Source organism: Shimia biformata, assembly GCF_016888515.1.
Taxonomy (GTDB): domain Bacteria; phylum Pseudomonadota; class Alphaproteobacteria; order Rhodobacterales; family Rhodobacteraceae; genus Shimia_A; species Shimia_A biformata.
In genome coordinates this window covers 1,078,722-1,135,632 of the sequence record NZ_JAFEJK010000001.1, presented here as the reverse complement: position 1 = coordinate 1,135,632, position 56,911 = coordinate 1,078,722, and the positions used below count along the sequence as shown (strand labels likewise).

Genomic DNA, 56,911 nt, shown 5'->3' with positions numbered 1-56,911 from the left:
GTTTGCCCGCGTGCGGACTTGGCGGGACGCCTGTCTTGCCCATCCTGCGGCGCAGCAGGTCACCAAGGAAGAAATCGTGAAACTCTATTACGACTATGCGCTTGGTTTGGGGAACGGCGCCCTGCCCGAGGGCCGCGCAGTGTCAAGCTTTACCTTCGACACCGACTGGCGCGATCGGCCTTGGCCACCACGGGACAAATGGTCCCCTTCACCCAGCGACGCCGATCTGGGACTGGTGGTCTGAACGGCGTCGGCCAACAAAAAAGGGCGCCGTTCCGGGCGCCCTTTTTCGCAACTTAACAAATCGGTCAGACTTTCAGGTTCGGAATGATCTGCTTCTTGCGGCTGACGACGCCCGGCAACACGACCGAGTCGCCCTCGGCGTCGGCATCAAACGACTTCTTGGCAACAGATTTTACCAGGTCGTTCGGCACCAGCAGGGTCGATTCCTCGTTCAGAATGTCGACGACGAACAGCAGCACCTGCTCGACCCCGTCCTCGGCCGCCACCGTGGTCATCGTTTCCATCAGCGAAGCCTTGCGATCAAGCACCGTCGAAGGCGACGTGGTCTCGAGGACGGACACGCGGAACTTGGTGCCATCGACTTCGTATTCCTTCGAGTCCATGCGCAGCAGTTCGGTGTCCGAGAAGGACGACACGTCCGATTTGGCAGCAAACATCTCGGCGGCATAGGCGGGGATGTCGATGCCCAGATCGGCGGCCAGTTTCTCGGCTACGGCCTTGTCGTGCGGCGTTGTGGTGGGCGAGCGGAACTCAAGCGTGTCCGACAGGATGCAGGTCAGCATCGCGCCTTTGACCCAGTCGGGCATTGCGACGTCACCCATCAGGTCGTGCATGATCGTCGCGGTGCAGGCGACGGGGCGGATGGTGATGTCGATCGGACCCTTGGTTTCCAGACCGCCGACCAGCTTGTGATGGTCGATGATTTCCAGCACATCGGCGCCATTGATATTGGCAGGCAGTTCGGCGGGGTTGTTCGTGTCGACAATCACGACCTGCGCATCGTCTGCCACATCCGAAATGATCGCGGGCTTGGGCAGGTCCCATTTGTTCAGAAGCCAGGCCGCTTCGGTGTTGGGTTCACCCAGAAGCACTGCCTCGGCTTTCTGACCCTTCACTTCATTCAGATACCAGGCCCAGATAATGGGCGAGCCGGTCGAGTCGGTGTCGGGGGATTTGTGGCCAAAAACCTGAATGGTCATGTCGGAATCATCCATCTTTTCTACAGAATTTGCCGCCTTATATGGAGCCGCCCGCAGCTTGTCACTAGGGGCAGGACCATCGGTCGCGGACAGAAGATCGGGTGCGATGGCTTGACCCGACAATAGGAGTCATGCCAGTTTGCGCGCACCAAGCAAGGAGTGCCCCGACAATGGACAAATCGGCCTGACCGACCAGCCCCGCCACAATCAGTTCTGGCGAAGAAACCCTGCTTGGAGGACCCTGACAATGGACACATGCATCCAGCCCATTGGCTGATCGCCGCCGCAAAAGTTGCGGCTATTTTACCTGTCTTCAGGAGTCACAAATGACTGACAAACCCGATAATCCCGCCAAGGCGGGTGCAGCCCCGCTGCGCAATTCACTTTCTCCGGGGGCGCATCCGCAATCGCGCAATCCCTTCCACCGCCCACACCCGCGCAAGGGACGAAAATCCGCTAACGCAACATATCGCGCGGATCGCCGCCCGATCCCGCTGCCCGGAAAAAGTCGCGGCCGGGGATAGCCGAACAAACCAGGGGAGCAGCGGCTGATGTCGCTGTTCCCACCTGTGCGCCGCAATTAGCCCGGAGAAATTGCAAGTCGGGTGACCGAAAACCCCTGATCCCGCAAAAGCGCCAAGACCCCCTGCCCACCAGGCAAATGCAACGCGCCCACAGCAACCACCGAGGGTGTTTTTGACATTGCCGGGGCCAGCACCTCGACCCAGGCTTGGTTACGACCGTCAATCAGGTCGCGCTGAATATCCTCGAACATATCGGCAGCACGTTGCTTGTCCGCTGCATCGGAGATGAGCGCCAAGGCACTGTCGATCGTGTATTCCCAGAACAGTTGCAGGGTTTCATCTCTGTACATCGCAACAATGGTGCCCGGCTCATTTGCGCCATGCAGATCGAAATCAAGCGACAGTGACCATTTCAGCATCTCGACCTGCTCGTCCAGCGGGTCTCCGGCCATCAGGTCAAAAAGGTCTTCGGCATTGTCCAAAGACCGTATCGCCAATCCTTTGTTGACGGCCCAGTCCTCGACCATGACGTCAAGACCGGGCTCGCCGGCCTGCAAACCGACCAAGGCGCATTTTGGCATCGACAGGACAGTTCCCAACAGCCACGGCTGGTATTTCGCAGCCATGAAAGGCGGCAATCCGACCTCTTGCAGCCGGGGCAATAGCTTGGCCCAGAGATCCTCGCCCAATCGGTCGATCAGCGACGGGCCTTCGGTGATCAGCGTGCGGCTGGGATCAGCACCAAGATAGGTCTGGAACGCGCGCTGATCATCCGAGGTCAGTTCGAGAAACAGGGTTGTTGGGGCCTCTGCCAAACGGTCGACGGCGGCAACTGTTGCTGCGTGACGCGTATCCGGAAAGTGCATCGTTCCTACAATGATGGACGTGACACCGCCCTTTTCGACCTGCCACAGGATGCCTTCGTGAAACGGGGCGCGGGCAGATTTTTCTTCAAGCCGCGCCTGGTCCTCTTCGGACAGGCTGTCAAAACTGGATGGCCCTTCGCAGGCGGCGTGAACGGGCCCGGACAGGCTTGCCAATAGGCAGGTGGCAAAAACCAGTTTGTGGGCCAGGTTCATGTCGATGCTCCCTCTTGTATATGCCGGTGCCACCCACGGTAGCGAAGTGCCCCGCGCCTGCAATCCCGAACTGCCCAAGCCACGTAATGGCATTGGCAGCCCGCCGCCCCTTCGCTAGGGTCCGCCCATGGCACGGATCAGCGAAACCGACCTCTATGGCCCTGTGAAAAACTGGCTTCTTGCCGAAGGCTATGACGTCAAGGCCGAGGTCCGTGACGCCGACGTCGTGGCAGTTCGCGACGGTCAGCCGCTGATCGTGGAACTGAAGACCGCTTTCACCCTGACCCTGTTACACCAGGCGGTGACACGTCAGACTGTGTCAGATCAGGTTTATGTCGCCGTTCCGCGCTGGAAGGGGCGTGCCGCCTGGCGCATGTTCAAAGGCAATATCGGCCTGTGCAAGCGCCTGGGTCTTGGGATCGTTTCGGTCGATCTGACCGATGGGTCCGTGCAGATTCACCACCATCCGCGCCCCTACAAACCGCGCCGCAATACAGCCAAGACACGGAAGCTGATGGAAGAGTTCGCCCGACGCGAAGGCGACCCCAATACCGGCGGTACCAACGGCCAGATCGTGACCGCCTACCGACAGGATGCCGAGAAGTGCCGGGACTACCTGCGTTTGCATGGGGCCAGCAAAGGGGCCATCGTCGCAAGGGAAACCGGTGTCAAACGCGCGACCACAATCATGCGCGCCAACCACTACGGCTGGTTCGAAAACGTGGCGCGCGGCGTTTATGACCTGTCGTCTGCCAACTGATCGCTGAGTTTGTCCAATAGTTTGGCCAGCATCGCCTGATCGTCTGGCGGCAGTTTCGCGGCCAGGGCATCCACGGCGCGAAAGTGGCTTTCGCCTGCGTCTCGCAGCTTTGCGCGTCCGCCATCTGTTATCGACACCAGCGTGACACGCCGGTCGCTGGGGTGGGCCTGCCGCGCAACACAGGCTTCGGCTTCCAGCCCATCGACCAGTTGCGTCACGTTTCTTTTTGTCACTGACAGGGCAGATGCGATGTCAACCATTGCCGTGCTGCCGTGCTTGTCCAGCAGTTGTAGCACCTGAACGCGGGCAAGCGATGTCTCGGATCCAGCCATGCTGCGACGCATGAACTGCGAGAAAAGAGGGTGAAAACGGCAAAGCGCGTGCCTCAGATCATGAGCCATTGCAATCCATATAGTGTATGTGTATACGGTATATAATTTCACTATGAATTATCTCACGACAAAAGGGTTTGGACAATGACAGAAGTGGGGAAGGCGCTGGTTTCCGGGGTGACGGGCGGGATCGGGGGACAGGTCGTCGACCAGATGGCATCGCAGGGATGGGATCTGATCCTGATGGCACGCCAGCAAACGCAGGCACAAAAACTGCGTGAAAGGTTGATGCACGAATATCCGGGGCAATCGTTTTGGGCCTATGCTGCAGACATGATGGACCGCGCGTCCTTGTCCGCAACCCTCACGCAGATATCCCACGACCATCCGTCGCTGAATGCGTTGATCAATCTGGCCGGGGTGCTGAGTGGCCAACCGCGTCACAGCGAGGCCGGGATCGAGTGGCATGTCCACGGCAACGTCCTGGCCGCTCATCAGATCCAGGAAGCTTTGCGCGCGTCCCTGGCGCGTGGTGCCGATACGGGCCGAAAATCGGTGGTGCTTCACATGTCGTCGGGCGCTGCCAACGGGGCAAAAGACCCCTGGCGCAAGGGGGGCACACCCAATTTCGGCAAGCCGGGCATGATGGGCGCCTATGCGACGTCCAAGGCGATGATTGCCGCCATGGTCGCCCACGACGCGGCGGAATGGGCCAGCGAGGGCATTCTTCTTAGGGCCGTCGATCCCGGCCCGACGGCAACCGGTATGGCACGTGGCGATGGCGTTCCCGTTCTGGTACGGCCATTTTCCGGGTGGTTCAAAAAACCCGAGACATCAGCCAGACAGATTTTGGCCGCCCTGCCGCCCGAGGCGATGAATGGTGCCAGCGGTCTGTTTGTGGCGCGCGGGCGTCAACGCCGCATGCCCCGCCTTGCCGCGAACACAGGCTTCCAGGACCAGGTCGCCGAGTTCATCCGGCAAAGCGCATGACGCCCCCGAGCCGCTGGAATAGGTACAAATTTCTCAACCACCCCTGTTGACTCGCGCACGGGGCCTTCCTAACTATGCGCCGTTAGCACTCGCCGATTGGGAGTGCTAACGGCTCCGCTGAAGGAGTCAGGGAGACAAAACTAGCATAGGGAAACCTACAAATGGCATTTACTCCGCTGCATGACCGCGTGCTTGTTCGCCGCGTAGAAAGCGAAGAAAAAACCGCAGGCGGGCTGATCATCCCCGACAGCGCCAAGGAAAAACCGGCCGAGGGCGAAGTTGTCGCCGTAGGCGAAGGCCTGCGTGATGACAACGGCGCGCGTATCGCGCTGGACGTCAAAGCAGGTGACAAGATCCTGTTCGGCAAGTGGTCCGGCACCGAAATCACCCTCGACGGTGAAGAGCTGCTGATCATGAAAGAATCCGACATCATGGGCATCATTGCCTGATCGTCGGACCCGGAACATCTAGACAAGGAGAACGTCAATGTCTGCAAAGGACGTGAAATTCGACACCGATGCCCGCAACAAGATGCTGAAAGGCGTCAACATTCTGGCGGATGCGGTGAAAGTGACCCTGGGCCCCAAAGGCCGCAACGTGGTCCTGGAAAAATCCTTCGGCGCTCCGCGCATCACCAAGGACGGTGTCTCGGTCGCGAAGGAAATCGAACTGGAAGACAAGTTCGAGAACATGGGCGCGCAGATGGTGAAAGAAGTCGCCAGCCGCACCAATGACGAAGCCGGTGACGGCACCACCACCGCAACCGTTCTGGCACAAGCCATCGTGCGCGAAGGTCTGAAACAGGTCGCAGCCGGCCTGAACCCGATGGACCTGAAGCGCGGCATCGACCTTGCCACCGCGAAAGTCGTCGAAGGCATCAAAGCTGCTGCACGCGAAGTGACCGACAGCGCCGAAGTCGCACAAGTCGGCACCATCTCGGCCAACGGCGAAGCGGAAATCGGTCGCCAGATCGCAGACGCGATGCAAAAAGTTGGCAACGAAGGCGTCATCACCGTTGAAGAGAACAAGGGTCTGGAAACCGAGACCGATGTCGTCGAAGGCATGCAGTTCGACCGCGGTTACCTGTCGCCCTATTTCGTGACCAACGCCGATAAGATGGTGGCCGAGCTGGAAGACTGCATGGTCCTGCTGCACGAGAAGAAACTGTCGTCGCTTCAGCCGATGGTTCCGCTGCTCGAGCAAGTGATCCAGTCGCAGAAACCGCTCTTGATCATCGCCGAGGACGTCGAAGGCGAAGCGCTGGCGACCCTGGTCGTCAACAAGCTGCGCGGCGGTCTGAAAATTGCTGCTGTCAAGGCACCGGGCTTCGGCGATCGCCGCAAGGCTATGCTGCAGGACATCGCGATCCTGACAGGTGGTCAGGTCATCTCGGAAGACCTCGGCATGAAGCTTGAGAATGTCACCATGGACATGCTCGGCTCGGCCAAGAAGATCGAGATCACCAAGGACGAAACCACCATCGTCGACGGTGCTGGCGACAAAGCCGAGATCGAGGCACGCGTTGCCCAGATCCGCACCCAGATCGAAGACACCTCGTCCGACTATGACCGCGAGAAGCTGCAAGAGCGCGTTGCCAAACTGGCAGGCGGTGTTGCCGTGATCCGCGTCGGCGGCATGACCGAAGTCGAAGTGAAAGAGCGTAAGGACCGCGTCGATGACGCGCTGAACGCAACCCGCGCAGCCGTGCAGGAAGGCGTCGTCGTCGGTGGCGGTGTTGCCCTGGTTCAGGCTGGCAAGGCTCTGCTGGACCTGAAAGGCGCAAACGCCGATCAGGACGCAGGTATCGCCATCGTCCGCAAGGCCATCGAAGCGCCGCTGCGCCAGATCGCCGAGAACGCAGGTGTTGACGGTGCCGTGGTTGCCGGCAAGGTCCGCGAAAGCGATGACGTGACCTTCGGCTTCAACGCTCAGTCCGAGGAATATGGCGACATGTTCAAGTTCGGCGTGATCGACCCCGCAAAGGTTGTCCGCACCGCACTGGAAGACGCTGCCTCGGTTGCTGGTCTGCTGATCACCACCGAAGCCATGGTTGCCGACAAGCCCGCCAAAGAAGGCGCCGGTGGCGGCATGCCCGACATGGGCGGCATGGGCGGCATGGGCGGCATGATGTAATCACGCCTCCCTTCCGGGAATTCGGGAAAGGGCGCCGGTTTCGGCGCCCTTTTTCATTTGCTGGGCCACAAGGGTTGCCTTTCCCGCCGCGATATGGCCCGAGTGGGGCAAATCAGCAAACAGGAGACATCGGATGTCGGTTTTCCATCTGGCCTACAACGTCGGCGATCTCGATCAGGCGCGGGCGTTTTATGGCGACGTTCTGGGGTGTGCTGAGGGGCGCAGCACTGAAACCTGGGTCGACTTCAACTTTTTCGGTCACCAGATATCGCTTCATTTGGGCGCACCGTTCCAGACCGCCAATACCGGTCATGTCGGAGATCATCTGGTGCCGATGCCGCATCTCGGGGTGATCCTGCCAAAACCTGAGTGGGACGAACTGGCCCAGCGGCTGCGCGACAAAGGGGTCGATTTCGTGCTGGAACCCTTCACCCGCTTCGCCGGTGAACCGGGTGAACAATCCACGATGTTCTTCCGCGACCCGTTCGGCAATCCGATCGAGGTCAAGGGTTTCGCCGATATGGACGGAATTTTCGCAACATGATTAACGTCCTGTTTGCCGCCCGCGAAGAACGCTGGCCAACCTACGAAGCCACTCTCAAGGCAGCGTTCCGCGACAAGGGACTGTCTGTCGATCTGCGTCGCGATTTTGCGCCGGGCGACGTTGACTACATCGTTTATGCCCCAAATGGCGACGTGCAGGATTTCACGCCCTATACCCGCTGCAAGGCGGTGTTGAACATCTGGGCCGGAGTCGAGGCAATTGTCGGCAATGCGACCTTGACGATGCCCCTGACGCGCATGGTGGATCACGGGCTGACGCAATCCATGACCGAATGGGTCGTCGGACACACGCTGCGCCATCACCTTGGCATGGACCGCCAGATCCTCAATCAGGACGGCACATGGGATCCGGTCATCCCACCGTTGGCCGGCGACCGGCGCGTCACGGTCTTGGGGGTGGGTAAGCTGGGCATGGCCTGCGGGCGAGCACTGGCGCAATTGGGATTTCCGGTCACCGGCTGGAGTCGGACGCAGAAACAGGACGACCTTGTCCATTGCCTCAGTGGTGAGGCCGGGCTGAGGCAAGCGCTGGCGACGGCGGATATCCTTGTCCTGCTGCTGCCCAAGACACCGGACACTGAGAACGTCATTAATGCCGAAACGCTGGCGCTGATGCCCAAGGGCGCGATCATCATCAATCCCGGCCGAGGCCCGCTGATCGACGATGGCGCGCTTTTGGCAGCGCTGGACACGGGCCAAATCGCACATGCCACGCTGGACGTCTTTCGCGTCGAACCGCTGCCCGGCGACCACCCGTTCTGGAGCCATCCCAAGGTCACGGTCACGCCGCACATCGCTGCCGAGACCCGGCCAAAAACCGCCTCAGAGGTGATTGCCGAAAACGTCCGGCGCGGCGAAGCGGGCGAGCCGCTTCTTTACCTCGTTGACCCCGAAACGGGATACTGACCCACCTTAGTCCTGGCGAAAGATCTTGCCGGGGTTCATGATGTTGTCCGGGTCCAGCGCCCGCTTGATCGTCTTCATCAAGTCCACAGTGCCGCCCAGTTCAGGGCGCAGGTAATCCTGTTTGCCCTGCCCGATCCCGTGTTCACCAGTGCATGTGCCGCCCATCGAGATCGCGGTTTCAGCCAGCCAGCGGGTAAAGTCCTCAGCTGCGGCGCGCTCTTTCGGGTTGTCCTTGTCGACGATGGGCGAGATGTGGAAATTCCCATCCCCGACATGGCCGACCAGAGGTGCGAACAATCCAAGTTCCTGCGCCTTGGCGACGGCGGCATTGACACAATCGGCGAGGCGGGAAATCGGCACACAGGCATCGGTTGCGTGGGCGGAACAGCCGGGTTTGAGCGCCATCGACGCCCAGTAGAAATCATGCCGCGCCTGCCACAGCTTGTTGCGTTCTTCGGCGTTGGCGGTCCATTCAAAACCGGTGCCGCCAACATCTTCGGCGATAGAGCCGAACAGTTCCGCCTGTTCCGCGACCGAGTTTTCCGATCCATGGAACTCCAGCAAAAGCAGGGGCGTCTCGGGCAGGTCCAGCTTGGAATGGCCATTCACCGCCTGCACCGCCAGCGCATCCAGAAGTTCAATCCGGGCGACGGGGATGCCGTATTGAATGGTCATCATCACCGCCTGGCACGCGGCGTCGACGGTTTCGAACGAACAACGTGCAGACGACATCGCCTCGGGGATGCCCTGCAGTCGCAGGGTGATCTCGGTGACCAGGCCCAGGGTGCCCTCGGACCCGACATATAGCCGGGTCATGTCATAGCCTGCACTGGTCTTCTTGGCGCGGGTGGCTGTGCGGATGATCTCACCCTGCGGCGTGACCACCTCAAGCGCGATAACGTTGTCGCGCATGGTGCCATAGCGGACCGCATTGGTGCCGCTGGCGCGAGTTGCGGTCATTCCCCCAAGCGACGCATTGGCACCCGGGTCGATGGGAAAGAAAAGCCCCTGATCACGCAGGTAGGTATTCAGCTGCTCCCGCGTCACCCCCGGCTGCACCACACAGTCCAGGTCTTCGGGATGAACGGCAAGGATCTGGTTCATCTCGCTCATGTCGACGCAGATGCCGCCGGCCGGCGCGTTCACGTGCCCCTCAAGCGAAGTACCGGTGCCGAAACCGATCACGGGAACCTTGTGTTCGGCACAGATCTTGACGATCTCGGCAACTTCTTCGGTCGATTGCGGATACACCACAGCGTCGGCGGGCTGGTTCGGGATCCAAGTGGTGGTATGGGCATGTTGCTCGCGCACCGACTGCCCGGTTTGCAGTTTCTCACCAAATTTCTGCTTGAGAATGCCCAGTGCCGCAGAAATACCGGTTTCGTTGCGCGGCAGATTTGCAACCTTGGCCATGGATCATCCTCCCAATTGTTGTGGCTTGCTAAACGAGTTAAGCGTTCAAGGCACGGCGGTCAATCAGATCGGCGGGGTCAATTGCCAAAAGCCAACCCTTCGCGACGGGGGTCCGCTCCGCCAGACAGTTTTCGAGGCCCGCCCGAACCAATCGCGATCACGTGCAGACCCGAATTCATGTCGACCTGCCGGACCTTGTATCCCAGCGCCTCAAGGTCGGGGACCAGCGCGTCATCCTCAACAGAATAGGTGCCAAAGCGGTTGATCCGGTTGGGCAACGAAACCGCCTGTTGCGGATCCAATCCCCAGTCGATCATCGCGATCAGGGTCTTGGCCACATAACCAATGATCGAGCTTCCACCCGGCGACCCAGCAACGATTACAGGCCTGCCATGCTTCAACACGATCGTCGGCGCCATGGACGATCGCGGCCGTTTGCCCGGTTCGACGCGGTTCGCAACCGGCACCCCGTCGCGATGCGACCTGAACGAGAAATCGGTCAACTCGTTGTTGAGCAAGAACCCTGCCGCCATCACGCGGCTGCCAAACCCGTTCTCGATCGTCGTGGTCATCGACAGGGCATTGCCATAGCTGTCGACGATCGAGATATGCGAGGTCGCCGGATACTCAATCGCATCATCATCAGCCCAGATCAACGCGTGGTCGAACTCTGGCGCGCCCGGCGCAACAGTCGGCAAAGCGTCGTCGCGGTGCAACATACCAGAGCGCGTGGTCAGGTAGTCGGGATCCAACAGCCCCTTGACCGGAACAGGCACAAAATCACTGTCGGCCAGATAGCGCCCCCTGTCGGCAAAGGCGAGCCGAGAGGCATCTCCGATCAAGCGCCAGCTTTGCGGATCGTCAGGGCCCAACGCAGCCATGTCGAAAGGTGCCAGCAGCCCAAGGATCTGACCCACGGCAACCCCGCCGGAAGACGGCGGCCCCATGCCGCAGACCTCATGGCCACGGTAAGCCACGCAGACGGGCGGGCGTTCCTTCACCGAATAAAGCGCCAGATCAATTGCACTGAGAGCGCCGGGACGGTTGGCGCCGCGCACCGCATCCACGATCTGGTTGGCAATCGCGCCCGAGTAGAAGGGCGCTGCGCCAATGGTGGCAAGGGTCGTAAGGCTGTCGGCATAGGCTGGGTTTTTCAGGATGTGCCCCTCGGCCACCGGAACACCGTCGGGCAGGAAATAGTCCGCCGTGGCGGGATGCTGCGCCAGCTGTGCCGCATCCCGCGCCACAGATGCCGCCATGCGAGGTGACACGGCGAATCCGTTTTTTGCGTGGTCGATAGCCTCGTCAAAAAGGTCGGGCCAGGAAAGGCGCCCCCAGCGACGATGCACCTCTTCCATCAGTTTCGGGGTGCCGGGCACACCAACCGACAACCCGCCGATCACCGCATCGAAGAACCCCAGAGGTTCGCCGTCGCTGTCCAGAAACAGCCGAGGCGTAGCAGCCAGAGGCGCGGTCTCCCGACCGTCCAGCGTCGTGAGCAAGCCAGTTGCCGCGTCGTACCACAGAAGAAAGGCGCCGCCTCCCAGACCCGAGCTTTGCGGCTCGACAAGACCCAGGACCGCCTGCACCGCCACCATTGCATCCGCAGCGGTGCCGCCCTCGGACAACACCCGCGCGCCTGCGGCCACGGCAAGCGGATGGGCGGCGGCCACCATCCAGTTTTCCGCGGTGACAGGCTGTCCCGCGTCCTTGGCCGTTTGCGCCGCGCGCAACAAGCCGATTTGCGTCGCCCCGGTCCGGGTCGCGCTTTCGGGCGCGACGCTGTCCGCGGCCTCCTGCGCCACAGCCGCCCCTGCCGTAAGAAGAAGCAATCCCGCGATGACCGATTTCAGCATGTCGACCTCCTGACCTCTGCCACCTCAGGCTATCAAATGGAGCGCCTGCGGCGCACAGGTTTTTTGGATGAGGGGCGCCGCCCCTCAATCTCCCCGAGGTATTTCAGGCAATGGGAAGGGCCTAACGGCAGTAGGGTCCGCTGCGATAGCGCGCCACGTCAAAGTGGAAATGGTCCTTGTGATAGCGGTCGGCTTTTGGACCAAGGACCGTTCCGAACGGGCCGCAGGCGGATTTGTGCATCTTGGCCAGGATACGCCCGCGTTTGCCCTTGCCCCAGTCATCAAGCACCGAAATATGACTGCCATCCACCAGTTTGACCGCCGAGATGTCGATGGCCCGCCCTTTGCCGTGTTCCGAGATCTTGGCACCACTCTTGTTGTTGCGGGTCCGGCAGGAATACCCCGCCGCAACCTTCAGTTCCTCGATACCACCACCAAACCGGCCCACGGATTTCCTGGCACCATTGTCGACCCAGGACTTCAGCGCCTTTGCCGTCTGGCATTCCATGACCGCCGGGGTCGAGAGGGTCACGCCCGACACCGAATAAAGCCGGACCGCGCCCGACTTGATTCCGCAACCGTTCATCTTGCCGGGGACATTGCCGATCACGACGCCCTGCAGATCACGGTCCTTGCAGACTGCGCCGGGGCCCGAACGCGCGACTTTGCGCGGAGCAGAAGTTGTGCGACCCACCGCCCCGGATTCGGCGGCATCCCGGCCGACTGGAAGCGCTGCGGGTGTAGCTGGGGGCGCTGTATTCCGTGGTTTCGGCGCGGTCACCACTGCCGCGGTCGAAGCTGATGCCACTGACGCCGCAACTGTATTCGTCCCGCCTTGCCACGGTTTTGTATCAGCAATTCCACGTGGACGCAGAACCGGGCGCAGGGACACGTTGGGGGCAAGGCTGGGCAGCGCGACAGGAAAGACGTCCTCGCGTGCGACCGGGCGCAGCGAGCGATCCGGCGCATTGGCTGCCGCGACCGTCGCCAGCAGAGCTGTGGCGGTTATGGCCGCCAGCCGTTTCACGTTTTCTTGCCGGACCGACCAAAATCGGGCGCGGCCGTATCCTGGCCCGCTTCGATGATCCCCCGACGGATCGCCCGCGTGTGGGTGAAATAGTCAAACAGCTGATCACCGTCCCCGGTGCGGATAGCCCGTTGCAACGCAAACAACTCTTCCGTGAAGCGACCAAGGATCTCAAGCGTGGCTTCCTTGTTGTTCAGAAACACGTCGCGCCACATGGTGGGGTCGCTGGCGGCGATCCGGGTGAAATCCCTGAAACCCGCAGCCGAGTACTTGATCACTTCACTATCGGTCACGCGGCGCAAATCATCTGCGACGCCGACCATCGTATAGGCGATCAGGTGCGGCGCGTGGCTTGTGACCGCCAAGACCAGGTCATGGTGGTCAGCGTCCATTTCCTCAACATTTGCGCCCATTCCTTCCCACAATGCGCGCAGCTGCGAAGTGGCTGCCGGTTCGGTGCCATCGACGGGCACAAGCAGGGTGAAGCGGTTGTCGAAGAGTTCGGCGAAACCGGATTCGGGGCCGGAATGCTCGGTCCCGGCCAACGGGTGAGCCGGAATGAAATGGACCGTTTCGGGCAGATGCGGGCCAACCGCGTCGATCACAGCGCGTTTGACCGAGCCAACATCCGAAACCGTCGCGCCGGGCTTCAGATGCGGGGCGATATCGGCTGCGACCGAGGCCATTGCCCCGACTGGAACGCACAGGACGACAAGATCAGCATCCCGGACCGCGTCCGCGGCGCTGTCGCAAACCTCGTCGCACAGTCCGATCCGGCGGGCCGTTTCGCGTGTGGCCTCGGACCGGGCGTATCCGGTGACCTCATTTGCAAGCCCACCGCGCTTGATCGCCCAGAACATCGAAGAGGCAATCAACCCAAGCCCGATCAGGGCAACGCGGTTGTAAACCGGCGCCGTCATGCGGTGTCGCCTTTGAACTGCCCGACGATATGGGCCACCCGGCGGCACGATGCCTCGTCCCCGACGGTGATCCGCAGGCAGTTCGGCAGGCCATATCCGGTCACCCGGCGCACGATCACGCCCTGCGCCTTCAAGAAGTCGTCACAGGCCTCTGCTTCGGCCCGATCCGAGAACCGTGCAAGGATGAAGTTGGCCGTCGACGTGTCGGACGGCACCCCATGCTCCATCAGCGCCTCGGCAAGCCAGGCCCGCCACTTGGCGTTGTCAGCACGGCACTTGGCGACGAAGTCCTGATCCTTGACTGCAGCTTCGGCGACCGACAGCTGGACCGTGGACAGGTTGAACGGCTGGCGGACCCGGTTCAGCACGTCGATGATCTCTTTCGGGCCGTAGCCCCAGCCGATACGCAATCCGCCCAGACCGTAGATCTTGGAAAAGGTCCGGGTCATGATCACGTTATCGCGGGACTCGACCAGCGCGGCACCGCCGTCGTGACCTTCGACATATTCTGTATAGGCACCGTCGTGGACCAGGATCGCCCCCTTGGGCAGGCCATCGGCCAGGCGCGCGACCTCGTTTCCACCGATCATCGTCCCGGTCGGGTTGCCGGGATTGGCGATGAACACGATCTTGGTCCGCCGGGTGCAGGCGGCCAGGATCGCATCGACATCGACCACGCGTTCGCGTTCCGGCACGACGACGGGTTTCGCACCAACCATTTTGGCCAGGATCGGATACATCGAGAAGCCGTGTTCGGTATAGATTACCTCGTCACCCTTGCCGGCATAGGCCTGGGCGATGAATTGCAACACCTCGTCCGAGCCCGCACCGCAGATGATCCGGTCGGGGTCAAGCCCATGTACATCGCCGATCGCAGCGCGCAGCGATGCGTGGTCGGTCGAGGGATAACGATGCAGGTCCAGCCCCGACTTGGAATAGACGGACTTGGCCACATCGGAACAGCCATAGGGGTTTTCGTTCGACGACAGTTTGACCACGTCCGCGACGCCCTCGACATGGGATTGGCCGCCCACGTACAGCGCGATGTCCATGATACCGGGTTGCGGAACTATTTTCGTCATCGAGAAATCTCCTTGTCGGGGCTTACTAGCCGCAGGCCGAACCAGAGGAAAGACAGAACCGGTCGTTCGACTGTCGCAAAATTCATCTCTGTCGCCCCGGCGCATCAATTCGCGCGCCCTCGGCTGGAAAGACCCGCCCGGAACAGCCGGGCGGGACCAAGTTCTCAGCTGGCCAGCACGTTGCGGAACTGCCAGGGGTCGGTTTCGTCGATATCCTCGGGGAAATGCTCCCACCGATCCTGAAGCGGGGTCCAGTCGGTGTAATGCGCCTCAACCGGGCCAAGGTAAGGGCGCTGAACCTCAAGACATCGGGCGTGGTCCATCTCATCCGACTCGACGATCCCGGCCTGGGGATTTTCCAGCGCCCAGACCATGCCCGCCAGCACTGCCGAGGTAACCTGAAGCCCCGTGGCGTTCTGATAGGGCGCTAGTTCTTTTGCTTCGTCATTGGACAGGCGCGACCCGAACCACAGCGCATTCTTTTCATGCCCGTAAAGCAGCACGCCTAACTCGTCGATGCCCTCGACGATCTCGTCTTCGGTCAGGATGTGGTGTTTCTGCTGCTGACGGCCCGATCCGAACATCTCGTGCAGCGACAGGACCGCATCGTCGGACGGATGATAAGCATAGTGGCAGGTTGGACGGAAATCCGGCGCCGCCGGATCGCCGACCGTATAGTAATCCGAGATTGAGATCGCCTCGTTATGAGTGACGAGAAAGCCGAATTGCGGACCCGGTGTCGGGCACCATGTATGGACGCGGGTGATCGCGCCAGGCCGGTCCAGCCAGATCCCGGCCTGACAGCCGGAGTCATGAGAATAGCCGTTTTCCGGAAACCATGTCTCATGCGTGCCCCAGCCGAGTTCGGCGGGCTGGAACCCTTCTGCGATGAAGCCTTCGACCGACCACGTGTTGACAAACACGTTTCGCGGACGCGGCTGTCGGCGGGCCTGTGTGTCACGCTCGGCGATGTGGACGCCTTTAACGCCAAGCTCCTGCATCAACTCGGCCCAACCTTCGCGGCTGTCGGGCGCGGCAACGTCGCGGCCGGTGTCACGGGCAAGAGTCAAGAGCGCCTCTTTCACGAACCACGACACCATGCCGGGATTTGCGCCACAGCAACTGACTGCGGTGGTGCCACCGGGATTGGCGGCCTTCTCGTCCCGCACTTTCTGGCGCAGGGCATAGTTGGTGCGTTCGGCGTTGTTCTGGGTTTCGAAATAGAAACCCGCCCAGGGTTCGACCACGGTGTCGATATAAAGCACACCGATCTCGCGGCAGAATTTCATGATATCCAGCGACGAGGTATCGACGCTGAGATTGACGCAGAACCCCTGCCCTTCTGCAAAGAGACCGCCAAGAACCTCTCGGTAGTTTTCTGGTGTCAGCGCCACCTGCTCGTGCCGGATCTTGCGCTGGCTGAGGAATGTGTGAGACCCGGCATCGGGGTCGATCACGACAAGCTTCTTGGCATCAAAATCAAAATGGCGCTCGATCAGCGGCAGGGTCCCGCGGCCGATCGAGCCGAAGCCAATGATAACGACAGGGCCGTCGATCCGGCCATAAACGGGGTAGGTGGTCATGTGCCTGTTCCTTCATCTGGGCACGCCTGCCCGGGTCCGGGCAAACGGAAATGACAATGGCCTCTCATGTCGCCAAACCCGGCATCAGGCAAGAAAAAACCCGCCGGAAAATCATCCGGCGGGGTTTCTTTGTTCAGGCAGTTTCTGACGGGTACGGTTCAGAAGTTCAGCAACTTGAAACCGACTTGAAGCGAGAAGTCGATTGGGCGGTTTTCGCCGGCGTAAATGCCCGGCTTGATGAACACCTGACTGTCACCGCCCCACAGCTTGCCGGTCAGCATGCCCATTGTCACTTGCAGGCTGGCAAAGCCCTCATCCGTGGTCCAGTCGTAGACCAGCGCCGGGTCAAGCGTCATGAAGAACTTGGGGTTGGGCAGCTTGGGCACATAATAGAAGTCAACCGTGGTGGTATTGATGTCATTGGCAAAACCAGTGCCACCGAGTCCCATGGTCTGAACAACAGCCGGTGCGAAAATCGAACCGTTCTCCAGGAAGAACGCATAGAACCCGCTCATCTCAAGCACGGGCTGACCGTTGCCGATGTCGGCCCGCGATGCGGTGTCCAGGAACAGCTCTGCGGTATAGGCCATGCCGTTTGTCGGTGTCACGCTGAGAACGTGAATGAATTTGGCGCTGATGTCGCCCAGATCGTGGCTATCGTCCAATGGGCTGTTGGCAAAAGGCAGCGTAAACTCCAGCGCCATATTTTTGGTTTCGCCAAAGGGAACCGTCACGAACATCTCGGCCAGACCGAAATTTGACCCGGTGCGGGGGCTGTAACCTTCGTATTGAAGGCCGAATTTTGTGGTCAACAAAGTCGGGTTTGTGCCGTTGTTGATTTCGCCCTGTTCTTGCTGGCGTTGCTTAATATCGCCGCTTACGGCGTCTTGCGCAATCGACGTGGTTGCTGTCAGCGCAAGCACGGCGGCGGTGACCATGGAAATGAGTCTCATTCGAAAATCTCCGAAAACTGGACCAAGAAAGTAGAATACTGTCTCTCAAATCTAGCGCAATTCTCGCATTGTCCAGAGCTTCCGCGCAGTCAGGCTTGTTTGACCGTCCAGTGTTGTGGCGCGAACGCAACGATCGTTGCCTGGTCCTATTTCGAAACGTCACAAGACAATCGCTGAATCCAGGCTGTTGCCCTACGAAAAAAAGAAAACCCGCCACGAAAGGGCGGGTTTCCAAAAGACTTGGTATGTCGGCGAAGATCAGTTCTTCGCGTAGAATTCAACCACCAGGTTCGGTTCCATGATGACCGGGTAAGGCACATCCGAAAGCGACGGGGTGCGCACGAAGGTCGCGGTCATTTTCGAGTGGTCGGCGTCGATGTAGTCGGGCACGTCACGCTCGGCCAGTTGCACGGCTTCCAGAAGGACAGCCATTTGCTTGGACTTGTCACGAACCTCGATCACGTCGCCCTCTTTCACGCGGTAAGACGGGATGTTGACGCGCTTGCCGTTCACCTTGACGTGGCCGTGGTTCACGAACTGACGTGCGGCGAAAACGGTCGGTACGAACTTGGCGCGATAGACAACCGCGTCCAGGCGGCGTTCCAGCAGGCCGATCAGGTTTTCACCGGTGTCGCCTTTAACACGCTCGGCTTCGCCATAGATGCGACGGAATTGTTTCTCGGTCAGGTCACCGTAGTAACCTTTCAGCTTTTGCTTGGCGCGCAGCTGGATACCGAAATCCGACAGTTTACCTTTGCGGCGCTGACCGTGCTGGCCCGGGCCGTATTCACGGTTGTTGACGGGGGATTTCGGACGGCCCCAGATGTTTTCACCCATCCGGCGGTCAATTTTGTACTTGGCAGTCGTGCGTTTGGTCACGGCTGATCTCCTTCGTTCAGGTTTCGAAGGGCGTTGTCCTCTTGCCGGATTTGGCCGACATGACAGGCATCCCCTTGCGGGGGCCACCAACACCAATGAAGCCGCGCTTATACGGTGAGTTTGTGCAGAGTCAACGGAAATCCGCGAGTATTCCGACGGATTCCTCAGTTTTTGCGAATCGGCGTATCCTTGGTTTCTTTTCAAACGGGAGTCATTTCAATGAAAGTCATTGCACGCCTTCCCCTGGCGGTCGCCGCTTTGGTCCTGATCGGCGCAAACACAGCCGCACAAGCCCAGTCGGCGCCAAAACTCTGGTCAACCACAAACGCGAGTTCCAGCGGCTGCAGCAGTTTCTCATCCACATATGGAGCTGAGAAATTCAACACCACGGTACAAGGTCACAAATGGCCTAACACGCCGGGAGGCGGCGTGGAATTCATCAGCCATTCAGCAGCACATCTGAACGCAGCGGCCCGAGGTCGGGCAAGTGATGAAAAACTGAAAGCGCGGCTTTTGACGGCCAGCCGGGGCAATGCATTCACAAGGCTTGATTTTGAAGGTCCGGGCGGGTCCAGCCCGGCGTTTGTCTCGGCGATAATCACCAAATCCGTTGCATATTCGGTTTCCTATCTTCGTAGCCGGGGAAAGCTCAGCCCGGACGAACTGCGCGAGATTGACCGTTGGGTTGGGGTTTTGCGGAAAAACGCTCGGAAGAAGGCCAATTCAAAAGATCACAAGATGGCGCTGGCCAGTTCGGACGTCATGTGGACCGCTGCGATTGGCGACAGCCGAGGATTCAAGACTGCGGCGTCAAAATTCCAGCGCGCCGCCAAATCCTTTGATCGGCAGGGGCGCTTTTCAAGTGACATACGCAACAATAACGAGGTCATGCACCACGTTGTCGGCGCTGCAGCCGTCCTGCGCCTGAATGGGTATGACGCGCTTGGCCTGCAATCCAAGGGGCTCACACTCTATGACGCTGTCGGACGTCATGCCGCAAATGTTTCGGCAAACGGTAGCAAGAAGGTCAAGACATCAGGCGACCCGTCAGATCAAGCCAGGTCAATCATGCGGGCACAGGGCTGGGGCACGCATCTGGCATGGATCCCCGTTTTTCTGGCAATCGCACCTCCCGGAGAAGCGCGGCAGGCCGTTGTCGATCTGGACCGGCAACTGCGTAAATCCGACCGGAAACCCTATTGGGGTCGGCAAATGGGTATTCACACCGGTTGCTTGTTCGGGCGCAACTAGTCCAATCGCCCCACTCTGGTCATTCGGATCAGGCCGCCTCGTGCTGAAGGATCGCCGCTTCGGAGGCGCTGAGGAAACGCCGGGCAAATCCACCATAGCTGTGCGGGTCCTGCCCCAGTTCCGGCATCAGCCGCAGCAGACGTTCCCGGTCACTGTCCTGAAGCGCCGCAAGCGAGGCACTTACCGGATGAAAGCTCTCGGTTTCCACGCCATTGGCCCAAAGCACCTCATGATTGGGCAGCAGCAGGTGGACATAGGTGACCGTCTTCATCTGGTGATCGACAATCACGCTGTGATCGTTGACCAGTTCGCGGGCGGCGACCATGACCTCCGGGGTGTTGAACAGCGCACGGGCGACAGGGCCTTCGATCAACAGGCGATGCTCGGGTGAGACCACAAGCTCGTCATCCGGGCGCTCTATCCCCAGTGCGCCTGCGCGGATGCGGATCGGGCGCAGGCGTGGCATCGCGAACAAGCGCGCGCCGGTCATCTTGCGACTGCCGATCCAGACCACCTCTTGTGCGCCATTGTCCTTTGTCGAAACGCGATCGCCCTCGCGCAGGGTTTCAACCCGACGCGGACCGTCAGGTGTTGCGATCACAGTGCCGGGGGTAAAACAGATCACTCCGCCATCCAGCTGCGACGCAGATTTCGGCAACAGGTTGTCGAGGGATTGATGCACCACCCATAGCGGCACATTGCGGGGCGGCAGTTCGTCGATAAACATCAACAGCGGCCGATTGCCCGCCACCGGGATCGCGGTGACGCCATAGCTGCGCGACCCGTCGGTTACTACAAAACCGCCATCCAGCAGCGGTTCATGCTCAACTCCGGTATCGATTGCGGAATCAGCAAGCGTCTTTGCACCGTCCATCGCTGCCCCAACCAGCCGATGCACCATGCGCGCCGCCCGTTTGCGAACGTCCGCCTCGCCTTCTGCCCCATCCAGCCGCAACAGTTCACCGGGACCGTCCACTCGAACAGCATCCCCATGCCAGGACCACGCCGCGCCCATTTGTAGCGCCTGCATCGGTGCAGCCCTTTGACCGTCCAGTTCTGTCTGTGACCAGGAGATGACGAACGTGCCACGAAAGCCCGTCCTCATTGCCTGATAACCTGCCTTTAGTCTTTTTTATTGCAGCAAGGTTAGCAGAGGCGAATCACCCTGAAAAGACCCTAATCAGCGTCAGATTCGCTTTGCCACACAGTGTGTTAGAAGTGCAAGTTCAAGCGGATTGCGCCCACGATCTGGCTGTCGGCCTGGCCTTCGAACTCTTCCCCAAGCCAGCTTGCGCCATAAAACACCGAGCTTTTTTCGCCCTGCCAGAAAAGGCCCGCACGCACACGAGGCCGGTTATCCGTCAACTGATAGCCCTGAGACTCGGGCAGATAAACGCTGTCGAAAACCTTGGCAACATCCGCACCAAGCACCAGGCTGAACCCCTCGGCGCCGGATCGGATCGCGCGATAATGGTGACCAGTGACGGGATCGCGCAGCATCAATTCTCCGCGTCCGACCTTGCCGACGATCAGGTCAACACCGGCGCGCAGCATGTCTTCTGGTCCGACGGCCCCCGACACGAATGGGCGCAGCGTGACCGAGTCCCCCAGGAAAACATTGCGGCCAACCTCAAACTCGGCATTGCCCATGACCCGGTTGCCAATCTGGTTGGCAACAACCGCATCGGACGGCGGCACCATACCGAAGGTTTCATGTACAAAGACCTGAAAATCATCAAGCCGTGTCATCGGACCGATCAAGGCCAGCTCCGCACCCAACTTGAAATCGAACCCGGCGGCATCCCAATGGGTAAAGGCGCCAAAGCCCAGCGTCCCGGCATAGCGGCGATCTGTCGGATCGAACGCAGACAGGTTCGCCGGCGAGATGATCTCGGCGCGCCAGCGAAGTTCGATCAACTCTCCAGGTGTCGTCGGAAGACCGCCGGTCCAGTCATAGCCGCGTACCCGGCTTGAAACGATGGCTCCGGTACGCCAGCGGTCGTGGCCGTCGCCGATCAGATCGTTGGTTATCAGGCGGCCATAGCCGATGTTCTGCCGGTCTTGGGCACTGACCGCGCCGGCGAAGCACAACAACACAAGAAAAACAGAGGCAATACGGCCCAACATTCTCAAAATCCCGTTCTCTCCCCAGCGAGGGGCAAACTACCAAACCGGGCGCGACGCGCCTACCCTTGGTTGTCAGGAAACCGAGTCATTCAGGCAACAGTGGGGCAAAATAAGGTGAATAGCGGGGGCATATTTCGCCCGCCGCACATCATTCCTAGCCGCATTTGCTGTGTCCGCAGCTCATGCAGGTCATGCAGCCCTCAACCATCTGCAAATCATACTGGCCGCAAGACGGGCAGGCCTTGCCGCGTGGTGTTTCGCCAACCGCCATGACCTGTGCCTTCGGGTCGGATTTCAGCCCCATGCCTTCCCCCTCGATGAAGCCGATCGAGATCATGTGACGCTCGATCACACCGCCAATCGCGGCAAGGATCGACGGGATGTATTTGCCTTCCATCCACGCCCCGCCGCGCGGGTCGAACACGGCTTTCAGTTCCTCAACCACAAAAGACACATCGCCCCCACGCCGGAAAACCGCCGAGATCATCCGCGTCAGCGCCAGTGTCCAGGCGTAGTGTTCCATGTTCTTGGAATTTATGAAGACTTCGAACGGGCGGCGGTGTCCATTGATCACAACATCATTCACGGTGAGATAGATCGCATGTTCGCTGTCGGGCCATTTCAGCTTGTAAGTCGCGCCTTCCAGTGATTTCGGCCGCTCCAGCGGCTCGGACATGTAGATAACTTCACCATCGGTCACATGGTCGGCGAGGTTCTCGCCCGGTGCCTGGTCCTCTTTCTCGCTGACTGCCAGAACACTTCCTGTCACATCGTTCGGACGGTAGGTCGTGCAGCCCTTGCAGCCAGTGTCCCAGGCCTGCATGTAAACGTCCTTGAAGGCGTCAAAGCTGATGTCCTCGGGGCAGTTGATGGTTTTCGAGATCGACGAATCCACCCATTTCTGTGCTGCGGCCTGCATCCGTACGTGATCGGTCGGGGCCAGAGTCTGGGCATTGACGAAATAGTCGGGCAGGTCGGCATCGCCGAACTTGTCGCGCCACATCTGAACCGCATAATCGACGACCTCTTCCTCGGTCCGCGATCCGTCCTTCTGCAGCACCTTGCGCGTGTAGGCATAGGCAAAGACCGGTTCGATCCCCGATGACACGTTCCCGGCGTAAAGCGAGATCGTCCCGGTCGGTGCGATCGAGGTCAGAAGCGCGTTGCGGATACCGTGTTCGCCAATCGCGGCCTTCACGTCGTCGTCAAGGTGCTGGACCAGCCCACCCGACAGATATTTGTCGCGGTCAAACAGCGGGAAGGCGCCTTTTTCCTTGGCCAGATCGACCGACGCCAGATAGGCCGCGCGGGCAATGGCGTGCAGCCAGCGCTCGGTCTGTTCAGCGGCCTCGGGCGAGCCATAGCGCAGCCCCATCATCAACAGCGCATCAGCCAGGCCCGTCACGCCCAGCCCGATCCGGCGCTTGGCCTGAGCCTCGGCGGCCTGTTCGGGCAGCGGAAAGCGCGAAGCATCAACCACGTTGTCCATCATTCGCACCGCAACCGCCACGAGGTCAGCCAGGGCGTCATTGTCGATATCGGCCCCGTCCTCGAACGGGTTAGAGACCAGCCGCGCCAGGTTGATCGACCCCAGAAGGCAGGCGCCATAGGGTGGCAGGGGCTGTTCACCGCAGGGGTTGGTCGCCGCGATCTGTTCGCAATAGTTGAGGTTGTTCAGCTGGTTGATCCGGTCGATGAAGATGACACCGGGTTCGGCATAGTCAAAAGTCGACTGCATGATCTTGTTCCACAGGTCACGCGCCTGAACCGTGTGATAGACCCGGTCGCCGAACTTCAACTCCCATGGTCCGTCCGCCTTGACCGCTTCCATGAAGGGGTCGGTGACCAGAACCGACATGTTGAACATGCGCAGGCGGGCGGGGTCGGACTTCGCGGTGATGAAGGCCTCGATATCAGGGTGATCGCAGCGCATCGTCGCCATCATCGCCCCGCGCCGAGACCCGGCGGACATGATCGTGCGGCACATCGCGTCCCAGACATCCATGAAGGACAACGGCCCCGACGCATCTGCCGCGACCCCTTTCACATCCGCGCCGCGTGGCCGAATGGTCGAGAAATCGTAACCGATGCCACCGCCCTGTTGCATGGTCAGCGCGGCCTCTTTCAGCATGTCGAAGATACCACCCATCGAATCAGGGATCGTGCCCATCACGAAACAGTTGAACAGCGTCACATTGCGCGCGGTGCCAGCGCCGGCGGTGATCCGGCCCGCCGGCAGGTATTTGAAATCCTCAAGAGCAGCATAGAAACGGTCTTCCCAGACTTTCGGCTCTTTTTCCTGCGCCGCCAGATCGCGGGCAATCCGGCGCCATGAATCCTCAACCGTCTTGTCGATCGGCGTCCCGTCCGCCTGCTTGAAGCGGTATTTCATGTCCCAGATGGACTCGGCGATGGGGGCGGCGAAACGGCTCATGCAGTGATTCCCAGACATCCTGTTCGAAAAGAGGATTCCACAATACCTTGAAGCGATCCCCGAATCCACTACCATATCCTGCTTTCGATGTGGGGGAATCTGTGGATAAGTTCGTAAACCTCGTAAAACTGTCTGTCGGCTCGGAAAGCGTTGAATCGCTGGAAGCGTGGCAAGCCACGGCGCATGAACGCTGGGCGGACGGCATCCCGCGTCATGTCACGCGCATGTGGCCCAAACGCGGGGCCGAGATCCTGAACGGCGGATCGATTTACTGGGTCATCAAGGGCGCGATCCAATGCCGCCAGCGGATTACGGGGCTGGAAGAGGTCATCGGCGCAGATGGTATCCGGCGTTGCGCCATCGTGCTGGAACCGGGGCTGATCCGCACGGCCACCGCGTTGAAGCGCCCGTTTCAAGGCTGGCGGTATCTGAAACCGGAAGACAGCCCCGCAGACCTGCGCGGCTCTGGTCAAAAAGACGATGACATTCCAAGCGAGCTTGCTGCCGCGCTTGCCGAGATCGGCGTCCGCTGATCTCAGACCTGCAACAGATCGATCAACTGGTCCAGCCGCTTGCGGTCTTGGTCCGACAGCGGCGCGGCGCGCGACTTGAACAACGTGGCCTGCGATTTCAGTACCAACCCGTCTGACAGCAGCTTCAGGTGATTGGCGCGCAACGTCTCGCCGGTCGAGGTGATGTCGGCCACGGCTTCGGCAGTCAGGTTCTTGACCGTGCCTTCGGTCGCGCCCTGGCTGTCGACCAGCTGGTAGTCCGCAACGCCGTGGTCGCGCAGGAATTCCCGCACCAGCCGATGGTACTTGGTTGCAATCCGCAGACGGAATCCGTGCTCGGCCCGGAAAGCGGCGCAGGCGGCATCTAGATCATCCAGCGTGTCAACGTCGACCCAGGCATTGGGCACAGCGATAATCAGGTCGGCCTGGCCAAAGCCAAGTTCGGCCAATTCCCCGACCTGCATGTCCCAGCGGCCCAGTTTCTCGCGGATCAGGTCGGTGCCGGTAACGCCCAGATGAATGCGCCCCGCCGCAAGTTCACGCGGAATCTCACCGGCGGACAACAGCACCAGTTCCACCCCGTCGACCCCTTCGACCGCCCCGGCATATTCCCGGTCCGACCCGGTGCGTGACAGGGCAACACCGCGCGCACCAAACCAGTCGAAGGTCTTTTCCATAAGCCGCCCTTTTGACGGCACACCCAGCTTGATCGTCATTCCGCGCCCTCCAGAAGCACCAGAAGGCCGGGACGGATCACCCCGCCGACTGCCGGAATCTCGCGCCCCTGCCCCAAAACGCGGGTCAGCGCGTCATAGCGCCCACCCGTTGCGACCGGTGGCAGATCGGGCCGCGCACCGGCATAGAAGCCGAACACGAACCCGTCGTAATACTCCATCTGGCTTCGGCCATAGCTGGCTTCGAATTCCAACGTCTCAACGTCAATGCCGCGCGCGGCAAGTGCCCTGATCCGGTCCTCAAGACAGAACACCGCCTCGGTGATCGCTGGCATATCGACTGCGATATCGCGCAGATGTTCCAGCGCGTTGGGCAGCGTCTCGCGGACGTTCAGCAACTGATCCAGCAGCGCCACCTGTCCGGCAGCAATCGGCGCGGCGTCGGCATCTTCGCGCAGCGCTTCGATACGCGCCGCGACCTCGGTCTGGCTGCGCAACCCGATATCGGCAAAGCCGTGATCCATCGGATCATCCTGCGCCAGAAGCGCCACCCGGCTTGCTGGAACGGCCACCCGCCCCGAGAACCGATCGAGCAAAGACCGGAACCGGCGTGGCCGCCAGATATGGCGCAGCAGCGCGGCCTTGCGGCGTTCAGTGGTCTCAAGCCCCTGCACGGCGGCTTTCAGGATACCGATGTCGCCTGTGGCACAGCGCAGATCAAGATGATTGACTGCCCCGCGGATCAGGTCAAACACCTCGGCATCCGCCGCCGCCGGGTTTTCGCGGTCAAAGACCTCATACCCGACCTGGACATATTCGTTGTCGCGGCTGTCGTCGTCTTCCTGGCGGCGGAAGACCTTGCCGGAATAGGTATAGCGCGCTGGTTCCGCACCGTGTTCCATATGCATCTGCACCACGGGAACCGTGAAGTCGGGGCGCAGCATCTGTTCGCCCCTCAGCGCATCCGACGTGACATAGGCCCGGCCACGGATGTCCTCTCCGTAAAGGTCCAAAAGCGTCTCGGCGGGTTGCAGAACCGCTGTCTCAACACGGGTCGCGCCGACCGCCTCAAAGCCTTGACGCAGGTCTTCGGCCCGCGCCCTGATCTTGGCTCGCTGGGGCATCAGTCATCCTGCCCTTGCAAAATCTCGCGCACTTTGGAGACAAGGTCGCCGCGCGGCACTTCGAACTGGCTGGGACGTTCTTTCCATTCTTCCAGCGTGGCGCTTTGTGCAATCTTTGCGCCAAGGATCAGGTCCTTGATCTGCACCACGCCACGCTCTTTCTCATCGCCGCCTTCGATCACCGCCACGGGCGAGTTGCGCTTGTCGGCATATTTGAGCTGGTTGCCAAAGTTCTTCGGATTGCCAAGATAGACTTCGGCGCGGATACCGGCATTGCGCAGTTCCGCCACCATCGCCTGATAATCAGCCATGCGGTCACGGTCCATCACGGTGACAACCACAGGTCCGGTTGCAACGCCTCCAATTCGGCCTTTCTCGCGCAGTGCCGCCAACAGGCGGTCGACACCGATAGAAACCCCGGTCGCCGGGACTGCCTGACCGGTGAACCGCTTGACGAGGTCGTCGTACCGCCCGCCCCCGGCAACCGATCCGAACTGGCGCTTGCGCCCCTTTTCGTCGAAAATCTCGAAGGTCAGCTCGGCCTCGAAAACCGGGCCAGTGTAATAGCCAAGCCCACGCACAACCGAGGGGTCGATCTCGATCCGGTCCGCGCCATATCCGCCTGCCGCCAGCAATTCAGCGATCTGTTCCAGCTCGTTGATACCTTCGGCACCGATTGCAGACCCTCCGACAGCAGCGCGCAGATTTGCGAATGTACCCGCCGGATCATCGGCCTTTGACGTCAGAAAGGCCACCACGGGTTCAGCCTGCTCGTCACTCAGGCCAACACCGTCAATATAAGCACCAGACGCGTCCAGCCGTCCTTTGCCTAACAATTCGCGCACGCCCTGTTCGCCCACCTTGTCAAACTTATCGATTGTGCGAAGAACATTGTCGCGCGCGGCTTGATCCTCTCCAAGGCCCATTGCCTCAAGCACACCATTCAAAACCTTGCGGTTGTTCACACGCACGATGTAGTCGCCGCGCGGGATGCCCATGGTTTCCAGCGTGTCCGCCAGCATCGCGCAGATCTCGGCATCTGCGGCCATGGACGCGGTGCCCACGGTATCGGCATCACATTGATAGAACTGGCGGAACCGCCCCGGCCCCGGCTTTTCATTGCGCCAGACCGGGCCCATTGCGAAGCGGCGATAAGGGGTCGGCAGGTCGTTTCGGTGCTGGGCATAGACCCGTGCAAGCGGGGCGGTCAGATCATAGCGCAGCGCCAGCCAATCGCCCTTGTCGTTTTCATCGAATTCCTGCCATGCGAACACGCCCTCATTCGGGCGATCAACGTCGGGAAGGAACTTGCCCAGCGCCTCGACCGTTTCGACGGCACTCGATTCCAGCGCCTCGAAACCGTAATGATGATAAACCCCCGCGATCTTGGAAAGCATCTCGGCGCGTTCCGAAACTTCGGCGCCGAAATAGTCGCGGAATCCCTTGGGCGTCTCCGCCTTGGGACGGGGGGTCTTTTTCACTTTGGCCATGCTCACTGTCCTTGCCGGAAGGCTTTGCCGCAGCATCTAACGGAAGCCCCCCAAAGGAGCAAGCCAAAGCCCCCCCCTTCCTCTTGCCGCAAATACCTTCGGGGGAGTGTGAGGGGGCAGACAGCCCCCTCACCTCGGCTCAGATATCACCGAAATCTCCCCCCCCTGCCCTTGCCCGATGCGAAACGGGCCGCGCCCGCCGCGCCCTCGGCGGCGAAACTTGCGACCGAGCGCCACTCGCGCCGCAGGGCATCGGCCAGAGCCGCCCCATCGGGTCGGGCAGACAGGAAGTCGGCCTGCATGCAGGTCTGCGGGAAGCGGGTCAGGTCGCGGGCCAAAGCCTGCGCCGCCTCAAGTGCCGTTCCTTCCGGCACCACCCGGTCCGCAAGCCCCAAGCCCTGCGCCTCGACCGCGCCGACGGGACGGCCCGTCAGGATCAGATCATTGGCGCACCCCTGCCCCATGATACGTGGCAGCCGCACCGTGCCGCCATCGATCAGCGGCACACCCCACCGTCGGCAGAACACACCAAACGTCGCGCTTTCAGCGGCAACGCGCATGTCGCACCACGCCGCCAGTTCGATACCGCCCGCCACGGCATAGCCCTCAATCGCGCCGATGATCGGTTTTGACAGCATCAGGCGCGAGGGCCCCATCGGGCCGGGAATTGGTTGCTGTGCGGCGTCCCGCCAATCCTCGGGGATATCGACCGCCTTGATCCAATCGGCCCCGTCGACCCGCGCTGCGGCCTTCAGGTCGAACCCGGCGCAGAAATGCCCGCCTGCGCCAGTCAGGACGGCGACATCTGCGCCCTCGTCCGCCTCGAAGCCCAGAAACGCATCGAAAAGTGCCCTGGCGGTGGCGGGGTCTACGGCGTTTCTGGCATCTGGCCTGTTGATCGTGATCGTGGTGACACGATCGCGCGTACTGATGGTGACCGTCATGGCTTGTCCTCCCTGCCAAAAGTTCAGCACCCCGCTTGATACCCGGGCAAGGAAAACGCCGCGTCGCTTGACCGCCTCGTTCGGCGGGACTAGTCAGGCCACATGGAAAAACTCGAAGAACAGATCGCCCACCTGACCCGCGTGGTCGAGGAGATGTCCGACGTGATTGCCCGTCAGGACAAGGAGATCGCGCTTCTGACGCGCCGCGTTCAGCTTCTGTTGGAACGGGAAGCACACCGGGAGCAGGACGGTGGCGGAGGCGTGGTGCTGGGCGACGAACGGCCACCGCATTACTGAAACCTGACCGAGTGTTTCGAGGCCGGATTCGGGTATTTGGAACCAGTAAAAAGCGGCATGCAGCCCGGATTTCAGAACTCTTCCACTTCCATCACCCCGGCAAGCGATTTGATCGCACCCTTGATCTGCGGGTTCACTGGATATTCGCTGTCCAGTTCCAATTCGACTTCACCCGGCAGGTCAGGCGACATCAGACAGAACACAACCGGCCCGCGCCCGCCGTTGCGGATGGTCTGGCGCGCGCCGTCCAGCACCTCGGCCACAGGTTCGACGGCGGCGGCGTCCTCAAGGAAGATCTTCAACCCGGAACTTCCGGCATCCGCCACGATGATGTCGACCGGTGCGATGGATTTGGCCAGCAGTTTCAGCTGATCGGATTCCATCGTGGCCTCGACCGTGACAACGACCTTTGATCCGGTCTCAAGGTGTTCGCGGCATTTTTCCAGCGTTTCGCTGAAGATCGTCACCTCGTAGGCGCCGGTCGGATCCGAGAGCTGGGCAAAGGCAAAGCGGTTGCCGCGTGCGGATTTACGTTCCTGCCGCCCCGAGACGCGGCCGGCGATCTTGGCCACCAGCGCCCCGCCCCGCGCCTTTTCGGACAGTTCGTCCAGCGTCAGGACACCCTTGCGCTTCAGCGGTGCCATATAGTCCTGAAGCGGGTGGCCGGACAGGAAGAAACCGATGGCGCGGGCCTCTTCGTCAAGCCGCTCGGCGGGCAGCCAGTCATTCACCGGCGCCAGGCGCGGTTCGGGCAGGTCCTCGCCCGCCTCGCCAAACAGCGACACCTGGTTCGACGCCTTCTGGTCGAAGATCGCGGCGGAGTAGCTGACCAGTGCATCAAGGCTTTCCAGAACCCGGCGACGGTTCGGATCAAGCTGGTCGAACGCACCCGAGCGGGCCAGCATTTCCAAAGGCCGCTTGCCAACCTTTTTCAAATCGACGCGGCGGGCGAAGTCAAAAAGGTTCACGAACGGCTTTTCCACCCCGTCCACATTGCGGCCTTCGACAACCAGGCGCATCGCCTCGACACCGACGTTTTTCAGCGCGCCCAGCGCGTAGACCAGCGCACCGTCAACCACCTTGAAGGTCGCGTCGGAGCGGTTCACGCAGGGCGGTACATATGGCAGGGCCAGCGCCTTTTTCACCTCTTCAAAGTAAACCGCCAACTTGTCTGTCAGGTGGATATCGCAGTTCATCACCCCGGCCATGAATTCGACCGGGTGGTTCGCCTTCAGCCAGGCGGTCTGATATGAGACAACCGCATATGCCGCAGCATGGGATTTGTTGAAGCCGTAGTTCGCGAATTTCTCCAGCAGGTCGAAGACTTCGGAGGCTTTCTTCGCGTCGACCCCGTTTTCCGCCGCGCCCTTTTCGAACTTGGGGCGTTCGGCGTCCATCGCTTCCTTGATCTTCTTACCCATGGCGCGGCGCAGCAGGTCAGCGCCGCCAAGGGTGTAGTTCGCCATGACCTGCGCGATCTGCATCACCTGTTCCTGGTAAACGATGATGCCCTGGGTTTCTTCAAGGATATGGTCGATCAGCGGATGGACCGATGTGATGTCCTTCAGCCCGTTCTTGACCTCGCAATAGGTCGGGATGTTCTCCATCGGGCCCGGGCGGTAGAGCGCCACAAGCGCAACGATATCCTCGATACAGGTCGGCTTCATACGCTTGAGCGCATCCATCATGCCCGTCGATTCCACCTGGAACACGGCGACAGTCTTGGCGGCGGAGTAAAGCTTGAAGGTGGCTTCGTCATCCAGCGGGATGGCGTTGATCTCGTTCACCGCTCCTTCAGGCGGCTCATAGAGCTGGGTCCCGTCGGCTGCAATGTGGATGTCGCGGCCCGAGCTCAGAATCTGCTCGATCGCGTTCTGGATCACGGTCAGGGTTTTCAACCCGAGAAAGTCGAACTTCACCAACCCGGCCTGTTCGACCCATTTCATGTTGAACTGCGTCGCCGGCATGTCCGAGCGCGGATCCTGGTAGAGTGGAACAAGCGCATCCAGAGGGCGGTCGCCGATCACGACGCCTGCGGCGTGGGTTGAAGCATTGCGCAAAAGCCCCTCGACCTGCTGCCCATAGTTCAGCAGGCGGTCCACGACCTCTTCGTTGCGGGCCTCTTCACGCAAGCGCGGCTCTTCTTTCAGCGCGTCAGCGATCGACATCGGCTTGACCCCTTCGACCGGAATCAGCTTGGACAAGCGGTCGACCTGACCATAGGGCATCTGCAGAACGCGGCCGATGTCGCGCACGGCGGCCTTGGACAGAAGCGCACCGAAAGTGATGATCTGGCCGACCTTGTCGCGTCCGTATTTCTCCTGAACATAACGGATCACCTCTTCGCGGCGATCCATGCAGAAGTCGATGTCGAAGTCGGGCATCGAGACACGTTCAGGGTTCAGGAACCGTTCGAACAGCAGGCTGTAGCGTAGCGGATCCAAATCCGTGATCGTCAGCGCATAGGCCACAAGCGAACCCGCACCTGACCCCCGTCCCGGACCTACCGGAATATCGTGATCTTTCGCCCACTGGATAAAGTCGGCAACGATCAGGAAATACCCGGGAAAGCCCATACCCTCGATGATGCCAAGCTCAAATTCCAGCCGTTCCTGGTATTCCTCGACACTGACCGCGTGCGGGATCACGGCAAGCCGGGCCTGCAAGCCCTCATTGGCCATGCGGCGCAGTTCGGCGACCTCGTCATCGGCAAACTTCGGCAGGATCGGATCGCGGCGATAGGCCATGAACGCGCAGCGTCTGGCGATCTCGACCGTGTTGTCGATCGCCTCGGGCAGGTCGGCAAACAGGGTCACCATCTCTTGCTGCGATTTGAAATAATGCTGCGGGGTCAGGCGGCGGCGGTCTTCCTGCTGATCGACATAAGCGCCCTCGGCGATACAGATCAGCGCGTCATGCGCCTCGTACATGTCGGTCTTTGGGAAATACACATCGTTGGTGGCAACCAGAGGGATGTCCATGGCATAGGCCATCTCGACAAACGGGCGCTCGGTCAGGCGCTCGGCCTCGGGCAGGCCATTGTCACCGGGATGGCGCTGCAACTCGACATAGAGCCGGTCGCCATAGATGCCGTGCAACCGGGTCATCAACGCCTCGGCTGCCGGGCGCTGCCCCTGTTGCAGAAGTTGGCCAACAAGCCCCTCGGGTCCGCCCGTCAAACAGATCAGCCCGGCACTATGAATCTCAAGCTCATCCACCGTCACCTGAGGCAACTGCCCGCCCTTGTCGACATAAAGGCAGGACGAGAGCTTCATCAGGTTCTCATATCCGGCCTCGTTCTGGGCCAGTAGAACCACGGGCGCGGGTGCGGCGGGCTGGCCGCGTCCGGTCTCGGCCTGTCCAGGGATGGTCACGTCGACCTGGCAGCCGATGATCGGTTGAATGCCTGCGCCGCTGGCCGTGACCGAAAATTCAAGCGCGCAGAACATCGAGTTTGTATCGGTGACAGCCACGGCAGGCATGTCCGCCGCCTTGCACATGTCGGGCAGTTTCTTCACCCGCACCGCGCCTTCCAGAAGCGAGTATTCGGTGTGGGTGCGAAGGTGGATGAATCGGGGCTGGCTGCTCATGCGGCCATCCTAGAGCGGTGGCAGAAGGGGGGGAAGTGGCCTGTCACGGAAAACGGCGCGTAAATCGCTTTCTTCAATATGAACATTGACTTACCCTGACCCCAATACGGACCAGCTTGGCAAGGACATCTATCACGGCTTTCAACCGGAGAACTGTTGATTGACATAAAGTATCAGAACGGAAAACACCTAACCAACTGACCCGACAAACAAACTCAAACAACCTAGGAAATGACATTGAAGCAACGCAAAATCCCGCGGGCGGTTGCCGCAAGATTTGCACGACCAATATGGCTGATGACCGCTCTGGGGTTTTTCTCAATCTGCGCGTTGGCCACGGGCGCCAAAGCCGACGGTGACCGGTTCAAAATGATGAAGACGCTTTTCGAAGCCAACGCGCAGCCGATCCAAAGTGCGGGAGTTGCTGTTTACGAAGATGGTTCGGGGCGGCTTCCGTATACGTCTCCCAGAACAGACGCATTGATTGGCATCACCTTGAACTCTCCCAACAGCATGGAGGTTCATGTTCACCACACTAATTCCACTCATCCAAACCTCGTGGACACGTTCGAAGTGATGGCTTCGTCCAACCCCGATACCGCAGATGACTATTGGCGGGTTTTGCAATCGGTCAAAGCGTGCGCCTCCACAAACCGATGCCAGTTTTCAAACGAGATAAATCGCGCTCTCGAGGATTTGGCCAGCGATCTAGATGGCAATGAAACCCATCTTCTGGTCACACTGCATCCGGTCTTTCTGGGGCAAACGGACAATAACCGAAAGCTCGAACTTCTTGTTATCGACCAGCCCGACGCGACCCTTGGGTTTTGGCAAACAGGGGTCAAAGCGCCACGGAAAACGGCGACGTCTGGGTATTTCGTTTTTGCAATTGGGAAGTGACGACCGCCCAAAACTCCTGATTGGCCTTAGGGCCGCTAAACCTAACAGAGCGGCAACTCTTTGGGACCTCTGCCTATGCCAGCGACGCGAGTAGGGCCTGCGACGGATTTCCGGTTGGCTCGGCTCCTATGCTTCGCTGGTAATCTGCAATGGCCGCGTGTGACTTGAGGCCAAGCACGCCATCCGCGCCGCCGGTATCAAAACCACGTGCCGTCAAACGGGATTGCAGCGCGATCCGATCCTCCTTGACAAGCCCGTATTGATCACGAGGAAATGGAGTACACAAAGGACCAGCGCCGCCGATGCGGTCGGCCGGATCGCCCTCGCCAAGTGCGCAAGTGCACATCTGTCAAACATGGAAGCCCGATTCACCAAACTGTTCCAAAGGGCACAGTCGGGCGGCCTGATCGCGCCTGAACTGGACCCGAAAACTCTCGCGCGGCGCTACCAGTCGAACCTTCTTGGCCTGCGCGTGTCCGCCGAACGGGGCGACGTGGATGCAAACGCCATCGCAGGCGAAATCGCGTCGGGGCTTGCGCGCCTTGCGCCCGCCTGATGCGTCGCACGCTCCGCGAAAGTGTCCAAAAAAAAGGGCACCGCGTCGGGCGCCCTTCTTCCTATCGTATCAGAACGTAATCGGTCCGGTGCTTATGCCAGAGCCAGATCCACGGCGCTTTCGCGGCCGTCACGGCCTTCGCGCAGCTCGAAGGTCACTTTCTGGTTGTCGGCGAGGCCGGTCAGACCGGAACGCTCGACTGCCGAGATGTGAACAAATACGTCCTTGCCGCCACCATCGGGTGCAATGAAGCCGTAGCCTTTGGTGGTGTTGAACCATTTCACGGTGCCAGTGGCCATCGTGAAGTCTCCTTAATCAAGTATAGTATCAGACAACCGCGTCCTGCGGCGGCCTGGCATCGTCAGTGCTTAATCGAGCACGCTGACGCCGGATTAGTGGAGACAGGGTATCGATAGAGGTAACTTAGCAAGGACGATATTGCAGGAAATAGAGATTCTGTAAAGCTGGCTTGGACAATGAAGCGGGCATCGTGGTTTTCATCGCACGTTGCTACTCTTTCAATGAATTGTTGAAAATCTCCAAGGCTAACCCTCTATCAGTTAAAGGTTTTGGCCTCGTTTCATTGCCTGAAACTTGAGCAGCCCTCCGTCCAACCGTCAGTCTAAGCCAAGGTTTCCCTTGCTAAATCCGCCCGCCACTTCCTATCGTGGCGACGCTAAAACAATGGGCGCGCGCGAAGACTGGCACCCCGGCCAGACTGGAACGGGCTCCCGCAGGGGAACCGAAACATGACAGGGACACTGCTCTCTATTACCGGCCTGACCAAGGCCTATCCCGGCGTGGTCGCCAACGACTCAGTCTCGTTCGACATCGGCGAAAGCGAGGTTCACGCGCTTCTGGGCGAGAATGGCGCCGGGAAATCGACGTTGGTCAAGATGATCTATGGGTTGGTCAAGCCCGATAGCGGCACGATGACCTGGCGGGGTGAGGCCTATGCCCCCCCCGAACCGCGCATCGCCCGCGCCACTGGCGTTGCGATGGTGTTTCAGCATTTCTCGTTGTTCGAAGCGCTGAACGTCGCTGAGAACGTCGCGCTTGGTATGGAAAACCCGCCCCCGATGCGCGACCTCGCGCGCCGGATCCGCGAAGTCAGCGAGACCTATGGCCTGCCGCTGGACCCGTATCGTACGGTTGGGGACCTGTCCGCTGGGGAGCGCCAGCGTGTCGAAATCATCCGCTGCCTGTTGCAGGACCCGAAGCTGTTGATCATGGACGAACCGACCAGCGTGCTGACGCCGCAAGAGGTCGAAATCCTGTTCAAAACGCTGCGCAAGCTGAAGTCGGAAGGGACGTCGATCCTGTATATCAGCCACAAGCTGGAAGAGATTCGTGCGCTTTGCGATCAGGCGACGATCCTTCGTCTGGGCAAAAATGTTGGCACCTGCATTCCCGCCGAGACCACCGCCCGGCAGATGGCCGAGATGATGGTGGGGGATACGCTTCAAACCCCGACGCGCACCGCATCGGATGGGGGCGAAGTCGTTCTGGATGTAACCGGCTTGTCCGTCGCCTCGTCCAACCCGTTTGGCACCACGCTGAAAAACATTCATTTCCGCGTCCGCGCTGGGGAAATCCTTGGGCTTGGCGGGGTTGCGGGCAATGGTCAGGACGAATTGCTGGCCGCGCTCTCGGGCGAGGCCAAGACCACCTCGGACACGATCAAAGTCAAGGGCAAGCCGGTGGGCCGTCTGGGACCGAACGAGCGGCGCAAGCTGGGTATTCTGGCCGCGCCCGAAGAACGGCTGGGCCATGCCGCCGCGCCGGACATGAGCCTGACCGAGAACGCGCTTCTGACCGGGGCGATACGCAAGAAGCTGTTGTCAAACGGCTTCGTCAACTGGGGTGGAGCAGAGGACTTTGCCAAGGACGTGATCAAGAAATTCGACGTCCGCACCCCCGGCGCAAGCACCGCGGCGCGCGCCCTGTCCGGCGGCAATCTGCAGAAATTCGTCATTGGCCGCGAAGTGTTACAAGCCCCCGAGGTGCTGGTCGTGAACCAGCCGACATGGGGCGTCGACGCCGCCGCTGCTGCAGCGATCCGGCAATCGCTTCTGGACCTTGCGGCTGGGGGCGCTGCGGTTGTTTGCATCAGCCAGGACCTTGATGAGCTTATGGAAATCTCGGATCGCTTCGGCGCACTGAACGAAGGGCGCCTGTCCGACATCCGCCCCGCTGCCGGGCTGACCATTGACGAGATCGGCCTGATGATGGGCGGCGCACATGGCATGGAAGTCGCCCATGTGGGCGAGGAAGAAGGGGCAGAAGCATGATCTACCTTGAAAAACGGCCACAGCCCTCGCGCAGCCTGTCCCTGCTGACACCGGTCTATGCGGTCATCATCACGATGATCGCGGGCGGGCTTTTGTTCGCCGCATTGGGCAAGAATCCGGTCGAAGCGATCCGCACGATCTTTTGGGACCCGCTGTTTGGGCAATATGCGTTCTACTACCGGCCGCAGCTTCTGGTGAAAGGCGGGCCGCTAGTGCTGATCGCCATCGGTCTGTCGCTGGGTTTCCGTGCAGGTATCTGGAACATCGGGGCCGAGGGGCAATACATCTTCGGTGCCATCTGCGGCGCGGGAGTCGCGCTGGCGCTTTACCCGATGGATGCGTTCTTCATTTTCCCACTGATGATCCTTGCAGGCGCGTTGGGGGGCTGGGCCTGGGCCATGATCCCTGCGGTCCTGAAGGTGAAATTCGGCACCAATGAGATCCTTGTCTCGCTCATGCTGGTCTATGTCGCCGATCAGCTTCTGGCCAAGATGTCGCTTGGGTTGATGAAAAACCCCGAAGGCTTTGGCTTCCCCGGCAGCCGCAACCTGCAGGAATACCCGTCCGCTCATAATGCCGAACTGATCGCGGGCACGGGCATGCATTGGGGTGTAGTCTTTGCCTTCATCGCGGTGATCTTTGCCTATGTGCTGCTGAACAAGCACATTCTGGGCTTCAATATCCGTCTGACCGGCGAAGCGCCGCGCGCTGCCTCTTTCTCCGGGGTGAAACCCAGCCGCCTGATCCTGTTCTGCCTTGGCATGTCGGGGGCGCTGGCGGGGCTTGCCGGCATGTTCGAGGTTTCGGGCCCCTCGGGTCAGGTCAATATCGACTTTGCCGCCGGATACGGTTTCACCGCGATCATCGTCGCCTTCCTTGGACGGTTGCACCCGGTTGGCATCCTGCTGGCGGGCCTGTTGATGGCGCTGACCTATATCGGCGGCGATATCGCGGAATCGCAGCTTGGCCTGCCCTCCGCCGCGATCCAGGTCTTTCAGGGAATGCTGTTGTTCTTCCTTCTGGCGCTCGACCTTCTCACCAATTTCCGCGTGCGGTTCAAATCAGGAGCAGCAGCATGACCGCAACTGGCGCTTCGAAAAAAGACAGACGTGGTATCGTCATTCACTTAGTATTGGGCCTTACCACTCCGGTCTTTGCACTGGGAACCTATTGGCTCATTGACGCGGCCTGGCCCAAAGCGGCCGCCTTTCTCAAGATGATAATCATCTTCGTTTGGTTTCCAGTTCTAAATCGTGTTGCAGAGTGGGCCTCCGGTCCATCCACCGGTTCGGCAACCACTTTGCTCCGTATCCTGGCCATGCTCTTTGGGCTCTTGGTATCGGTTGCGGTGTTCTTTTGGGCCGTTTTGCCCGGGATTGAATGATGAATACACAAAGTCACACCTCACCCTCAAAGCAACGATACAATGGTCCCAATTACTCAGGAGCAGCGGCATGAAGACCCTGACCTCAATCAACCCCGTCTTTGTCATTGTCGTGGTGATGGTGGGCGCGATCCCGCTGTTGTTGTCGGGAACCGAGATCAACCCGGTCCTGTTGATCGCCTCGCTTATGGTAGCGGCGACGCCTCTGTTGATTGCCGCCATCGGGGAACTGGTGGTCGAGAAGGCCGGGGTTCTGAACCTTGGTGTCGAAGGCATGATGATCGTCGGCGCGATCGCGGGTTTTGCCATCTCGGTCGAGACCGGGTCGGCCCTTGTTGGCGCATTGGCGGCGATTGTCGCGGGCGCGCTTCTGTCCCTGCTCTTTGCCTTCCTGACCCAGTTCGCGCTGGCCAACCAGGTGGCGTCGGGCCTTGCACTGACGCTGTTTGGGCTGGGCTTGTCGGCCCTGATGGGGCAGTCCTATGTGGGCATCCGCCCGCCCGCAATGGCAAAGCTCGACCTTCCTGTCATCAGCGACCTGCCCGTCGTCGGCCCGATCCTGTTCAGCCATGACCCGATCCTTTATGTCGGTATTGGTCTGTGTGCCGCAGTCTGGGGGTTGTTGAAGTTTTCACGTGCTGGGCTTGTTCTGCGTGCGGTTGGAGAAAACCACGATGCCGCCCATGCGCTGGGCTATCACGTGATCCGCGTGCGGGTTCTGGCGATAATGTTCGGTGGCGCCTGCGCCGGGCTTGGCGGGGCCTATATCAGCCTGATCCGCGTACCCCAGTGGACCGAGGGCATGACGGCGGGGATCGGCTGGATCGCGCTGGCGCTGGTGGTCTTTGCCAGTTGGAAACCCTGGCGCGTCCTTCTGGGTGCCTACCTTTTCGGCGGCATCAACGTGTTGCAACTGAATTTGCAGGCTGCGGGCATCGCAATTCCCGTCGAGTACTTGGCAATGTCGCCATATCTGATAACCATCCTTGTGCTGGTGATCATGTCGGCCGACAAGAGCGGTGCGCCCGCCTCGCTTGGCCGCAGCTTCCACGCCTCGCAATAGAGGCCAAACCAAAACAAACGACCAACCAAAGGGGGGTATCCCACCATGAAATTCACGAAACTTCTTGCCACCGCTGCCGTGGCAATGGGCCTTGCGACCACCGCAATGGCCGACAAGACCAAGGTCGGCTTTGTCTATGTCGGCCCGGTCGGTGACGGCGGCTGGACCTATGAACACGATCAAGGCCGCAAGGCCGTGGTCGAAGCCTTTGGCGACGACGTCGAAACCGTCTATGTCGAATCGGTGCCGGAAGGCCCCGACGCAGAGCGCGTGATGACCCAGATGGCGCTGGACGGTGCCGACCTGATCTTCACCACCTCGTTTGGCTATATGGACCAGACCATCAACGTCGCGAAGAAATTCCCGGACGTGAAGTTCGAACACGCGACTGGCTACAAGACCGCGCCGAACGTGTCGGTCTACTCGGCCCGCTTCTATGAAGGCCGCGCCGTTCAGGGCCACATCGCGGGCAAGATGACCAAGTCGAACATCATCGGCTATATTGCGTCCTTCCCGATCCCCGAAGTGATCCGCGGCATCAACTCGGCCTATATCCACGCCAAGAAGGTCAACCCGGATGTCGAGTTCAAGATCGTCTGGGCTTACACTTGGTTCGATCCGGCGAAAGAAGCTGACGCAGCCAAGGCGCTGATCGAACAGGGCGCGGACGTAATCCTGCAGCACACCGACTCGACCGCGCCGCAGGCCGCCGCGCAGGCAGCTGGCAACGTCGTGACCTTCGGGCAGGCGTCGGACATGAGCGAATACGCGCCCTTCCCGCGCGTTTCATCAATCATCGACAACTGGGGCCCCTATTATGTCGCGCGCACCAAGGCTGTGATGGACGGCACCTGGGAAAGCGTTTCGACCTGGGACGGCATCGGCGCCGGCATGGTCGGCATCGGCGAAATCTCGGACGCAGTTCCCGCTGACGTGAAAGCCGAGGCAGAAGCCCTGCGCGATGCGCTGGCCGATGGTACGTATCACGCATTCACCGGCCCGCTGAACAAGGCGGACGGCAGCGCATGGCTGGCCGAAGGCGAAACCGCCGATGACGGCACGCTTGCCGGCATGAACTTCTATGTCGAAGGCATCAACGCCGAGATCCCGAACTGATTTCGGGCAACGCTGACTTTGAAAAGGCCCTCCAAATGGTGGGCCTTTTTCGTTTTGCGAACCCTTCATTCTGACAGCAGATGCGCTAGCTCTGAGGATAATCCGTCGGTTATCGACACTTGACCACGCCCAACTTGGTCATCGAAAGTGACCACAATTTGAGACGCAATTGATTAAGGAATCCCCCATGCGCAAATTTGGTTCTGGCTTTAGCGCCGCGCTTATTTCACTGCTGATGGCGCAGCCTGCCCTGTCGCAGGAGATCGCTGACACGATCTATTCCGGTGGGCCTATCCTGACCATTGACGACGCCGCCCCCCGCGCCGAGGCTGTGGCCGTCAGGGATGGCCGCATTTTGGCGGTAGGAGATCTAACGGATGTGATGAACCATCAGGGCGACGGGACAAAGCTTTATGATCTGGATGGCAACACGCTGCTGCCCGGATTTGTCGACAGTCATGGTCACGTGGTCTTTGGCGGGCTACAGGCGCTGTCGGCAAACCTTCTGGCTGCACCTGACGGAACTGTGAACGATATTGCCAGCCTTCAGGACGCTTTGCGGGACTGGATGGCCAAGAACCATGACGTCATCCAACAGGTCAACCTGATCATCGGCTTTGGCTATGACAACGCACAACTGGCCGAACTGCGCCATCCGACCCGCGACGACTTGGACGCTGTGTCGAAGGATGTGCCGATCATGATTGTTCACCAATCCGGTCACATTGGCGTTGCCAATTCCAAAACCCTTGAACTGGCCGGAATCACCGATGACTCAACCCCTCCTCCAGGTGGTGTCTATCAGCGCGACGGGAATGGCCGGGTCACAGGCGTCTTGGAAGAATACGCATTCTTCCAGGCACTGTTTCCGTTGTTGGGCAACCTTGGCCCGGATGGGTTCAAGGAGTTCGCCAAGGCGGGTGCCCAGATGTGGGCGAGCTTCGGTTATACCACCGGTCAGGATGGCCGGTCCTCCGGCGAAGCTGTTGAGGCTTTGAAAGCGGTTGCCGCCACAGGAGACCTGCCTATCGACGTAGCAGCCTACCCGGATGTGCTTGAGGCACGTGACTATATCAAGGCGCATCATTCGCACAGCTACGACAACGGCGTCCGGGTGGCCGGGTGCAAACTGACAATCGATGGATCGCCGCAGGGGTTCACTGCTTTGCGCGACCGCCCCTATTACGATCCTGTTGGTGATTATCCGCCGGGCTACAAGGGATATTCCGCCGTCACCATGGACCAGGTGCAGGACGCGGTGAATTGGTGCTTTGAAAACAAGATCCAGATTCTCACACATTCGAATGGTGAAGGCGCATCAGATATGTTGATCGGCGCTATCGGCGCGGCGCAGGAAAATTTTGGGCATAGAGATGATCGCCCCGTGGTAGTGCATGGCCAGTTCCTGCGCGAGGATCAGGTTGACTCGTTTCAGGCACTGGGGGCCTTCTTCTCGCTGTTTCCGATGCACACCTTCTATTGGGGGGACTGGCACCGCGATCATACCGTTGGCCCCATCAACGCCGAGAACATCTCGCCCACGGGTTGGTTGCGGCAACGCGGCCTGCCGTTTGGCAGCCACCATGACGCGCCTGTTGCCTTCCCGGATTCGATGAGGATCCTCAGTGCCACGGTCACGCGCAGAACCCGGTCAGGCGATATCCTTGGGCCTCATCAGCGCGTCGATGTAATGACCGGGCTGAAGGCGCTGACCATCTGGCCTGCCTATCAGCACTTCGAGGAAGATCACAAAGGATCGATTGAGGTGGGCAAGCTGGCCGACTTCGCAATTCTTTCCGAAGACCCGACCGCGATCGACCCGGAAACGCTGGCCGATATCGATATCGTGGCAACGATCAAGGAAGACGTCGAAATCTATCGCGCCGAAAAGGGCAAGTCGGAGACCCGGCTTTACCCCCCGCTTGGGCACCACATTCTGGACATGGGGTTGAATGCGATGCAGGGCGGCTGACTGCATGTTGCAGCTGGCGAAGGCGTCTGTGCGCACTCGCGCCAAACTTTCCTCTCGCTCAAGACTTGTGCGCTGACGCGTATACTCCAATGACCGGCAGTGCGCTATCTTGCCTGCAACACAGGAGGACACATAAATGCGCAAGATTCAGGCCCAAGGGGTTCATCACATCACGCTCAATGGCGCTGACCGCCAGACCTCGATCGATTTCTGGGAAGGCGTCCTCGGCATGCCCTTCATCTTTGACCAGCCCAATCTGGATAACCCGGACGAAGGCCACCTTTATTTCGATCCCGGCGACGGGCGGCTGATCACGATCTTCACCAATGAAAAGCGAAAACCGGACCCAAAGGGCAATCCGCGTGATCCCGGCACCGTGCATCACATCGCCTTCAATGTCAGCCGCGCCACCCTGACCCACGCGCTGCAAAGGCTGGACGACCGCGGCGTTGCCCATACCCCGATCAAGGATCGCGGTTTCATGGACTCGGTCTATTTCCGCGATCCGCTGGGCCTGACCATTGAACTGGCCTGCTACAAGTTTGAACCGCCTGTCGGTTGCACCCATGCCGACGTGATGATCCGCGCCCACAAGAAACGTGTGGCGGCCGGCGACTATAACATCCAGGAAATCCACCTCGCCGACGCGATCGAGGAGCTGGTTGAAGAACGGCAGGGATCGCTGTCCGACTCGCGCGCAGCGGCGAACCCCTATTGACGCAATCGGCGGCGGGTCAGACGTGTGCCGTCAGCCCGCCATTGATACGCCAGTTCTGCCGCGTGACATAGCCGCCTTCCCCGGCCGGGGACGAGACCGCGACAACACCTCGGCCGCGCTGCCATAGCGCCCCATCGGGATACGGGCGCAGCGGTCTTCAGTTTCCGGCAGGCTGTCTATGAAAGTTTTTTCTTCTCGCCCCAACCGGACCGCGAACGGGGGCTGCGGAGGCCAAGCTGCTGCAATGGCTGATCGGTCAGGCGGCCGCGCAAAGCTGACCCTTTTCGTGGCCGGAAATCCATGGCAACGTCACCGCCATGACACACCAGATCACCAGCCCCGACGGAACCGCGGTCAGCCGCTTTGCCTTTGGCACCATGCAGTTTGGCGGCAAGGCGGATGATGCCGCCTCGGCCGAGATGTTTGCCGCCTGTCTCGATGCGGGTATCACGCATTTCGACACGGCCTTTGTCTATACGGATGGCCGGTCCGAAGAAATCTTGGGGCGCCTCGCCGCGCCGCATCGCGACCAACTTGTGATTGCCACCAAAGTTGGTGGGCAGGTCGATGCCAGCCCTACCACGATTCGCGCCCAGTTCGACGAAAGCCGCAGGCGTCTGGGCATGGAAATGGTCGATATCCTCTATCTGCACCGTTTCGATCCCGACACGCCGCTGGAGGCCACGTTTGACACATTCGCAGAATGGTTCGAGGCCGGGCAGTTCCGCTACCTGGGCCTGTCGAACTTCGCAGCCTGGCAGGTGATGAAGGTGAACGGGCTTCTGGCCGAGCGCGGCATGCGCGTCGACGTGATCCAGCCGATGTACAACCTCGTCAAGCGCCAGGCCGAGGTCGAGCTTCTGCCGATGGCCGCCGATCAGGACATTCTTGTTGCCAGCTACTCGCCTCTGGGCGGCGGACTTCTGACTGGGAAATACGGTGCCAAGGGCAATCCAGGCGGAGATGCTGGCCGGCTGCTGACCGACAAGATGTATTCAAGCCGCTATGCCCCGGAATGGATGCACAAGGCGGCAACCGACCTTGCCGCACTTGCCGCCGAGATCGGCACCCACCCTGCAACGCTGGCTGCAGCCTGGGTCGCGGCGCATCCCACAAGGGTCAGCCCGATCCTGTCGGCCTCAAGACCCGACCAGCTGGGCCCGTCGCTGGATGCGGTTCGGTTTGAATTGAACACCGAACTCTATACCCGCCTCAGCGCCCTGACCCCCACCCCGCCACCGGCCACGGACCGTCTTGAAGAGGCATGAGCGACTTTCTCATCATCGGTGGCGGGATTGCAGGGGCATCCGCGGCCGCGCGGCTTGCGCCTTTGGGCAAGGTCACGCTGCTGGAACGGGAAGCCTCGCTTGGCTATCACGCCTCGGGGCGGTCGGCTGCGCTCTATGAAAGCAATTACGGGCTTGCCTCGACCGTGGCCTTGTCCAAGGCCAGCGGGGAGTATTTCCGCACTGCGCATGGCGGGTTCATCACGCCACGCGGCTTGTTGATGTTAGCGAAAAAGAACGAAGGGGCGGCGTTTTCACATGCCTGCACCTCACTCAATATGCCCTCGATCCCGATTGAGGATGCATTTGCGAAGGTTCCGATCCTGCGGAGTGACGTTGTTGGCTTTGCCGCCTATCACGATGCCGCCTTTGACATCGACACCGACCGTATGATCCAGACTTTCGCCTCGGATGCGCGCGCTGCGGGCGCAGAGGTGTTGACCGGACACGAGGTCACCGCGATCACACGCGCAGGGCACCGGTGGCAGGTCACAACCACCAAGGGGCAATTCGAGGCGGACATCCTGTTCAACGCCTCGGGCGCGTGGGCAGACGTGGTGGCAAGAATGGCCGGGGTTGCACCGGTGGGCTTCACGCCGATGCGACGGTCCATGGCGCGCATTCCGGCCCCGGGTGGACATGATGTCTCGAATTGGCCAATGATCCTTGATGCCCGTGAAGATTGGTATGCCAAGCCCGACGCCGGCAGCCTGATCGTCTCTCCTGCCGAGGAACATCCGATGGAACCGTTCGATGCCTGGCCCGATGACATGGTACTGGCAGAGGGGCTGGCCCGCTATGAGGAACATGTAACCGAACCAGTGACCCGGCTGGAAAGCAGTTGGGCGGGGTTGCGGACGTTTTCGCCTGACCGCAATCTTGTGATCGGCCCCGCCAAGGACAATCCGGCGTTCTTCTGGATCGCAGGCCAAGGCGGATATGGCTTCCAATCGGCGCCCGCCGCGTCGCAACTGGTTGCCGACCTTGTCGCGGGGCGTGCATCAGATCTGGACACAAAAACGCAGGCCGCTCTTGACCCGGCCCGTTTTGCCTGATGCCGCGCCGATTGAACCTTCCTGACAACGCCTCGGTCGCGGAACCCGGTGAGGGCGGCAAGCTGTTTGCGCCTTCGGCGGCGCGCAATGTCGGTCCAATTGCTGACCTTGTCGCCCGGTTCGCGCCCGATGGAGGACAGGCACTCGAGATTGCCAGCGGTACAGGCCAGCATGTCGTCGAACTGGCCCGCGCCTGTCCGGGACTGACCTGGCACCCAACCGAAATCGACCCGGCCCGACGACAAAGTGTGGACGCCCATGTGTCTGAAAGCGGCCTGCACAATATCCGCCCGGCCACTGCGCTTGACGCCACTGCGCCGGGATGGAGCGGCACGCGGGATGCCTGCGACTTGATCTTCCTGTCCAACCTCTTGCAGCTTGTCAGCATGGACGAGGCCCGCACCCTTGTTGTGGAAGCCATCGGCACGCTGGCCCCGACTGGAACGCTGATTATCTACGGCCCTTTCCGACGGGACGGCGCACTGACAAGCGACGGCGATCACCGGTTTGACGCCAGCCTGCGCGCTCAGGACCCCGAAATCGGTTACAAATCAGATTCCGATGTCATCAAATGGGGAACCACGGCAGGCGCCGATCATATCGCGGCCGTCGAAATGCCGGCCAACAATCTTGCCCTTATCTGGAAACGCCCCGCTCTTTGACCCGACATCATATTCAACTTTCCTGATCCAAGTCAATTTTCACATGCAGGACATCCTATATGAAGTTGGAAAACCACTTCGAACATAGGAACTCGAAAATGAGCTGGACCCAGAAACTCGACGACACCCGCACGCAACTTCGCGGACTGAACAAGGCCATCCCGGACGCAACCCGCGCCTTTGGAGGGCTCGGGAAGGCCGTGAAGGAAGGCGGCGTGCTGGACTTCAAGACCAAGGAATTCATAGCACTGGGCATCGCCGTCGCCATGCGCTGCGACGCCTGCATCGTTTTGCATTGCGAGGCGCTGAAAAAGGCCGGTGCCAGCCGGGAAGAGGTCGGCGACGTTCTTGCCATGACCATCCAGATGGGCGGCGGACCGTCGATGATGTATGCAGCCAAGGCGCTGGAGTGTTTCGACGAACTCTGCGCCTGACGTGCGATACCGTGATATGCGGTCGTCCCCCTGCGCGGGGGGCGTGCCGGAGCGGGTATTTGCGCCAGATCAAAACCATTTATATCCTGTGCCCCGACAGTCTCGCCGCCCCGGATCGGCCCATGGCTGACATATTGTTTTATCGACTTCACAGGAGAACACCATGCATTTCAAGCCGCTCATCGGATTACAGGCCACATTAATCGGGGCGCTCGGTGTCACCATTTCCGCCGCGCCAGCTATGGCACAACAGGAAACCGGACATCTGCGGGGCATTTTCGAAAGCCGCGAAGTCAAAGTGGATATCGACAATTTCGTCCGGGCCGCAACAAATATGGAGATTGGCAAGTACCTTGCCTTTAGCGGCGGAGTTAACAAGCTGTTCCATCTGCGCGAACCGACCCGCGTGGACCAACAGCCAACTGTACGGATGAACCGCGACACGCTGTATTCGATGGCGATCATAGATATCAGCGAAGGCGCATCGGTGACCCTGCCGGAAACTGGCGACCGCTACATTTCGGCGCATATTGTCAACCAGGACCACTACATGGACGTCTTCTCCGGCGGCGGCACTTACCCGCTGTCGCAGGAAACCTTCGCGACGCCATACGTGGTGATGATCATCCGCACTCTGGTCGACGCTGCGGACCCCGATGACATTTCAACGGTGCATGAGTTGCAGGACCAAATCAAGATTGATGCAGGGTCTTCCCGCCCCTTCATCATGCCGAATTACGACGAGGATTCGTTTGATGCAGTCCTGGCAGCGGCAAAGGCCTTGGCCGATCATATCCCGGACAGCTCGCGCACCTTTGGGATGCCGGACGAGGTCGATCCGATCCGGCATTTCCTGGGCGCGGCATTTGGCTGGGGGGGATTGCCCGAAACGGAAGCTTTTTACCTGAACGTGGTCCCGAACCTGCCTGTGGGTGAATACCAGATCGACATTCCCGCAGATGTCCCCGTCGGGGCCTTCTGGTCTGTCAGCCTTTATAATGCCCAAGGCTTCTTTGAGCCAAACAGCCGCAACGCCTATAACGTGAACTCTGTCACAGGAGCCCGCAACGACGACGGTTCGATGGTGGTGCATCTTGGCGGCTGCGAAGATAACCGCGTCAATTGCCTGCCGATCATGGAGGGCTGGAACTACACTGTCCGCCTCTATCAACCCGGCCCGGAAATCCTGGATGGAAACTGGCGCTTCCCGGAAGCAGTTTCTGCAAACTGATGCCCGGCCGACGGGACATGAAAATGCGGGGCCTGATCTTCCTCTTGCCGCAAATACCTCTGCCGGAGGCGGCCGCGCGTCAGCGCGGCCTTGCCCAACGGGTCTGCCCTCAGCTTGCCTGAGCGCAAACCCGGCGGGAGCGTTCAGCGGTACACGTGATCTTCGCCGGGGAAGGTGCGGGATTTCACCTCTTCGGCGTAATCCGACACGGCCTGTTCAATGGCCGGGCCAAGATTGCCATAGGTCTTGACGAATTTCGGGGTCCATTCGTTCAGCCCCAGCATGTCTTCCAGCACAAGGATTTGCCCGTCGCATTTTGCCGAGGCGCCAATCCCGATTGTCGGAATGGCAATCTGGCCGGTGATGCGCGCAGCCAGCGGTTCGACCATGCCTTCCAGCACCACGGCAAAGGCGCCCGCCTCAGTCACTGCGGCGGCATCCGCTTCGTGCAGGGCCCAGGTTTCTTCATCTCTGCCTTGAGTCTTGAAGCCGCCCATCACGTGGCTCGATTGCGGGGTCAGACCGATATGGGCCATGACCGGAATGCCGCGTTCCGTCAGGAAACGGATGGTTTCGGCCATGCGCGCGCCACCTTCCAGCTTGACCGCGCCGCATCCGGTTTCCTTCATAATCCGGGCGGCATTGCGGAAGGCAACGGCGGGGCTTTCTTCGTAAGAGCCAAAGGGCATGTCTACCACAACCAGCGCCTTCTCGGTGCCTCGCACCACGGCGCGGCCGTGCACGATCATCAGGTCAAGCGACACGCCGACGGTCGAGTCCATGCCGTGCATGACCATGCCAAGGCTATCGCCGACCAAAATGAAATCCGCGTATTTGTCGACAATTGCGGCGGTATGGGCGTGATAGGACGTCAGCGATACGATCGGCTCGCCGCCTTTGCGCGCCGCGATCTGTGGCACAGTGGTGCGGCGAATCTGGGTCTGCTTGCTCATGGGGTGACCTCCCTCTGGTCAATCAACAGGATGCCGCCGAACTCGACCGACAACATGATCGCGGTGGTTTCTGTGACCGGGCCCGAGACCTCGGCCAGATCGCCGGCATGCACGACATCCAGCCCACGCAACGTCGCGCGGGGTTCGGCGGCGATTGTACCTGCGATCAGGTCGCGCAGCGCCTCGACCGTGGTTCCGGCGCGGGTCGCGTCCTCGGCAAGGGTCAGCGCCTTGTTCAGCACCACCGCCGCCGCGCGGTCTTCCGGCGTCAGGCGGACATTGCGCGATGACATGGCAAGCCCGTCAGCCTCTCGCACCGTGGGGCAGCCGACGATCTCGATCGGAAAGGCCAGGTCGCGGGTCATCTTCCGAATGACCTGAAGCTGCTGATAGTCCTTTTCCCCGAAACAGGCGATATCCGGTCCGACAAAGTTGAACAGGCGGGCGACAACGGTCGTGACGCCCCGGAAATGGCCCGGGCGCACCTTGCCATGCAACATGTTGGCCAGGCGGGTGGTTTCGACAATGGTCTCGTCGCCTTGCGGATAGACCTCTGCCACCTCGGGGATCAGCACCAGATCGACGCCCGCCGCTTGCAGCAGCGCGATATCGCGCGCCTCGTCGCGGGGATAGGCGTCAAGGTCAGCCGCCTCGCCGAATTGGGTCGGGTTGACGAAGATCGTTACAACGACGCGGTCGGTCCGCGCTTTTGCGGCCGCCACCAACGATAGATGCCCGTCGTGAAGATAGCCCATGGTTGGCACCAGCCCGACGGTGTCCCCCGCCTGACGGAACCCGGCCACAGCCGCGCGGCATTCCGCAACCGTTCGACAAATCAGCATGTTCGCGCATCCCCCAAGGATAGGTCCAAACATTGGATTGGCGCCGCTGATAGCAAATTTTTCGGCGGCGCGGCAAGAAAAATGCCGCGACGCAGCGTCACGACGCAGCGATGTTACCCACCGAATGCCCCACCGACAGGTCGGCTTGTCGGTTTTGCGACATAACGGGTCGGCTGAACCCGCCGAGACAGCATCGGAATCGTTGATATGATGCCAGCGAAGAATCCAACGGAGTGGTCAGGGATATGAAAACGCAGGTCAAAGCACTGGTGGTCGGCGGCGGCGCGGTCGGCACATCCATCGCCTATCACCTTGCCAAGGCGGGCTGGGAGGATGTGATGCTGATCGAACGGGACGAGTTGACGTCCGGCTCGACCTGGCACGCCGCCGGGTTGCTGCCCTTGTTCAACATGTCTTATGCAACAACCCATATCCACAAGTACTCGGTCGATTTCTACAAGACCCTGGAAGCGGAAACCGGGCTGAACGCGGGCTTTGCAGTGGTGGGCAACCTGCGCATGGCACAGACGCAAGAGCGCATGGACGAATACATGCTCTATGCCTCGACCGCCGAGACCTGTGGCGTCAAATACGAATGGCTGACCCCCGACCAGATCAAGGAACGCTGGCCGCTGATTGAGACCGGCGACCTGAAGGGCGCGATTTATCACACCGAGGACGGCTATATTAACCCCGCCGACGTGACCATGGCGATGGCCAAGGGCGCACGCCAGCGTGGCGTTGAGATCGTCCGCAAGATGCAGGCCGACGCCTTCCACTGGACTGGCACGCATTGGGAAGTGACCTGTACCAAGATGATCGAAAAGGGCGGCAACCTTGTCGAAAGCGACGAACAGGTCGTCATCACCGCCGAACATGTTGTGACCGCCAGCGGCAACCACGCCCAGCGCACCGCCAGGATGCTGGGCATCAAGATGCCCGCGATCCCGGTTGAACACACGTTCATCGTCATGGATCAGGATCCTGAACTGGTGAAATGGCGCGCCGCAGGCAACCCGGAACATCCCGTCGTGCGCGATGCTGACCGTCAGTCCTATGCCCGCGAGGAACGCGGCGGGTGGATCCTTGGCATTTACGAAGTCGGCGCCCCCGCTCGCTTTGAACATGGCGTGCCTGACAGTTTCCGCGCCGACCTGTTCCCGCTCGATCTGGACCGGATTGCCGAGCAATACATGGCCATGACCGAGCGCGTGCCCTCTTGCGCCGACAGTGGCCTCAAGGATGATTTCAACGGTCCGATCTGTTACACGCCCGACGGCAACCCGCTGGTCGGCCCCGCGCCGGGGCTGCGCAACATGTGGCTGGCCGAAGGGTTTTCGTTCGGGATCACGGCAGCGGGTGGCACGGGCTATTACCTTGCCCAGATGATGGTTGATGGCGAGGCCGAGATCGACATGGCCAGCCTTGACCCCAAACGCTATAGCCAAAACTGGATGACCACCGAGTTCGCCGCGCGCAAGAACGAGGAATGCTATAACCACGTCTACATCCTGCACCACCCGGACGAAGAACGCGAAGCCTGCCGTCCCCTGCGCACGGCGCCAGCCTATGACCGCCAGAAGGCGCGTGGGGCGCAGTTCGGGTTTGTGAACGGCTGGGAACGCCCAAACTACTTTGGTCCACTCAATGCGCCCGAGAGTTTCGACCATGACAGCCGATCATTCCGGCGCGGCGCGTGGTGGCAATATGCTGTGGACGAGGCCAAGGCGATCCGCAGCGGCGTTGGCCTGATCGACGCCACCGCCTTCACCAAGCACGTGGTCAAAAGCCCCGGCGCGACCGCATTCCTTGACTGGTTCACCTGCAACAAGCTGCCCCGTGTTGGCCGCATCAACCTGACCTATGCGCTGACATCCGCCGGCACGACACGCACCGAATACACCATCGTGCGGCGCGGCGAGGATGACTATTACCTTGTCTCGGCTGGCGCATGGACGGAATACGACGCCGACTTCCTGCGCAAAGCCGCCGCCGACAAAATGGAAGAGTTTGGATACATCGAGATCCAGGACGTCACCACGCAATGGGGCGTCTTCGCCATCGCCGGACCGAAATCCCGCGATGTGCTGAAAGAGGTGATCGTCGATGCCGACCCCGCCACCGCGCTTTCGAACAAGCGTTTCCCCTGGCTTTCAGCCCGCGACATCGAACTCGGCATGTGCCCGGTCCGCGCGATCCGCGTTGCCTATACCGGCGAATTGGGCTGGGAATTGCACCACCCCATCGAAATGCAGAACTATCTGTTCGATCTGCTAGAGAAAGCTGGCGAGAAACACGGAATGAAACTGGTTGGGGCGCGGGCGCAGAACTGGCTTCGGCAAGAGAAATCCTATCGCGCCTTCGGCACCGAGTTGGGCCGCGATGCCACCCCGCAAGAAGCCGATTTGCCGCGTTTCATTGACCTTGAGAAGGATTTTCACGGCAAGAAGGCGATGCTTGACACCGGCATCCGCAGCAAATGCGTGACCCTGCTGATCGACGGGCCGGAGGATGCCGATCCCTGGGGCCGCGAGGCGCTCTATACCGAGGACGGCACCCGCGTCGGGCGGCTGACGTCGGGGGGCTTCTCGGTCGCCTTCAACAAGTCGATCGGCATGGGCTATGTCCGGCCCGACCTTGCCATCGAAGGCCAGAAGTTGAAGGTCAAGATGCTGGATCAATTGTGGGATGCCACCGTGACCTGCGACAGCCCCTATGACCCGAAGAACGAAACCATCCGCAAGGACGGATAACGCTTTTTCTGGTCCCAAATACCCACGGCCCTCGCCTCGCGAGGGCCTTTTTCATTTCAGCTTGGGGGGGGCGTCCGGGTCGCTGCCGGGCATGACTGGCTGATACTCCTGCACCTTCGGCGGCTCGGGCAGATCGAACCGCAAGCCATGGCGTGCCATCTGTGCGGCGAAGGGATCGCTGGACTTGAAAAAGCCGACATCCAGCGCACCCGCCTCGATACCGGAAAACGTCAGCGCCTCGGACATCGCCTTGGCCAGCGCGCTTTCGGCCCCTTCGACCGCGTCGACAAATCCCAAAAGGTGGCCCTTGGCGCCGCTGTCATAGGTCACGCCGACCAGAAACGCCGATGGCGCCAGCCCCGCGGCACTGGCAAGCTTTGTGTCGAGCCCTCGCAACAGGGTTTCGGGCAGGTTGGCCGGGCTGTGGATTTCCGATACCCGGCTTTCGATCTGATTCGGCGCGTTGCCCAGCGTTTCGTCAAGCCAAGCAAGCGCCTCCGGTGGCAACAGCATCGCGGACGGGCCGGTTTCAAGGTTCACCCCAAGGCCCAGCCCCTGCCCGGCCAGCATACGCGCCACAATCCGCCCAGACAGGGCGGCATAGGGCGCGGTGCGGCCGACAAAATCCGCCAGCCGCGCCTCGGTGTCAAAGACCAGCACGAAGGACGCATCGCCGACCTCAAACGTCTCGGGCGAAATGCGATCGCCGTCCGCCTCTTTCTCAAGCAGCATGAACAGTTCGGCATCCGCGAGCCGCTCAAAGAACCGCAGGCGCGCGGTGTCATCTTCGGGGGCGGCTTCCATTGCGGCATGGGCGGCGTCCAGCGGGGTCAGGTCGGTCATCTCAGCGCCTCTTTCACGGCTTCCCGCAGTTCCGGCAGCAGATCAGCCTCAAACCACGGATTTTTCCTCAGCCATGCCGTATTGCGCCACGACGGATGAGGCAAGGGGAAGACACCGGGCGCATGGTCGCGCCATGCACGCACGGTGTCGGTGACACTTGCGGTGCCAAGGTGCCATTTTTGGGCGTACCGCCCGACAAGAACTGTCAGCCGAACCGCTCCCAGCGCCTTCAGGACGGATGCTCGCCAAGTGCGGGCACAGATCGACGGCGGCGGCAGATCACTGCCCTTCGCGTCATACCCAGGAAAACAGAAGGCCATCGGCAGAATTGCGACTTGGTCACGATCATAAAAGCGGTCTGCATCCATCCCCAACCACTCCCGAAGGCGGTCTCCCGAAGGATCGGTGAAGGGACGCCCGCTGTCATGGACCCGCGCGCCCGGCGCCTGTCCCGCGATCAGGATTCGCGCTCCGGGTCGGAACCAGACCACCGGACGCGGCGCATGTGCCGTTGCGGTGGCGGCGAAGCGGTCGGCGCAAACTGTGCAGGCCCGAATGTCGGCGGCGATGGACATGCGTTCAGGATGCGTCGGAGCGGGCCAGATTGGAAGTGAGTCCAAAAACATTTCGAATATTGTCGAAATAAAACTTGACCGACGCGCTTATTTCGATACTTCTAGAATCATGAAAATGAGTGACCTCTCCCCCGACTCCCTTGCCCTGGCCGCATCGACCTTTGCCGCGCTGGGGTCCGAGCAACGCCTGGGCGTATTGCAGACGCTGGTGCGGGCCGGACCCGAAGGGTTGAGCATTGGCGAATTGGGACAGCGTAGCGGCGTGACCGGGTCGACCCTGACACATCACATGAAGATCCTCGCGCAGGCCGGGCTGGTGACGCAGACCCGACAAGGCCGGTCAATCATCTGCGCGGCCGTGGCCTATGACCGGGTCCGGGCACTTTCCGAATACCTGTTGAGCCAATGCTGCGCCGACTGCGCTACCCCGTCAAAGGATCACGATCATGGCTGACACAACCCAGTCCCCTGCACCGTTCGCAAAAGCCGTTGCCCGGATCGACCGGGTCTGGCTGACCATCGCCGCAACCCTTGCCGCTGTTGCGCTGCTTGACCTGCCGCAACTGGTGCCGACCGTCAGCTTCTCTGTCAGCGCGATCGCCAAGACCGCGCCCTTCATCCTGTTTGCGGTGCTGGCCATCGGCTATCTGAAAGCGTCCGGTGCAGAAAACGTGATCGCCAAGGCTTTCGAAGGGCGCGAGACGCGCATGATCGTCATGGCGGCGCTGTTTGGCGGAATCTCTCCGTTTTGTTCCTGCGAAGTGATCCCATTTATCGCGGCGATGCTGGCGGTGGGCGCCCCACTGAGCGCGGTCATGGCCTTCTGGCTGGCCTCGCCGCTGATGGACCCGGCGATGTTCGCCATCACCTCTGGCACCCTTGGCTTTGAATTTGCCATTGCCAAGACCCTGTCAGCGGTTGGACTGGGGCTTCTGGGCGGGTTCACCACCAGGCTTTTCGCCGCAACCCCGGTCTTTCAGGACCCGCTGCGTGCCCGTCCCCAACCCAAGGGCTGCGGCACCAAGGCGCCCTATTCCGAGACCCCCGTCTGGTCTTTCTGGCATGATGCGGACCGTCGCGAGACCTTCCGCTCGGCTGCGCTGGAAAATGCGCTGTTCCTGCTGAAATGGCTGTCGCTGGCCTATGTGATCGAGGCGCTGATGATCCACTACGTTCCCGCCGACTGGATCGCCTCGGTTCTGGGCGGCGACGGGTTCCGGCCAATCCTGCTGGGCGCGCTGGTTGGGGCACCGGCCTATCTGAACGGCTATGCCGCCGTGCCACTGGTTGATGCGCTTTTGGCTCAGGGCATGTCGAACGGTGCGGCGATGTCCTTCATGCTGGCCGGGGGCGTAAGTTGCATCCCGGCCGCGATTGCGGTCTGGGCACTGGTCAAACCGCGCGTTTTTGCCGCCTATCTCAGCTATGCGCTGGTGGGGTCGCTGATTGCCGGAACGTTGTGGCAGATCGTAGCCTGAGCCGGGACGACTGACAGGATGGAACGCCGCCTTTCGAGGCGGCGTTTGCTTTTTGCGCCACGACATCAACCGACTATTCTCCAAAACCAAAAGCAGCTGCGCCATTGCGTCCGTTGCCCCGTGAAGGCTTTTGGGCTAGTGCCACGCAAAACGTCATCTAAGGGAAGGGTGGAGCCTAGATGTATCGCGTATGGAATTTTCTGACCAATTATTCACTGCTGCTGATCCTGGGGGCCATCATCGCCCTGATCTGGGCAAACACCAACCCGTCCGGGTATCATCATTTCGTCGAATTCGTGATCTGGGATCACGCGCCAATCGGTCATCTGCACGATGGGCACCGGACCCTGACACTGCACTATCTGGTGAATGACATCCTGATGGCGCTGTTCTTTGCCATCGCCGCGAAAGAGGTCTGGGAAGCCGTGACGCTGAAAAGCGGCTCGCTGCGCGGCAAGAAGGCCGCAACCCCCCTGTTTGCAACGGCGGGCGGTATGATTGGCCCGATTTCGGTCTACCTTGGCCTTGCGATGCTCATGGGGTCGGACACTTATGACGCGGTGGCCAATGGTTGGGCGATCCCGACTGCAACGGACATTGCGTTTTCGTATCTGGTAGGGCGCCTGGTGTTCGGCGCAGGGCACCCGGCGGTGCGCTTTCTGTTGCTTCTGGCAATTGCCGACGACGCGGCGGGTCTGATCATCCTGGCGATCTTCTATCCCTCGGGTGACTTGGCCCCGGAATGGTTGCTGATGTCCTTTGGGGCCGCGATCGCGGTATACCTGCTGTTCAACTGGCTGCCGCGCCGACTGGACCGCGGCAACCAGGCTCGTCCGAACTCGACCATGGTGCGCAGGTCACTTGGCGGCCTGCCCTATATCATCGCGGGATGCATCAGCTGGTATGGCTTCATGATGTCGGGTCTGCATCCGGCCCTTGGCCTGTTGCCGATCGTCCCGGCGATCCCTCATGCCGACCGCGCGTTTGGAATTTTCGCGGAAGCAGAACAATACCTGCATGACCTGTTGAACGTGATGGAACACGCGTTGAAGCACCCAGTCGAGATCATCCTGTTCTTCTTTGGCCTGCTGAATGCCGGGGTCGAGTTTTCGTCCATGGGCGACGCCACCTGGCTGGTTCTTGCAGGGCTCATCATCGGCAAGCCGGTGGGCATTCTTATCTTCGGATGGATCGCCGCTGTTCCAATGCGACTGGGGATTCCAGAGGGCATGCGCATCATTGATCTCGTGGTTATCGGCTGCGTCGCCGCGATTGGCTTCACCGTTTCGCTTTTCGTCGCTTCGGTTGCCTTTGATGCCGGCCCGGTTCAGGACGCCGCGAAGATGGGCGCGCTGTTCAGCTTCGCCGCGGCTATCATCTCGATCGTGGCGGGCAAGGTCTTTCGGGTCGAAAAGCACAGGCTTTGACCCCTGCACGCCCTGAAACGCATCGGCGGCCGTCTCCTGACCGGGACGGCCGCGCTGTTTTTCCCCTTGTCGCGTTGCCAAATCACGGCCAATTTCACAAAAAAGCCCAGATTTGGAGGGAATAATCAACAAAACAACGCCACCGCGGTTGTCTTGAACCATGTCAATCCGACATATTAAGACAAGCCGGCAGACAACAGAGCGTTAATGAAACCTCGTTAGAGGTGCAGGCAGAGCAGAACCGGAGCCCGAGATGCTCGAGTTCGAAAATGTGAGTAAGTCCTTCTGGACGGGCAGCCAGCGCAAGGTGATCCTTGACCGCGTGTCCTTCCGCGTGGAACTAGGCACATCGCTGGGCATTCTGGCACCGAACGGAACCGGCAAAACGACGCTGATCAACATGATGGCTGGGCTTGAGAAACCCGATGAGGGCGAGATTCGCCGCAGTTGCCGTATCTCATTTCCGCTGGGCTTCATGGGGGGCGTTGTGAACAAGCATACCGCCGTCGAAAACAGCCGCTACATTGCCCGCCTCTATGGTCTTGATCCCGATTACGTCGAGGCGTTCTGCCGCTGGCTTTGCGGGTTGGGCGAATATTTCGACCAACCGCTTGGCACCTATTCGTCGGGGATGCGCGCGCGCTTCACCTTTGCGCTGATGCTGGCGCTGGACTTCGACATCTACCTGATCGACGAAGGGATGCC

At 60.5% G+C, this 56,911-nt stretch carries 54 protein-coding genes and 1 pseudogene (2 of these 55 only partly in view); 29 read left to right on the top strand and 26 right to left on the bottom strand.

What is annotated here, in order from left to right; translation table 11 throughout:
* Nucleotides 1–244, top strand: the end of a protein-coding gene (locus tag JQ863_RS05555) for a glutathione S-transferase family protein (protein ID WP_204113317.1). Its footprint begins 551 nt before the window's first position; 244 of the gene's 795 nt are visible here — the last part of the coding sequence; its start codon lies beyond the left edge, outside the window; the stop codon is at nt 242–244.
* Between the two features lie 64 nt (nt 245–308).
* Here JQ863_RS05555 and JQ863_RS05550 read toward each other — a convergent pair whose 3' ends face one another.
* Both JQ863_RS05550 and JQ863_RS05545 read right to left on the bottom strand, forming a co-directional pair.
* On the bottom strand, nt 309–1,223 hold the full coding sequence (locus tag JQ863_RS05550) for a manganese-dependent inorganic pyrophosphatase (protein ID WP_204113316.1): 915 nt from the start codon (nt 1,221–1,223) through the stop codon (nt 309–311).
* A gap of 580 nt (nt 1,224–1,803) precedes the next feature.
* On the bottom strand, nt 1,804–2,826 hold the full coding sequence (locus JQ863_RS05545; protein WP_204113315.1) for a TraB/GumN family protein: 1,023 nt from the start codon (nt 2,824–2,826) through the stop codon (nt 1,804–1,806).
* 127 nt (nt 2,827–2,953) lie between these two features.
* Between JQ863_RS05545 and JQ863_RS05540 the strand changes: the two genes are divergently transcribed.
* Nucleotides 2,954–3,586 (top strand): DUF2161 domain-containing phosphodiesterase, encoded by a 633-nt coding sequence (locus tag JQ863_RS05540; RefSeq protein ID WP_204113314.1) that lies wholly within the window; start codon nt 2,954–2,956, stop codon nt 3,584–3,586.
* Here JQ863_RS05540 and JQ863_RS05535 read toward each other — a convergent pair.
* Nucleotides 3,562–3,918 carry a MarR family winged helix-turn-helix transcriptional regulator gene (locus JQ863_RS05535; RefSeq protein ID WP_204113313.1) on the bottom strand — a complete coding sequence of 119 codons (357 nt, stop codon included), beginning with the start codon at nt 3,916–3,918 and terminating at the stop codon, nt 3,562–3,564. The two genes, JQ863_RS05540 and JQ863_RS05535, sit on opposite strands and share 25 nt — an antisense overlap.
* 144 nt (nt 3,919–4,062) lie before the next feature.
* Here JQ863_RS05535 and JQ863_RS05530 point away from each other — a divergent pair, with 144 nt between their 5' ends.
* The 5 genes from JQ863_RS05530 (at nt 4,063) to JQ863_RS05510 (ending at nt 8,511) form a co-directional block, all read left to right on the top strand.
* The gene (locus tag JQ863_RS05530; protein ID WP_204113312.1) at nt 4,063–4,908 is read left to right on the top strand and encodes an SDR family NAD(P)-dependent oxidoreductase; all 846 of its coding nucleotides are present in this window, start codon (nt 4,063–4,065) and stop codon (nt 4,906–4,908) included.
* A 161-nt stretch (nt 4,909–5,069) separates the two neighbouring features.
* On the top strand, nt 5,070–5,357 hold the full coding sequence (groES, locus tag JQ863_RS05525) for a co-chaperone GroES (RefSeq protein WP_204113311.1): 288 nt from the start codon (nt 5,070–5,072) through the stop codon (nt 5,355–5,357).
* Nucleotides 5,358–5,394: 37 nt separating this feature from the next.
* Nucleotides 5,395–7,041, top strand: a complete 1,647-nt coding sequence (gene groL / locus JQ863_RS05520) for a chaperonin GroEL (protein WP_204113310.1) — start codon at nt 5,395–5,397, stop codon at nt 7,039–7,041.
* Nucleotides 7,042–7,174: 133 nt separating this feature from the next.
* Entirely contained in the window at nt 7,175–7,585 is a 411-nt protein-coding gene (locus JQ863_RS05515; RefSeq protein WP_204113309.1) for a VOC family protein, read from the top strand.
* Nucleotides 7,582–8,511, top strand: coding sequence for a 2-hydroxyacid dehydrogenase (locus JQ863_RS05510; protein WP_204113308.1), 930 nt, complete (start codon nt 7,582–7,584; stop codon nt 8,509–8,511). Before JQ863_RS05515 ends, JQ863_RS05510 begins: the two co-directional genes overlap by 4 nt.
* Before the next feature lie 6 nt (nt 8,512–8,517).
* Here JQ863_RS05510 and JQ863_RS05505 read toward each other — a convergent pair whose 3' ends face one another.
* The 8 genes from JQ863_RS05505 to rpsD all read right to left on the bottom strand — a co-directional run bounded on the left by JQ863_RS05505 (nt 8,518) and on the right by rpsD (nt 18,224).
* On the bottom strand, nt 8,518–9,924 hold the full coding sequence (locus JQ863_RS05505) for an FAD-binding oxidoreductase (RefSeq protein ID WP_204113307.1): 1,407 nt from the start codon (nt 9,922–9,924) through the stop codon (nt 8,518–8,520).
* 77 nt (nt 9,925–10,001) lie between these two features.
* Nucleotides 10,002–11,780: a gamma-glutamyltransferase gene (gene ggt / locus JQ863_RS05500; RefSeq protein WP_204113306.1), complete on the bottom strand. Its 1,779-nt coding sequence runs from the start codon at nt 11,778–11,780 to the stop codon at nt 10,002–10,004.
* Between the two features lie 121 nt (nt 11,781–11,901).
* Nucleotides 11,902–12,807, bottom strand: coding sequence for an extensin family protein (locus JQ863_RS05495; RefSeq protein WP_204113305.1), 906 nt, complete (start codon nt 12,805–12,807; stop codon nt 11,902–11,904).
* The gene (locus tag JQ863_RS05490; RefSeq protein WP_204113304.1) at nt 12,804–13,727 is read right to left on the bottom strand and encodes a prephenate/arogenate dehydrogenase family protein; all 924 of its coding nucleotides are present in this window, start codon (nt 13,725–13,727) and stop codon (nt 12,804–12,806) included. Before JQ863_RS05490 ends, JQ863_RS05495 begins: the two co-directional genes overlap by 4 nt.
* On the bottom strand, nt 13,724–14,809 hold the full coding sequence (gene hisC, locus JQ863_RS05485; RefSeq protein ID WP_204113303.1) for a histidinol-phosphate transaminase: 1,086 nt from the start codon (nt 14,807–14,809) through the stop codon (nt 13,724–13,726). Before hisC ends, JQ863_RS05490 begins: the two co-directional genes overlap by 4 nt.
* 164 nt (nt 14,810–14,973) lie before the next feature.
* Nucleotides 14,974–16,392 (bottom strand): homospermidine synthase, encoded by a 1,419-nt coding sequence (locus tag JQ863_RS05480; RefSeq protein ID WP_204113302.1) that lies wholly within the window; start codon nt 16,390–16,392, stop codon nt 14,974–14,976.
* A gap of 158 nt (nt 16,393–16,550) precedes the next feature.
* Entirely contained in the window at nt 16,551–17,345 is a 795-nt protein-coding gene (locus JQ863_RS05475; protein ID WP_204113301.1) for a hypothetical protein, read from the bottom strand.
* Between the two features lie 258 nt (nt 17,346–17,603).
* Nucleotides 17,604–18,224, bottom strand: a complete 621-nt coding sequence (rpsD, locus tag JQ863_RS05470) for a 30S ribosomal protein S4 (RefSeq protein ID WP_204113300.1) — start codon at nt 18,222–18,224, stop codon at nt 17,604–17,606.
* 171 nt (nt 18,225–18,395) lie between these two features.
* On the opposite strand from rpsD, the gene JQ863_RS05465 reads away from it, so the two are divergent.
* Nucleotides 18,396–19,475 (top strand): hypothetical protein, encoded by a 1,080-nt coding sequence (locus JQ863_RS05465; RefSeq protein WP_204113299.1) that lies wholly within the window; start codon nt 18,396–18,398, stop codon nt 19,473–19,475.
* Nucleotides 19,476–19,503: 28 nt separating this feature from the next.
* Here JQ863_RS05465 and JQ863_RS05460 read toward each other — a convergent pair whose 3' ends face one another.
* From JQ863_RS05460 to JQ863_RS05450, 3 genes are all read right to left on the bottom strand, one after another.
* A complete protein-coding gene (locus tag JQ863_RS05460) occupies nt 19,504–20,580 on the bottom strand; it encodes a Hint domain-containing protein (protein WP_204113298.1) in 1,077 nt (358 codons plus the stop codon).
* A 107-nt stretch (nt 20,581–20,687) separates the two neighbouring features.
* Complete coding sequence (locus tag JQ863_RS05455; protein ID WP_204113297.1) at nt 20,688–21,602, bottom strand: lipid A-modifier LpxR family protein; 915 nt, start codon at nt 21,600–21,602, stop codon at nt 20,688–20,690.
* 154 nt (nt 21,603–21,756) lie between these two features.
* A complete protein-coding gene (locus JQ863_RS05450; RefSeq protein ID WP_204113296.1) occupies nt 21,757–24,036 on the bottom strand; it encodes an adenosylcobalamin-dependent ribonucleoside-diphosphate reductase in 2,280 nt (759 codons plus the stop codon).
* 101 nt (nt 24,037–24,137) lie between these two features.
* Here JQ863_RS05450 and JQ863_RS05445 point away from each other — a divergent pair, with 101 nt between their 5' ends.
* Entirely contained in the window at nt 24,138–24,569 is a 432-nt protein-coding gene (locus tag JQ863_RS05445) for a DUF1489 family protein (protein WP_204113295.1), read from the top strand.
* 2 nt (nt 24,570–24,571) lie between these two features.
* Here JQ863_RS05445 and hisG read toward each other — a convergent pair whose 3' ends face one another.
* From hisG to JQ863_RS05425, 4 genes are all read right to left on the bottom strand, one after another.
* A complete protein-coding gene (gene hisG / locus JQ863_RS05440; RefSeq protein WP_204113294.1) occupies nt 24,572–25,264 on the bottom strand; it encodes an ATP phosphoribosyltransferase in 693 nt (230 codons plus the stop codon).
* A complete protein-coding gene (locus tag JQ863_RS05435; protein WP_204113293.1) occupies nt 25,261–26,346 on the bottom strand; it encodes an ATP phosphoribosyltransferase regulatory subunit in 1,086 nt (361 codons plus the stop codon). The genes hisG and JQ863_RS05435 overlap by 4 nt, the downstream gene beginning before the upstream one ends.
* A complete protein-coding gene (gene hisS, locus JQ863_RS05430) occupies nt 26,346–27,836 on the bottom strand; it encodes a histidine--tRNA ligase (protein WP_204113292.1) in 1,491 nt (496 codons plus the stop codon). The genes JQ863_RS05435 and hisS overlap by 1 nt, the downstream gene beginning before the upstream one ends.
* Nucleotides 27,837–27,982: 146 nt before the next feature.
* Nucleotides 27,983–28,780: a crotonase/enoyl-CoA hydratase family protein gene (locus tag JQ863_RS05425; RefSeq protein ID WP_204113291.1), complete on the bottom strand. Its 798-nt coding sequence runs from the start codon at nt 28,778–28,780 to the stop codon at nt 27,983–27,985.
* A 102-nt stretch (nt 28,781–28,882) separates the two neighbouring features.
* On the opposite strand from JQ863_RS05425, the gene JQ863_RS05420 reads away from it, so the two are divergent.
* Nucleotides 28,883–29,077 (top strand): SlyX family protein, encoded by a 195-nt coding sequence (locus JQ863_RS05420; protein ID WP_204113290.1) that lies wholly within the window; start codon nt 28,883–28,885, stop codon nt 29,075–29,077.
* Between the two features lie 71 nt (nt 29,078–29,148).
* Here JQ863_RS05420 and dnaE read toward each other — a convergent pair whose 3' ends face one another.
* Complete coding sequence (gene dnaE / locus JQ863_RS05415) at nt 29,149–32,667, bottom strand: DNA polymerase III subunit alpha (RefSeq protein WP_204113289.1); 3,519 nt, start codon at nt 32,665–32,667, stop codon at nt 29,149–29,151.
* Nucleotides 32,668–32,904: 237 nt separating this feature from the next.
* Between dnaE and JQ863_RS05410 the strand changes: the two genes are divergently transcribed.
* Complete coding sequence (locus JQ863_RS05410; protein WP_204113288.1) at nt 32,905–33,567, top strand: hypothetical protein; 663 nt, start codon at nt 32,905–32,907, stop codon at nt 33,565–33,567.
* Between the two features lie 73 nt (nt 33,568–33,640).
* On the opposite strand, the gene JQ863_RS05405 is transcribed toward JQ863_RS05410, so the two are convergent.
* On the bottom strand, nt 33,641–33,913 hold the full coding sequence (locus JQ863_RS05405) for a peptidoglycan-binding domain-containing protein (protein WP_204113287.1): 273 nt from the start codon (nt 33,911–33,913) through the stop codon (nt 33,641–33,643).
* Nucleotides 33,914–33,922: 9 nt separating this feature from the next.
* On the opposite strand from JQ863_RS05405, the gene JQ863_RS05400 reads away from it, so the two are divergent.
* Complete coding sequence (locus JQ863_RS05400) at nt 33,923–34,123, top strand: hypothetical protein (RefSeq protein WP_204113286.1); 201 nt, start codon at nt 33,923–33,925, stop codon at nt 34,121–34,123.
* Between the two features lie 92 nt (nt 34,124–34,215).
* Here the strand turns inward: JQ863_RS05400 and JQ863_RS05395 are convergent, their stop codons facing one another.
* Nucleotides 34,216–34,422: a cold-shock protein gene (locus JQ863_RS05395; RefSeq protein ID WP_204113285.1), complete on the bottom strand. Its 207-nt coding sequence runs from the start codon at nt 34,420–34,422 to the stop codon at nt 34,216–34,218.
* 450 nt (nt 34,423–34,872) lie between these two features.
* On the opposite strand from JQ863_RS05395, the gene JQ863_RS05390 reads away from it, so the two are divergent.
* The 7 genes from JQ863_RS05390 (at nt 34,873) to JQ863_RS05360 (ending at nt 42,667) form a co-directional block, all read left to right on the top strand.
* On the top strand, nt 34,873–36,414 hold the full coding sequence (locus JQ863_RS05390; RefSeq protein WP_204113284.1) for an ABC transporter ATP-binding protein: 1,542 nt from the start codon (nt 34,873–34,875) through the stop codon (nt 36,412–36,414).
* The gene (locus tag JQ863_RS05385) at nt 36,411–37,493 is read left to right on the top strand and encodes an ABC transporter permease (protein ID WP_204113283.1); all 1,083 of its coding nucleotides are present in this window, start codon (nt 36,411–36,413) and stop codon (nt 37,491–37,493) included. Before JQ863_RS05390 ends, JQ863_RS05385 begins: the two co-directional genes overlap by 4 nt.
* Nucleotides 37,490–37,798: a hypothetical protein gene (locus tag JQ863_RS05380; protein WP_204113282.1), complete on the top strand. Its 309-nt coding sequence runs from the start codon at nt 37,490–37,492 to the stop codon at nt 37,796–37,798. The genes JQ863_RS05385 and JQ863_RS05380 overlap by 4 nt, the downstream gene beginning before the upstream one ends.
* A gap of 118 nt (nt 37,799–37,916) precedes the next feature.
* On the top strand, nt 37,917–38,861 hold the full coding sequence (locus JQ863_RS05375) for an ABC transporter permease (RefSeq protein WP_420826275.1): 945 nt from the start codon (nt 37,917–37,919) through the stop codon (nt 38,859–38,861).
* A gap of 45 nt (nt 38,862–38,906) precedes the next feature.
* Nucleotides 38,907–39,977, top strand: a complete 1,071-nt coding sequence (locus JQ863_RS05370) for a BMP family ABC transporter substrate-binding protein (protein ID WP_204113281.1) — start codon at nt 38,907–38,909, stop codon at nt 39,975–39,977.
* Between the two features lie 187 nt (nt 39,978–40,164).
* Nucleotides 40,165–41,949, top strand: a complete 1,785-nt coding sequence (locus tag JQ863_RS05365) for an amidohydrolase (protein ID WP_204113280.1) — start codon at nt 40,165–40,167, stop codon at nt 41,947–41,949.
* 136 nt (nt 41,950–42,085) lie between these two features.
* Nucleotides 42,086–42,667 (top strand): VOC family protein, encoded by a 582-nt coding sequence (locus JQ863_RS05360; protein ID WP_204113279.1) that lies wholly within the window; start codon nt 42,086–42,088, stop codon nt 42,665–42,667.
* A 16-nt stretch (nt 42,668–42,683) separates the two neighbouring features.
* Here JQ863_RS05360 and JQ863_RS19425 read toward each other — a convergent pair.
* A pseudogene (locus JQ863_RS19425) lies at nt 42,684–42,853 on the bottom strand (SDR family oxidoreductase); the annotation flags it as partial.
* 131 nt (nt 42,854–42,984) lie between these two features.
* On the opposite strand from JQ863_RS19425, the gene JQ863_RS05355 reads away from it, so the two are divergent.
* The 5 genes from JQ863_RS05355 (at nt 42,985) to JQ863_RS05335 (ending at nt 47,335) form a co-directional block, all read left to right on the top strand.
* Nucleotides 42,985–43,935, top strand: a complete 951-nt coding sequence (locus JQ863_RS05355) for an aldo/keto reductase (protein WP_204113278.1) — start codon at nt 42,985–42,987, stop codon at nt 43,933–43,935.
* The gene (locus tag JQ863_RS05350; RefSeq protein WP_204113277.1) at nt 43,932–45,008 is read left to right on the top strand and encodes an NAD(P)/FAD-dependent oxidoreductase; all 1,077 of its coding nucleotides are present in this window, start codon (nt 43,932–43,934) and stop codon (nt 45,006–45,008) included. The genes JQ863_RS05355 and JQ863_RS05350 overlap by 4 nt, the downstream gene beginning before the upstream one ends.
* A complete protein-coding gene (locus JQ863_RS05345) occupies nt 45,008–45,670 on the top strand; it encodes a DUF938 domain-containing protein (RefSeq protein ID WP_204113276.1) in 663 nt (220 codons plus the stop codon). The genes JQ863_RS05350 and JQ863_RS05345 overlap by 1 nt, the downstream gene beginning before the upstream one ends.
* A gap of 98 nt (nt 45,671–45,768) precedes the next feature.
* The gene (locus JQ863_RS05340; protein ID WP_204113275.1) at nt 45,769–46,104 is read left to right on the top strand and encodes a carboxymuconolactone decarboxylase family protein; all 336 of its coding nucleotides are present in this window, start codon (nt 45,769–45,771) and stop codon (nt 46,102–46,104) included.
* A 163-nt stretch (nt 46,105–46,267) separates the two neighbouring features.
* Nucleotides 46,268–47,335, top strand: a complete 1,068-nt coding sequence (locus tag JQ863_RS05335; protein WP_204113274.1) for a DUF1254 domain-containing protein — start codon at nt 46,268–46,270, stop codon at nt 47,333–47,335.
* 143 nt (nt 47,336–47,478) lie between these two features.
* On the opposite strand, the gene panB is transcribed toward JQ863_RS05335, so the two are convergent.
* Entirely contained in the window at nt 47,479–48,288 is an 810-nt protein-coding gene (panB, locus tag JQ863_RS05330; RefSeq protein ID WP_204113273.1) for a 3-methyl-2-oxobutanoate hydroxymethyltransferase, read from the bottom strand.
* The gene (gene panC / locus JQ863_RS05325; RefSeq protein WP_204113272.1) at nt 48,285–49,130 is read right to left on the bottom strand and encodes a pantoate--beta-alanine ligase; all 846 of its coding nucleotides are present in this window, start codon (nt 49,128–49,130) and stop codon (nt 48,285–48,287) included. Before panC ends, panB begins: the two co-directional genes overlap by 4 nt.
* Nucleotides 49,131–49,375: 245 nt before the next feature.
* On the opposite strand from panC, the gene JQ863_RS05320 reads away from it, so the two are divergent.
* Entirely contained in the window at nt 49,376–51,883 is a 2,508-nt protein-coding gene (locus JQ863_RS05320; RefSeq protein WP_204113271.1) for a GcvT family protein, read from the top strand.
* Between the two features lie 51 nt (nt 51,884–51,934).
* On the opposite strand, the gene JQ863_RS05315 is transcribed toward JQ863_RS05320, so the two are convergent.
* Entirely contained in the window at nt 51,935–52,726 is a 792-nt protein-coding gene (locus tag JQ863_RS05315; protein ID WP_204113270.1) for an SseB family protein, read from the bottom strand.
* Complete coding sequence (locus JQ863_RS05310; protein ID WP_204113269.1) at nt 52,723–53,301, bottom strand: uracil-DNA glycosylase family protein; 579 nt, start codon at nt 53,299–53,301, stop codon at nt 52,723–52,725. Before JQ863_RS05310 ends, JQ863_RS05315 begins: the two co-directional genes overlap by 4 nt.
* A 109-nt stretch (nt 53,302–53,410) precedes the next feature.
* On the opposite strand from JQ863_RS05310, the gene JQ863_RS05305 reads away from it, so the two are divergent.
* From JQ863_RS05305 to JQ863_RS05290, 4 genes are all read left to right on the top strand, one after another.
* A complete protein-coding gene (locus JQ863_RS05305) occupies nt 53,411–53,755 on the top strand; it encodes an ArsR/SmtB family transcription factor (RefSeq protein ID WP_204113268.1) in 345 nt (114 codons plus the stop codon).
* A complete protein-coding gene (locus tag JQ863_RS05300; RefSeq protein ID WP_204113267.1) occupies nt 53,748–54,779 on the top strand; it encodes a permease in 1,032 nt (343 codons plus the stop codon). Before JQ863_RS05305 ends, JQ863_RS05300 begins: the two co-directional genes overlap by 8 nt.
* A 179-nt stretch (nt 54,780–54,958) precedes the next feature.
* Nucleotides 54,959–56,206: a Na+/H+ antiporter NhaA gene (locus JQ863_RS05295; protein ID WP_204113266.1), complete on the top strand. Its 1,248-nt coding sequence runs from the start codon at nt 54,959–54,961 to the stop codon at nt 56,204–56,206.
* 253 nt (nt 56,207–56,459) lie between these two features.
* Nucleotides 56,460–56,911, top strand: partial view of an ABC transporter ATP-binding protein gene (locus JQ863_RS05290; protein ID WP_204113265.1) — the 5' portion only. 208 nt of this gene lie beyond the right edge of the window; the window shows 452 of its 660 coding nt (coding positions 1–452); its start codon is at nt 56,460–56,462; its stop codon lies off the right edge, out of view.

Excerpts from the sequence above, each read along its gene's own strand:
- JQ863_RS05390 (WP_204113284.1), top strand. The coding sequence starts at position 34,873 with ATGACAGGGACACTGCTCTCTATTACCGGCCTGACCAAGGCCTATCCC.
- panC (WP_204113272.1), bottom strand. The coding sequence starts at position 49,130 with ATGCTGATTTGTCGAACGGTTGCGGAATGCCGCGCGGCTGTGGCCGGG.
- JQ863_RS05545 (WP_204113315.1), bottom strand. The coding sequence starts at position 2,826 with ATGAACCTGGCCCACAAACTGGTTTTTGCCACCTGCCTATTGGCAAGC.
- JQ863_RS05305 (WP_204113268.1), top strand. The coding sequence starts at position 53,411 with ATGAAAATGAGTGACCTCTCCCCCGACTCCCTTGCCCTGGCCGCATCG.
- hisG (WP_204113294.1), bottom strand. The coding sequence starts at position 25,264 with ATGACGATCAAGCTGGGTGTGCCGTCAAAAGGGCGGCTTATGGAAAAG.
- JQ863_RS05300 (WP_204113267.1), top strand. The coding sequence starts at position 53,748 with ATGGCTGACACAACCCAGTCCCCTGCACCGTTCGCAAAAGCCGTTGCC.
- JQ863_RS05535 (WP_204113313.1), bottom strand. The coding sequence starts at position 3,918 with ATGGCTGGATCCGAGACATCGCTTGCCCGCGTTCAGGTGCTACAACTG.
- JQ863_RS05340 (WP_204113275.1), top strand. The coding sequence starts at position 45,769 with ATGAGCTGGACCCAGAAACTCGACGACACCCGCACGCAACTTCGCGGA.
- JQ863_RS05480 (WP_204113302.1), bottom strand. The coding sequence starts at position 16,392 with ATGACCACCTACCCCGTTTATGGCCGGATCGACGGCCCTGTCGTTATC.
- JQ863_RS05425 (WP_204113291.1), bottom strand. The coding sequence starts at position 28,780 with ATGACGGTCACCATCAGTACGCGCGATCGTGTCACCACGATCACGATC.
- JQ863_RS05395 (WP_204113285.1), bottom strand. The coding sequence starts at position 34,422 with ATGGCCACTGGCACCGTGAAATGGTTCAACACCACCAAAGGCTACGGC.
- JQ863_RS05455 (WP_204113297.1), bottom strand. The coding sequence starts at position 21,602 with ATGTTGGGCCGTATTGCCTCTGTTTTTCTTGTGTTGTTGTGCTTCGCC.
- JQ863_RS05490 (WP_204113304.1), bottom strand. The coding sequence starts at position 13,727 with ATGACGGCGCCGGTTTACAACCGCGTTGCCCTGATCGGGCTTGGGTTG.
- JQ863_RS05450 (WP_204113296.1), bottom strand. The coding sequence starts at position 24,036 with ATGAGCCGTTTCGCCGCCCCCATCGCCGAGTCCATCTGGGACATGAAA.
- JQ863_RS05405 (WP_204113287.1), bottom strand. The coding sequence starts at position 33,913 with ATGTGCACTTGCGCACTTGGCGAGGGCGATCCGGCCGACCGCATCGGC.
- JQ863_RS05370 (WP_204113281.1), top strand. The coding sequence starts at position 38,907 with ATGAAATTCACGAAACTTCTTGCCACCGCTGCCGTGGCAATGGGCCTT.
- JQ863_RS05475 (WP_204113301.1), bottom strand. The coding sequence starts at position 17,345 with ATGAGACTCATTTCCATGGTCACCGCCGCCGTGCTTGCGCTGACAGCA.
- JQ863_RS05380 (WP_204113282.1), top strand. The coding sequence starts at position 37,490 with ATGACCGCAACTGGCGCTTCGAAAAAAGACAGACGTGGTATCGTCATT.
- JQ863_RS05315 (WP_204113270.1), bottom strand. The coding sequence starts at position 52,726 with ATGACCGACCTGACCCCGCTGGACGCCGCCCATGCCGCAATGGAAGCC.
- JQ863_RS05515 (WP_204113309.1), top strand. The coding sequence starts at position 7,175 with ATGTCGGTTTTCCATCTGGCCTACAACGTCGGCGATCTCGATCAGGCG.
- JQ863_RS05365 (WP_204113280.1), top strand. The coding sequence starts at position 40,165 with ATGCGCAAATTTGGTTCTGGCTTTAGCGCCGCGCTTATTTCACTGCTG.
- JQ863_RS05295 (WP_204113266.1), top strand. The coding sequence starts at position 54,959 with ATGTATCGCGTATGGAATTTTCTGACCAATTATTCACTGCTGCTGATC.
- JQ863_RS05320 (WP_204113271.1), top strand. The coding sequence starts at position 49,376 with ATGAAAACGCAGGTCAAAGCACTGGTGGTCGGCGGCGGCGCGGTCGGC.
- JQ863_RS05310 (WP_204113269.1), bottom strand. The coding sequence starts at position 53,301 with ATGTCCATCGCCGCCGACATTCGGGCCTGCACAGTTTGCGCCGACCGC.
- panB (WP_204113273.1), bottom strand. The coding sequence starts at position 48,288 with ATGAGCAAGCAGACCCAGATTCGCCGCACCACTGTGCCACAGATCGCG.
- JQ863_RS05550 (WP_204113316.1), bottom strand. The coding sequence starts at position 1,223 with ATGACCATTCAGGTTTTTGGCCACAAATCCCCCGACACCGACTCGACC.
- JQ863_RS05335 (WP_204113274.1), top strand. The coding sequence starts at position 46,268 with ATGCATTTCAAGCCGCTCATCGGATTACAGGCCACATTAATCGGGGCG.
- JQ863_RS05505 (WP_204113307.1), bottom strand. The coding sequence starts at position 9,924 with ATGGCCAAGGTTGCAAATCTGCCGCGCAACGAAACCGGTATTTCTGCG.
- groES (WP_204113311.1), top strand. The coding sequence starts at position 5,070 with ATGGCATTTACTCCGCTGCATGACCGCGTGCTTGTTCGCCGCGTAGAA.
- JQ863_RS05420 (WP_204113290.1), top strand. The coding sequence starts at position 28,883 with ATGGAAAAACTCGAAGAACAGATCGCCCACCTGACCCGCGTGGTCGAG.
- JQ863_RS05540 (WP_204113314.1), top strand. The coding sequence starts at position 2,954 with ATGGCACGGATCAGCGAAACCGACCTCTATGGCCCTGTGAAAAACTGG.
- JQ863_RS05400 (WP_204113286.1), top strand. The coding sequence starts at position 33,923 with ATGGAAGCCCGATTCACCAAACTGTTCCAAAGGGCACAGTCGGGCGGC.
- JQ863_RS05530 (WP_204113312.1), top strand. The coding sequence starts at position 4,063 with ATGACAGAAGTGGGGAAGGCGCTGGTTTCCGGGGTGACGGGCGGGATC.
- JQ863_RS05460 (WP_204113298.1), bottom strand. The coding sequence starts at position 20,580 with ATGAGGACGGGCTTTCGTGGCACGTTCGTCATCTCCTGGTCACAGACA.
- ggt (WP_204113306.1), bottom strand. The coding sequence starts at position 11,780 with ATGCTGAAATCGGTCATCGCGGGATTGCTTCTTCTTACGGCAGGGGCG.
- groL (WP_204113310.1), top strand. The coding sequence starts at position 5,395 with ATGTCTGCAAAGGACGTGAAATTCGACACCGATGCCCGCAACAAGATG.
- JQ863_RS05360 (WP_204113279.1), top strand. The coding sequence starts at position 42,086 with ATGCGCAAGATTCAGGCCCAAGGGGTTCATCACATCACGCTCAATGGC.
- JQ863_RS05375 (WP_420826275.1), top strand. The coding sequence starts at position 37,917 with ATGGTGGGCGCGATCCCGCTGTTGTTGTCGGGAACCGAGATCAACCCG.
- JQ863_RS05350 (WP_204113277.1), top strand. The coding sequence starts at position 43,932 with ATGAGCGACTTTCTCATCATCGGTGGCGGGATTGCAGGGGCATCCGCG.
- JQ863_RS05435 (WP_204113293.1), bottom strand. The coding sequence starts at position 26,346 with ATGCCCCAGCGAGCCAAGATCAGGGCGCGGGCCGAAGACCTGCGTCAA.
- hisS (WP_204113292.1), bottom strand. The coding sequence starts at position 27,836 with ATGGCCAAAGTGAAAAAGACCCCCCGTCCCAAGGCGGAGACGCCCAAG.
- JQ863_RS05510 (WP_204113308.1), top strand. The coding sequence starts at position 7,582 with ATGATTAACGTCCTGTTTGCCGCCCGCGAAGAACGCTGGCCAACCTAC.
- hisC (WP_204113303.1), bottom strand. The coding sequence starts at position 14,809 with ATGACGAAAATAGTTCCGCAACCCGGTATCATGGACATCGCGCTGTAC.
- JQ863_RS05355 (WP_204113278.1), top strand. The coding sequence starts at position 42,985 with ATGACACACCAGATCACCAGCCCCGACGGAACCGCGGTCAGCCGCTTT.
- dnaE (WP_204113289.1), bottom strand. The coding sequence starts at position 32,667 with ATGAGCAGCCAGCCCCGATTCATCCACCTTCGCACCCACACCGAATAC.
- JQ863_RS05385 (WP_204113283.1), top strand. The coding sequence starts at position 36,411 with ATGATCTACCTTGAAAAACGGCCACAGCCCTCGCGCAGCCTGTCCCTG.
- JQ863_RS05345 (WP_204113276.1), top strand. The coding sequence starts at position 45,008 with ATGCCGCGCCGATTGAACCTTCCTGACAACGCCTCGGTCGCGGAACCC.